The following is a 57,671-nucleotide window of genomic DNA, read 5'->3' as shown; positions in this document are numbered from 1 at the left end:
TTATCGAACGTTTGGGCGTTCAGCCAATCGTCGATGCGGATGCGGAAATCCGCAAACGCGTTGATTTTTTGAAGGAACATGTCAAGGGCTCGCGGACGACAGGCCTTCTGATCGCGATCAGCGGCGGGATCGACAGTGCGGTAGCCACTGCTTTATGTAAACGGGCGACGGACGAGTTGTCGCAGGAAACCGGCCAGCCTTACATGACGCTGGGGGTGTTCCAGCCTTACGGACAGCAGGAGGATATCGATCACAGCTACGAAGTGGCCAAGGCGTTTGGGCTGGAGCATACCGTCGAGACGAATATCGAAGAAGCGGTCGACGAAATTGCGTTGGAAGTCGAGCACGGCTTGAAAAACATCGGGAAGTCCCGTCATTTGAGCCCGCAGGGCAAAGGCAACGTTAAGGCCCGGACGCGGATGGTCGTGCAGTATGCGCTGGCCTTCGAGCTCAATCTGCTGGTCGTCGGTACCGACCACGCTTCCGAGGCGATCACCGGCTTCTATACCAAGTGGGGCGACGGGGCGGTCGACATTACGCCGCTCAGCTCGCTGAACAAGCGTCAGGTCCGCCAGCTGGCCGCCCGACTGGGCGTGCCGCAAAGCATCCTCGACAAAGCCCCGACCGCCGGCCTGTGGGAAGGTCAGACGGATGAGAAGGAGCTGGGAATCAGCTACGACGACAACAGCGACTACCTCGAAGGCAAGATGATCGATCCGGCGATCAAAGAACGGCTGGAGTCGTTTTATTTGAGGACGGAGCACAAGCGTAGCCCGATTCCGGGCATTTGACAGGTATACGTGCTCGATGCGTTAAGAAACGCGAGCGCCGGGCGAAACGCCATGGTTGCTCGCGTTTTTTTATAGGATTCGTCCGGAGCTTACGCTTCCTTAGATGTAATTTTGGACTATAAAGCGGCAGATCAACATTGCTGTCGGACGCTTTGCACGATTATCCCGTTTGAACAGGTAGCAGAGAAACAGACAAGCTCGGGAGAAGAAAATATTTGGTGGCAACGCCTGAAGCCACTTCAACAGGGACAGAGCGTTCATCCAAAAATCGTACCGGCCAAAGCCGTTCGGCTACTTCATCGCGATCAGCGCCTTTTGCAGGCACGCTCGCTGTGATAACGGTTGCTAATGGTTGAAGATCCGTCACCGTATGGACATGCATGTCCGCTCCCTGAACGAAAGGGATAATCGTACAAAGCAGCATGCAGGATATACCAAGACACGAACCACCCTATAGTCAGCCGCCTCAGCCAACTCATTGGACTTAAGTCCAGGTAGTATACCGGACTCGCGCCCGTGGCGGTTGGGGGAGAAGACGCTATAATGCAGGGGAGGCGGAGAATAAGAGCATGCTTATGAAGATGGCTGAGGGGCCGCTGTTTGCCCCGGCCTTGAATCTCTTTTCAACTTTGTCCGTATATATACATGATCGATTTAATTGTCTTTACATAGGATTCATGTAATGTAGTATTGAATCGAGTTGGAAGAAATGAGGAGGGGTCCTTTTGAAAAATGTATTTACGATTTTTGCATCGCCGGAACAAACGTTCAAGCGCGTGCGGGAAAGCAAAACGGCCTGGTTGTTTGCGCTGGCGGTGCTGCTGATTCTGTCGGCCGTCGTGATTTATTTGCAAATGCCGGTGCTGGAGAAGGAAATGTTAAGAACGATTCAAAACCAGCAGATTGACCCGGCTCTGCAAGATTCGGTGATGTCGACGGCGAAGATATCCTCTTTTGCGATGGGGATTCTGTCTCCGGTAATCATGATTTTCGTGACGGGGCTGCTGTTCCTGTTGCTTAACCTGGTGGTGCGCGGGGAAGGCAAGTACATGCAGCTCGTGTCGGTGGCCGCTTATTCGGCTTTGCCGGGAATGATCGGCGGCTTGATCACCGCGATCATGATCCGGACCATGGACGTCCAATCCGCGGCGGATGTCTCGCTTAGCCTGGGGGCGTTCGTCTCGGATAAATCCAGCGAGATGTTCCGTCTGCTGTCTCTGATCAATCCGTTCAGCATTTGGGGCATCGTGCTGTACGTGATCGGTTCCGCCGTCATGATGAATCGGCCGCGCAAAACAGTGGCGATCTGGATTATCGTAGCATGGCTGGTTCTTTCGTTAGGCTCGATGCTGCTCGTTTAGTCGATTGAAATCTTATATACATAGGACAGGTGATGGACTTGCTTAGGAAGAAGTGGTTTTGGGGAGCCTTGCTGGGTTTGGCGGTGATCGCGCTGGTCGTTGCGAACATGATCAACATGAACAAAGCGGCCGCGGTCACAACAACCGAAGTCGTGGAAGGGACCATAGCGGAACAAATCTATACGAACGGCAAGCTGGAGCCGGCGGAAACGACCCGGGTGTTTGCGCCGGAGACGGGGGTTGCGGGGGCCGTGAAAGTGAAGCTTGGCGATAATGTGAGCAAAGGGCAAATTTTGCTGACGCTGAACATGGATTCGGTGAAAGAGCAATTGGAGAAAGAGCGCCTTAATTTGGAATTGGCCGAGTCCGAGCGTCTGGCCGCGAAGAAGCAGCATTTCGAAAAGTATAAGGAGGCCATGATCGCCGATCCCGATCAGAAGATCGAGGCGCCCGATTTGTCCTCCTATGACCTACGCATCCGTACCAGCCAGTTGACGATCGCTTCTATGGAGAAGCAACTGCAGCACCAAACCGTTAGCGCTCCGGTGGACGGAGTGGTGACCAGTCTTTCCGTCCTTGCCGGGCAAGCGCTCGCCGAAGGGAGCGAAATCCTTACGCTCGCCGATATGAGCGGCTTGAAGGTGAAGGCCAATCTGAACGAGCTGGACGCCGGCAAGGTACAACTGGGGATGAAGGCCGTCGTTACGGGAGAATCCTTTGATGGAACGTACGACGGGAAAATAACCTACTTGGCCCCGACAGCGGAATTGGCGAATGCGACGGCCAAGGATCCTACGGTGGAAATGAAGGTAAGCCTGGATAAAATTTCGCCGCAGCTGCGGGCGGGCTACAACGCGACGGTTGAAATGGAGATCCCCGACAAGCAGCGGCTGCTGGTGCCGATCGGCGCGATACAATACGAAGGCAGCCAGGCGATCGTCTTCAAGGTTGCGGACGGGAAAGCGGTGCGGGTACCGGTAACGACAGGCAAGGAAGGCGAGGAGCAGATTGAAATCGTAAGCGGCGTCGCCAGGGGCGACATCATCGTAGCCGAAGGCGGGGACAAGCTCCAGGACGGCGCCAAGGTGAAGGTTCAATGATTACCTTGCAGGAAATCACCAAAGTTTACAAGAACGGGCCGCTTGAAGTACAGGCGCTGCATCCGTTGAATCTGAAGGTCGAAAAAGGAGAATTCGTCGCGATCATGGGATCGTCGGGTTCCGGCAAATCGACGCTGATGAACATCATTGGCTGCCTTGACGTACCGACGTCGGGAAGCTACGAATTGGATGGGGAGCAGGTCCAGACGCTGAATGAGGAAGAACTGGCCAGAGTGCGCAACCGGAAAATCGGTTTTGTATTCCAAAGCTTCAATTTGCTGGGCCGGCAAACCGTGCTTCAGAACGTAACCCTGCCGATGATGTATGCCGGTATGTCCCGAGAGAAACGGACTGAACGGGCGCTGGATCTTCTGGACAAAGTCGGATTGGCCGATCGGGTCAAGCACCGCCCGAACGAGCTGTCCGGGGGCCAGAAACAGCGGGTGGCGATCGCCCGGGCGCTGACGATGAACGCCCCGATCCTGCTGGCCGACGAACCGACCGGGAATCTGGATACGAAGTCTTCCTATGAAATCATGGCCCTATTCAAACAAATCCACGCGGAAGGGACTACGATCGTCCTCGTTACCCATGAGCCCGATATCGCCGAGCATGCCGACCGCATCATTACGTTCGGGGACGGCAGTGTGCTAAGCGATACAAGCAAAGGAAGTGAACGGACATGAGCATTTGGGAGAGCATTCTTGTCGCCTTGGACAATCTGAGGATGAACAAGCTCCGTTCCTTCCTGACGATGATCGGCATCGTATTTGGCGTGGCTGCCGTCGTGACGGTCGTTTCGATCGGGCAAGCCGGTCAAAGCTCGATAATGGCCGAAGTGTCGAACTATGAGGATGGCTACTTTGTAATTTATCCAAGCTATACCGATAGCGAACCCGATGACAATGTCTATTTCCGCCAGCGCGAGTTATCGGAGATTCGTAAGCTGCCGGGGGTACGGTACGTTTCGGCCTCATCCTCGTATTCCATGACAGGCAAATATAAACAGGATGAATTGCGCTTTAGCGTTACCGCAACAACAGCGGAGCTGCCTAAGCTGCAAAAAATCGATGTCGTGTCAGGCCGCTTCTTTAACTCGCAGGAGGAAAGAGCGCGCCAAAAAGTGCTTGTGGTCGATACGAAATATGCGGAAAAGGTCTATGGTTCCCCCGAGGGAGCGGTCGGCCGAAAAGCGCAATTCTCCGGCGGAACGTTCCGAATCGTTGGCGTATATAAGCCGCAGCAGAGCATTATGAGCGGAATGGGTGGGGAGAGTTATTCCGCGTTTGCCCCGATAACAACAATGCCCGCCGATGAAAACGGAAACGACGATCGCTTAAGCTCGATCGAGGTGTTGCCCACATCCGAGGAGAACATGAGCCAAACGTTGGAAACGATCAAGTCCTGGCTTGCGGATAGTAAAAACGTGGATAAAAATGCTTATACATCGCAGTCGGCCAAGGATGCCGAGCAGATGGTAAAAAGCACGTTCTCGATCCTGCAGACGATCATCGGCTCGATTGCCGGCATTTCCCTGCTGGTAGGGGGGATCGGCGTCATGAACATTATGCTCGTTTCGGTCACGGAACGAACGAGAGAGATCGGGATTCGCAAAGCGATCGGAGCGACGCCGGGAACGATCATGCTGCAATTTATGATCGAAGCGGTGATTCTCTCGTTCGTCGGCGGGACCTTGGGCGCTTTGCTGGGGCTGCTGGCCGCGTACGTGTTTGCTTTGATCTCGGGCATGCCGTTTGTCATCTCGCTCGGAGCGATGGCGCTCGCTTTCGGCTTCTCGGCCGCCGTCGGGATTTTCTTCGGCTTGTATCCGGCCAACAAAGCCTCGAAGCTGCATCCGATCGAATCGCTGCGTTACGAATAAGCTGTGGGATACATGCCGCACCAAGAACCTGGCCGTAGGCCGGGTTCTTTTTGGCGATTAGGAACAAAAACCGGGGCGAACAAGATTCGTTTTTCTAAAGGCGAAGGGTACGGAGAGTTGGACTTTTTTGATATCAAGCGGGCGAAGTAGATTTCAGGCAGGCTGGACCGGGATGTAGATGTCGATCTGCTTGCCTTCCTTCGGCCAGCAGCGTTCGTCGTACCATTCGAAATCGGGAGCGGCCACCTGTTCATAACCGGAGGACGGGAACCAGTTGGTGAAGATTTCGTCCCAGGTTTGCTGGATGGCCGAGGTGAAATCGGCTTCGCCTGCCGGCGGGGTGGTGAAGATCGCGTAGGTGGCCGGCGGAATGCGATACTCGGTCATGTCTTCCGGCGTCTCGGCCGCTTCGTCGGCCTCAAAGCCGATGATATAGCGGAATGTGCCGTCCTCATCGAACGTGGTGCAGACGCCCAGCTCGACATTCGGATTTTTTTTGCCTGGAACGCGACCTCCCCATTGCCCGCGCATATACTCCTGCCAGAACGCCGGGATTTCCTTGTTGTTCTGGCCCTCCACCGTCGTCGTCTGAATCGCGAACCCCAGGATTCGCAGCGATGGCAACTGCTCGATACGGTATTGCATGTCATAATCTCCCCAATCGCAGGTTATTGGCGCAACGAAATCTCGAAGCGGATTCGCTTTGGGCACGAGGTAAGGGGGGCAGCCCCGTCTGCGGCATTCCGTCGGCAGGATGCCGTACATTTTCCGGAAGGCCCGGGTAAAGGCTTCGTGAGAGCTGAAGCCGCAGCGCAGCGCAATGTCCAGCACCTTCATGTCGGACACCGTCAGGAGCTCCGCCGCTTTGGACAATCTCCGCTTCCGGACGTAGGACGTCATCGTATCCCCGACGAAATACAGGAAGGTACGATGAAAATGGTATTCGGAATAAAACATCGCTTTGGCCACCCCGGCCAATGTAATTTCCTCGCCGAGCCGCTCTTCGATATAATCGATGCTTTGCTGAATGATGCGGATTTGGTTCATGAACTTCCTCCAGACCGGTCTATGTGCTTAGTATAGCGGATCCGTCGAACGCGCTTCTTGATCATTCTTGCTCTCAAGCCGATGGGGGAGGGGAATGCGTTTAGTCCAGTCGTTCCGCGACGAAAGCAAGGCTGGCCTGAAGCGCCTGCTCCAGCTGCGGAGTCGGCCCCCGGAATGGATGAACCGTGCCGAAGGTGTGGTTGCCGCCCGGAATTTGCACCCAATCGATATCGGGCCTTGCTTCCGTTAACTTGGCGGAACCTTGGCGCAAATGGGCTCCGTCTTCCGTGCCCTGAATGAGCACGACGGGGAATAGGGGGCCGGCGGCGGTCAAACGCGGGATGATGTCATAACGTCCGCGCTGCCGCTCCAGATCGTCGAGAATGGCCTTGTCCAGCGGCATCCGCTGACCGGTGCGGCCGTTGACCACGTAGCTACGCCCGGCTGTGCGCATTTCTTCTTTCTGTTTGGCGGTGAGCAGGTCGAGGCTGGTCACGCCGTTCCAGGAAATGACTCCGCTGATCGCATCCGGGTGATCCAGCCCGTACACGAGAGCTATCCCTGCGCCCAGGCTGTGACCGATCAGGAACAGCGGCAGTTCTTGCAGCGACTCTTCCTGACGGAGATGAAGAACCAGGGCATGGAGATCGGCCAGCTCCCGGTCGCGGGTATTTACGGCAAACCGCTCCAGTTCGGTGAGTTCTAGCGGCTCCTCGCCGATGCCGTTATGCGAAAAGTTGAAGGTGACGACCTCATGGTGTTGGCTTAGCCGCTCGGCCGCGTAAGGGAACATCCCCCAATCCTTGAAGCCTTTATATCCATGGGCAATGAGGATCAGGGCCGCGGGCGTTGACTTGGCGGGAAAGCGGGTGCAGCGCAGCGGAAGCCCGTCCTCGAGCAGGATCAGAAAATCCGTCGGCATTCGTTCATCTTTCCTTTCTATGCTTGGATTAGAATGGAAACTTTTATGTTCAGTATACCATAGGGGGCGGCGGGACTCGCGCCGCCGCTTGTTCCCTGTTACAATAATGTGAATGGCGGTTGTCCATGGCGCAGCTTATGGACCGGCCCGATGTAGAAGGAAGAAGGGGCTTACTTTGATTAACGGAATCGGACATGATGTAGTCGAAATCGAGCGTATCCAGCACATGCTAAGCGGTACGATAGGCGAGCGTCTGCGCCGGCGGATTTTAACCGCGGCGGAACTGGAGTTGCCGGGTCAAGCGGCTCGTCCGGCGGAGTTTTTGGCGGGACGTTTTGCGGCCAAGGAAGCGGTCAGTAAGGCGTTTGGCTGCGGCATCGGCCGGGTGCTCGGCTTTACCGACATGGAGATCTTGCCGGATGCGAACGGGAAGCCGTCCGTTTTGCTGACACCGGCGGCCTGGGAGCGGCTGGGACTAGGCCGGCAGGGAATCGAACGCCATGTCATACATCTTAGCATTACGCATGAGCGGCATTTGGCTTCGGCTTTTGCCGTGGTGGAACGCGTGGAATAGAAGGAGAGTACGATGCGGGAAAGCAGGGAAAACAAAGTCTTTTTCAGTACGGAATTGCTCGTATGGTACGAACGTTCGAAGCGGGACCTGCCGTGGCGCAGGCATCGCGATCCTTATTATATTTGGGTATCGGAAATCATGCTGCAGCAGACGCGCGTGGATACGGTCATCCCGTATTTCCAGCGGTTTATCGAGCGGTTTCCGACTTTGAAGGATTTGGCGGAGGCCCCGGAAGAAGACGTGCTGAAGTGTTGGGAGGGGCTCGGTTATTATTCGCGGGCCCGCAATCTGCAAGCGGCGGCCAAGCAGGTCGTGGAGCGGCACGGCGGGGCCGTGCCGGACGACAAGGCGGAGGTGTCCGCCTTGAAGGGAGTCGGCCCGTATACGACCGGGGCGATCCTGAGCATCGCCTTCAACCGCCCGGAACCGGCGGTGGACGGCAACGTCATGCGGGTGCTGTCGCGTTATTTCCTGATTGAGGAAGATATCATGAAAGCCGGAACGCGCACCCTCATGGAGGAATTGGCCGCGGAGCTAATCCCGGAAGGGCGGGCCTCCGATTTTAATCAGGCGCTGATGGAGCTGGGGGCGCTTGTTTGCACGCCCAAGTCGCCGCAATGCCTGATTTGCCCGGTGATGGCCCGCTGCGCCGGGCGGCTCGAAGGCGCGGAGGCGCGCCTGCCGGTCAAGACCAAGGCGAAGCCGCCGCGGCCGGAGTACCGGCTCGCCGCCCTCGTCGAAGGCGGCGGGGAACTAACCGGCCGCGTGCTCGTGCGCCGGCGGCCGGATACGGGGCTGCTCGCACGGATGTGGGAGCTGCCCCACATCCCCGCCGACGCCGTGCCGGGCGAAGGCGCCGGGCTGCCGGACGGCCCGGCGATGGACCGGCTGGCGGCGGCGCTGGCCGCCGCCGGGGTGCCCGCCCGGCCGGACGGGGCGATGCTGAACGCGGAGCATACGTTCAGCCACATCCATTGGAATCTCCGCGTGTTCCGGTTTAGCGCGGAGAATGCCTTGGCGACGCCGGGCGGAGGCGCCGTCCTCGCCGCCGTCGCCGAAACCGCCGCGGCCTATGACGCGGGGAGCGGCGCAGCCTGGCGGGCTGCCGCGGCTCCGGAGGCGCCGCTCCCGGCCGGCAACGAGGAAGACGCGGCCGAGTACCGCTGGATCGCCCGGGAAGATATGGACAGCCTGGCGTTTCCGAATGTCTTTTTACGGATATTGAACCAGCATTTCGGACAAGCATAAGCCAAAATGCCAAAACCGCACTTGGGTATCGTACCTGGGTGCGGTTTTTTCGTCATTAAGCATAGCTAACGAACCTGGGAGACGTTATGGGTCCCCAAATGGAAGTACCGAAATTGTAACCGACAGAGAGGACGTTATTACCGCCAAATCTGTCCCTAAAGCACTCCATTAAAGCCTAATAACGTTATCAAGGTTCGTTAAAAGGGGAAATACTCGGGAAATGAGCGATTAGCGTCATTGGGGTCCGTTACGGGGGCGGTGGCAGCAAGCGACAGGCACCATCATCCGTATACCCGGCTTGTTTCATTAATGGTATATTTATACGTAATAAATCGACAGCTGGAACCCGCTCAAACAGTATCAGAGGTAATTCAAAAAATCGTCTTTTGAAGATATAAGAAAGAATAAACGTCCGAGTCTCGGCTTCCTTATATCGCAAGAAAAACTACCGCTAATCGATAGATGTTTTCTTATCGCGAAGCGGGTCAGGAAGTGGTCTCGTCGTCAAATCTTGAATTCAGCCGGCCAAGCCTATGCTTGCGAAGCCGTTTTCTCCGATAACGTTTAGCTCCGCTACTTTCGTCCCTAGCTTCATCCGACCTAAAGCGTGTTGAAAAAACGCACATCGGAAGCATACGTTTCGGTGCTGAAAAGCCGACTTTTTGAACTCGCACTATTAGCAAAGGAGTGATCGAATCGTGAAATTGGCCGGAGCGGGGGACGCCATCCCCAGAGAAAAAGTTGTGCTGGACAAAAGGTACCCTTTTTTCATCGCGGAAACGATCGGAGTCAATGCCCACTACCAAAAGCTGCATTGGCACGACGTGCTGGAGATCAACTACATCAAATCCGGCTGCGGATACTATATTATCAACGGCAAAACGTTCGAATTCCGGCAAGGGGACATCCTTTTGATCAATTCCAACGATTTGCACTGCGCGTATGAAGTGCGGGACCTGGTCATTCTGGTCATCGAATTCGATATGTCCTGGTTCGCGGGCAGTCTCCGTTACGACCCCGAAATCCTCGCTCCCTTCAAAGACATGGGCGTCCACTTCGCCAATCTCCTGAACAGGGATTCGCCGTATATCGGCGAACTGCGTACTCTGCTTGAGTCCATGCAGGAGGAACATGAACGGGAGCAGCGTTCTTATGTCTCCATGGTCCACGCCTCGCTGCTGCGCTTCCTGTCCTGCGTGAACCGCTACTTTCGTTCGGACGAGGCAAGCAAGTGCAGGGCGGAGATCGGTTCCATGCAGTTGGAAAAGGTGCGCCGGGTCATCCATGCCATGGAGGAAAGGTTAGCCCATCCCTGGACCTTGGAAGAACTGGCCGCGTCCGCTTATCTCAGCCCGTCCCGGTTCAGCGATATTTTTCGCCGGACCGTCGGCACGCCCCCGCTGGAATACCTCATTCAACTTCGGCTGGAACAGGCGCTAACGTTACTGGAAACGACGCCGCTGAAAATCAGCGATATCGCCATGGAATGCGGTTTTCGCAGCCTGTCCAACTTCAACCATTTATTCCGGAAGTATTTCGGCACATCTCCCAAACACGCCCGAATTCGCAATAAATCAAATCCTTAATCCCATCCCCATTTGTTTTGCATAATTCCATGAAAGTAACACGGATATTACATAGAAAGTTTCATATAGATCAATTTATCGTAAATTTTTAAATTTTCAGTAAAATATCGTTGCTTTTCAGACGTTTAACGGGAGAAATTCCTTGAATAAGCCTATAAAATAATTGGCAAATGGCAGGTAACCTTACGCGGTCGTAACGATTCGGTCGCGTAGGAGCCGCAAGGGGGGGAGCGCTGCTGCAAACAAGCATTCGCAGGGAACGAAAAGGGATGGAGAATCTCGGCCGCAAAACCGAATCTAAACCCAAGCTATCCGCAAAGCTTTACAGACAGTGGGATGTTCAGCTGATGGTCGTGCCGGCGCTGTTATTTATCGTCGTATTCAGCTACATCCCGATGTACGGAGTGCTGATGGCTTTTCAGGACTACAGTCTTTTCCAAGGTTTTCTGAAAAGTCCCTGGGTAGGCTTCAAGCATTTCGAAATGTTTTTTCGGGCGCCCGAATTTTGGAGCGTCATCCGCAACACGCTGGTCATCAGCCTACTGAAGCTGGCGGTAGGGTTCCCAGCTCCTATCCTTTTGGCGCTGATGCTGAACGAGGTAAGAAATCGGGCGTTCAAGCGAACCGTCCAAACGATCAGCTATTTGCCGCACTTCATTTCTTGGGTCATCGTCTCCGGGTTCGTCACTTCGCTCCTGTCCACCGACAACGGAAGTTTGAACCTGGTACTGCAAAAGCTGAACCTGATCGGCGACCCCATCAACTTTTTGTCGATTCCGGAGTACTTCTGGACCATCCTGGTGACGACGGGGGTTTGGAAGGAGATCGGCTTTTCCTCTATCGTCTATCTGGCCGCCATCGCCGGCGTCGATCCGCAGCTTTACGAAGCGGCGGCCATGGACGGCGCGAGCCGGCTGCGGCAGATGTTTTTCATCACCCTGCCTTCGATCATGCCGGTCATCATCGTGTTTATGATTTTAAACATCGGCAATCTGCTGAACGCGGGATTCGAAGACATTTTGCTGCTTGGTTCCAATCCGGTGCTGCGGGACGTGGCGGACGTGATCGATACCTACGTGTACCGCGTGGGGATTCAGAACGCCAGATACTCTTACGCCACCGCCGTCGGACTGTTTAAGGGCGTGCTCAGCGTAGCGCTGCTCGCCGCCGCCAATTATGCGGCCCGCCGGTCGGGAAACAGCCTGTGGTAGCTCCGCTTATCACGAAGCAGGTCACGTAGCGGATTCGGCATCGAATCTTGAATTCGGCCTACGCTCCGGTACTTTCGTCCCAAGCTTCATTCAACCTTCTCGCTGCTGAAATGCCGACTTTTTGAACTTACATTTGAAAAGAGGAAAGACATATGAAGCTGACTTTGGGTGACAAAACGCTGTCCGCGGTCATTTACGCTTTGCTGATCGTGCTGGGTTTCGCCGCGTTTTACCCGTTCTGGAACGCGGCCGTCATTTCCTTCAACAGCGGGAGCGATACGATGCGCGGCGGCATCACCTTTTGGCCGCGCGCGTTCACCTTGGAGAACTATGCCGTCGTCTTCAGGGACGAACGGCTGGTGGGCGGGTTTGCGGTATCCGTGCTGAGAACGGCCGTCGGTACGCTGCTGTCCATTTTGGCCACGGCCGTTTTCGCTTACGGTATGACCAAAAGCGGGCTGCTGGGGCGGAAAATGTACATGGTCGTCTGCATCGTTACGATGTTTTTCAGCGGCGGCCTGATTCCCACCTACTTGCTGATCCGCGAATTGCAGATGATCGACACGTTTTGGGTGATGGTCATTCCCGGACTGATCAGCGTGTGGAACATGATCATTTTCCGCACCTTTTTCAAAGGGATGCCGGCGGGGCTGGAGGAGTCCGCCCGCATGGACGGCTGTTCGAATTGGGGGGTACTGTTCCGGATCATCCTGCCTCTTTCCGGGCCGGTGCTGGCGACCTTGTCCCTGTTTACCGCCGTATATCACTGGAACGACTGGTTTACTCCCAGCATTTATATCTCCAATGTCGATCTGCTGCCGATCCAGACGAAATTGCAGCAAATTCTGAGTTCGAACATCATGATGGAGCAGATGTCCCAGATGGACTCCGCGGCTGCGAGCCATTTGAACCGGATGAAGACGGTGACGACCAAATCGCTGTCCATGGCGACGATGATGGTGGCCACGGTGCCGATTTTGTGCGTGTACCCGTTCGTGCAGAAGTATTTTGTGAAAGGTGTCATGATCGGGTCGCTGAAGGAGTAGGGTTAGGCGGCTGCAAAAGGATCGCGCTGGATAGTTTCGAGAATACAAGTGTGAGTTCAAAAAGTCGGGTTTCTAGGACCGAGAAGGTTGAAAGAAGCTAGGGACTGAGGAGCGGAGCGTACGTATTGGGTACGTGAGCACCGGAAGGCCCGGCTGAATTCAAGATTCGACGTCGATTCCTCTCCCTGTGCTGCTTCGTCATGGGAAGACGACTTTTTGAACAACCTTTAAAAAGGGGAGTCTTGCATGGTGCGTTGGAAAAAGAGCAAGTTGTTCGTTTTGTCCGCCCTATTGGCGATAGTCCTCGGTTTGACTGCGTGTTCCGGCGGCGGGGAAGCCGCCAAGGGGAACGAAGGGCAGCCGCAGGCGGAAACGGAACCCGGGGAGGGGGTGATAAAACCGCTGGCCTTCACCTTCTACGGCCACTACGACTGGTATACGATGCCGAATTGGGGGGAGGATCCGGCGACAAGGTGGATCAAGGAGAACAAGCAGGTCACCGTGGAGCCGATCAGCTCCGGCGGCAACGCCAAGCAGAAGCTCAGCACGATGATCGTCTCCGGCGAACTGCCGGACGTGATTTGGCTGGAGCGCGGGGCGGACGTGGAGAAGCTGCGCGCGGCGGGCATGCTCGTACCGTTCGACGACTACCTGGACAAATATCCGAACCTGAAAAAATGGGCGGGTGAATCGACGCTCGACATGCTGCGGTCGCCGGACGGGAAGCTGTACCAGTTCCCGAACTGGTACACGACGCAGCCCAACGGCAATGCCGGGTATCTCGTGAACAAAAAAATTTACAACGAGCTTGGCGCGCCGCCGCTGGAAACCACCGACGATCTGTATGCCTACCTGAAAACGGTCAAGGAGAAGTATCCCGACATCGTGCCGTTTGAGGCCGGCCAGGGAGCTGCGGGCGTGGAAGTCCTGACGACGGCGTTCGGCGAAAACCATCCGGCTACGTTCAATACGATGATGGCGGTGCCTTCCGGGAACGAGCTCGCGTCTATTTTTACCGATCCCGTCTACCGGGAAGGCATCCGGTTCGCCAACAAGCTGTACCGCGAAGGGCTGATGACGCAGGACGCGTTTACGCAAAAGCTGGAGCAAGTCGAGCAGAAGGTGCGGAACGGGCAAATCGCCGTATATGCGGCTTCCAGCCCGACGGAATACGGGGCGATCGGCAACGCGCTGCTGTCGGCCGAAGATCCGGAAGCCGGTTACATCATGGTCTGGCCGATTCACAAGGAAGGCCTCGACAAGAACAAAATTTATCCCGGCGATTATAAGCAGCAAGGGTGGAACGTCAACGTCATCACCCGGTCCGCCAAGGATCCCGAGGCGATCTTCGCTTTCCTCGACTGGATGACCGGGCCGGAAGGGCAACGGATCATCATGTGGGGCCCGGAAGGGCTTTATTGGGAGGGAACGGACGAGGAGGAGGCGCCGCTGTTCACGGAAAAATACACCACGGATACGAAGGGGCGCGACGAACTGATGAACTCCACGGTAAACTTCCAATGGGTCGGCAATACGGTGTATGTCGACAACTCCAAAATGAAATTCGAATCCACGCTTCCTCCGGAAAAGCAAAACTGGGAGTCGAGATGGCAATCGGAAATCACGTGGAAGACGCAGTATAATACGACGGAATTCACGAATCTCGACCCGGCGGGAGACAGCGATGAGGGGATTGTAGCGCAAAGCGTGCTGGATATTTACACCAAGGCGATGGCGGCCGCGGTGATGAATGGGAAATCGGAAGCGGAAGTCGATGCCATCATGGATCAGGCCGAAGCCGATGCGCAGAAGGCGGGCTATGCCAAATTGCTGAAATACAAGACGGAGCGATGGCAGGAAAACCTCAGTAAGCTGAAATAGGAGAGAACGCTTTGGACTATTTTTTGGGAGTAGACGGCGGAGGCAGCAAAACCTTGGCTGTCGTTACGGATGAACATGGCCGGATTTTGGGACGTGGCTTGAGCGGATGCGGAAACCATCAGGTGCAGGCGGAGCTGGCCCGGCAAAGCATCCTTGAGGCCGCAAGCGAAGCGCTGGAACAAGCCGGGCTGACCCGCCGGCAGATGAGGTATGCCATGTTCGGACTGGCGGGGGCGGACCGGGAAGCCGATTTTCGCGTGCTTCGTCCGATGATCGCCGGTCTGGGGTTCCCGGCTCACGGCATCGTTTGCGATACGGAAATCGGACTGCGGGCGGGCACGCGGCAGCCGGACGGCGTCGTCCTGGTCTGCGGCAGCGGCACGAACTGCTACGGCATTAATAAACGCGGCGAATCGCTACAATGTGGCGGATTCGGCTATATGTTCGGCGACTTTGGCGGCGGTGGCGAGCTTGCGGTGGAAGTGTTCCGCACCGTGATTCGGGCTTGGGAGGGCAGGGAAGACCCCACCCTCCTCACCGAACCGATGCTGGAAACGTTAGGCTACCCTTCCGTGGAGCGCCTGTTCCACGACTACCTGGATCGCGGCGCGGGGGCTCCGATCCACCTGGCCAAACTGTTGTTCCAGGTGGCGGAACGGGATAAGGCGGCCCGGCGGATTTTGCGGCGGCAAGGCGAAGAGCTTGGCCTGACGGCCGCGACGGTGATCCGCAAGCTGGACATGGCGGAGGACCGCTTTGACCTCGTGCTGGTCGGCAGTGTGTTGACGCGCGCCGATCACCGATTCGTTACGCCTTATATCGAAGAGATCGTGAAGCCGGTAGCGCCCGGATGCCGCCTGCGCCTGCTCGCAATGGAGCCGGCGGCCGGCGCAATCCTGCTGGCAATGGAGAAATCCGGCCGCCCGGTCGGCGAGCATGTATACGAACGGCTGGATGCGGAGCTATCGGTAAAGGAGGCCTGAGCATGAAACAGGAACTGAAAATCGCAGTGATCGGCGGAGGCTCGTCGTATACGCCGGAGTTGATCGAAGGGTTTATTCAAAATCACGCAACCCTGCCCGTAACCGAAATCGTGCTGGTGGATATCGCGGAGGGCTTGCGCAAGCTGACCATCGTCGGGCAGCTTGCCGAGCGCATGATCGCGGCATCGGGCTTGCCGATCAAGCTTAAGACGACGATGGACCGCCGTTCCGCTCTTGCAGGGGCGGCGTTCGTTACCACGCAAATGCGGGTAGGCCTTTTGGAAGCTAGGGCATGGGACGAAACCATTCCTTTGAAATACGGCATGATCGGCCAGGAAACGACGGGCCCGGGCGGCATGATGAAAGCATTGCGTACGATCCCCGTCCTGCTGGACATCTGCCGGGATATGGAGGAGCTGTGTCCCGATGCCTGGCTGCTTAATTTCACCAACCCGGCAGGGATGGTAACGGAAGCGATTCACAAGTATTCCCGCATCCGTTCCATCGGGCTGTGCAACTCGCCGATCGCCGCTTACAAATGGCTATCCTCCTTGTATAACGTGCCGGTGGAACGCATCTATTGCGAATTTGTCGGCTTGAATCATCTGCATTGGATCAGCCGGGTCACGATCGACGGCGAACCCAAGCTGGAGGAGCTGCTGGACAACCGGGAAGGGTACTCCGCGCGCAACATTCCGCAGTTCGCCTGGAACGGCCGCCTCTTGCAGGCGCTGAGGACCATTCCTTCGTATTACCTGAAATACTTCTACCTGCAGCGCGAAATGCTGGAAGAACAGTTGAAGGCGGCTTCCCGCGGGGAGACCCGGGCCGAGACGGTGCAGCGGCTGGAGAGCGAGCTGTTCGAAATTTACCAGGACCCCGAGTTGAAGGAAAAGCCCAAGCAACTTGAGCAACGCGGAGGGGCTTACTATTCGGAGGCCGCCGTCAACCTGATGAATTCGCTGTATAATAATTCGGGCGATATCCAGACGCTGAACGTGGCCAATCGGGGGACGCTTGATTTTTTGCCGGACGATGCTTGCATCGAAGTAAACTGCCGGGTCACGAACGAAGGACCGGTGATCCAGCCGGTGACCGTCGTGCCCGAGGCGGTCAAAGGCCTGATCCGATCCGTGAAAACCTATGAGCGGCTGGCGATCGACGCGGCCGTCACCGGCGACCGGGGATTGGCGCTGCTGGCCTTGGCGCATCATCCGCTGACGAGTTCCGTCGGCGCGGCCGAGGACATGTTGATTGAAATGCTGGAGCAAAACAGGCGTTATCTTCCGCGGTTTTTCGCGGAAATCCATAAGCCTATGCTTCCGAAGTAAGTTTTGCTGCGATGTCATTCTTTATAGCCTAGCTTCACAAAACTTTGAGGAGGGATGATTTATGAAAAAGAACGCATTTTTTCAAAAAATACGCCGCGGCTTGGGTGCGGGCCTGATTTGCTGCAGCTTGCTGTCGGCGATTCCGGCTTCGGCGGCGAACGGGTTCCTCGAGCCGCTGAACGCTTTGAATTCAGGGATGTTTTATGCCTCGGACGGTTGGGAGAACGGCCCGGATTTCGGCGTAGGCTGGCGGGCGAACAACATCGAATTCAACAGCGGCATCATGGCCCTGCGACTGGACAAGTCGGGTTGCCCAAGCCAATGCTCCGGCGAGCCGTACGCCTCCGGGGAGTACGCGACGATCGGGGAAGACTACGGTTACGGGCGCATCGAAGCCCGAATGAAGGTGGCTAAAGGAACAGGACTCGTTACTTCACTATTCACTTATTATGATCTTAATCCGGATCCGGACATCGAAGAGAATGACGAAATCGATATCGAGATTCTCGGGAAGGATCCTACCAAAATGGAAACCAATTATTATACCCGCGGCGACGGCGACCATAGCACGGTCATCGATCTGGGGTTTGACGCTTCGCTGGCTTTCCACGACTACGCCTTCGAATGGTCGCCGACCTCGATCAAATGGTATGTGGACGGCAACTTGGTCCATACCGAAAACGGCTCGCGCGGCCCGCTGCCCACCCACCCCGGCAGCATCATGGTGAATTTCTGGGCCGGAGCGAACGACGCCGCCAAGTATTGGACGGGGACCTTCGTTTATCCGGGATCGCCGGTTCGGGCTTACTATGATTGGATCAAGTACACGCCGGCGAATTAACGGAAGCATGTCGACCGTTTCCTGATGTAGAGCAAAACAAGAGGCCGTACCCTTAAGGGCGGCCTCTTGTTTTGCATAATTCTTTGCTTTATTCCAACATGCGGTTCTCCACGGATTTCATATGGTTTTGCGTATCCGGCTCGCGGTGTTCCTCTTCCGAGACTTTGCCGGGATCGGCCGGAGCTCCCCCGCTGACGTTGTGGGCAAAGTTCGTAAACTGCTGCTTATGCCGGTCGTCGGCGTGTTTGGCTTTGAGGAGTTCCTCCGGGTCATTGGTTAAATTGCGCTTTTGTGCAGCCATGATGTAATCCTCCTTGGCGAGTGATGTTTGTATTATGGCCCGCCAAGGCCCATCCCAACCCGGAGTTTTCCGTGAATCCGCTCGCCCGGCGCCTTTGCCCGGACATTCGGGGGGCGAACCGTTATGGCTTGGCCGCCTCGAATCGGCGGTTTACTTCGTCCCAGTTGATCACGTTCCAGAAGGCCGCGATATAATCCGGGCGCTTGTTCTGATATTTCAAATAATAGGCGTGCTCCCATACGTCAAGGCCAAGAATCGGCGTCAGCCCCTCGGAAAGCGGGTTATCCTGATTCGGCGTGCTGGTTACGGCAAGCTTGCCGTCCTTGCCGACGACCAGCCATGCCCAACCGCTGCCGAAACGCGTCGTAGCGGCTTTGGCAAAATCCTCTTTGAATTTGTCGAAGCCTCCCAGATCACTGTCGATCGCTGCCGCTACCGCGCCGGACGGGGCGCCGCCGCCACCCGGGCCGATCACCTTCCAGAATAGGCTGTGGTTGGCATGGCCGCCGCCGTTGTTGCGTACGGCGGTCCGAATATTTTCGGGAACGCTGCCGAGATGGGAGATCAGCTCCTCCACGGGTTTGTTTTGCAGCTCCGGCGAGCTTTCCAGTGCGGCATTCAAATTGGTTACATAGGTGTTATGATGCCGGTCATGGTGGATATTCATCGTTTGTTCATCGATATAAGGCTCCAGTGCGTTTGCAGGGTAAGGCAAAGCAGGCAATTCATGTGCCATGGTCAACAACCTCCCGATTGAATTTGTCAGAATTCCTCCACTTTCTATTTAAACATGTACGGCAATCCGTAATCATGCCGAAGGCGGGGGCGTAAGGTCAGGCGAACGTTTTCGAAATGTAAAGAAATGCGACGCTTTTACACACGCACAACAATCCTATTATTGGCAATGCATTTAAATTTATGCACGGCAGTTAAAGGTTTGAGGACGTTTTGCGAAAATTCACAAATGTAAACGCTTAATATAAAGCGCTTTCAGAAGAAAATTGATGTATTCGCGAGATTTATGTGGTTTAATGGACAAGGAAGCAGTTTTTTTCTCGTTTTTGTCTGGATTCAAATATTCGGTTGATGTAAACATCAAAACCGAGCCTTTTACATGAATCTATCTTGCGCAAAGAAAAGGGAGATCTTAGCATGCTTATTCGTTCCTTTCAGTTGAGTGATGTAAATCAAGTGATGGAGCTTTTGCAGGTGGCCTTATCGGAAGAATGTTACGAAGACACCAAGGGCGCATTTGCCAGACAACTGTCCTGGGACTCCGAACTGATCGTAGTTGCGGAAGTCGAGGATGAGATCAAGGGAGTTCTTATCGGAACGATTGATCAGCACACGGGATGCATTTACCGAATGGCCGTACACCCGGATTACCGCCGGCGCGGCGTAGGCCGCAGCCTGGTTTCCGCGATGGAACAGCGCTTTCAGCAGCGCAATGTACGCCGGATCATGGTCGCGGGAGACGAACATAACAAAGCGATCATGCCGCTTTACGAAGCGATGGGCTACGGGGCCGGCAAGTTCTTGGAAGCGTTCCAGAAACTTGGGATTTTCGTGGCGCGTTCCTTGTCGGGATCCAATTGATTGCGATTCCCAAGGTAAGATTGGGAAATGTTGAAGCATATCTTCCATCCATTGCAAATGGGTGAAGGATATGCTTTTCTATTTATATGGATTATTAAAATTTTAGGATGCGAAGGGTCATCCAGGAATATTGGATGAGGTGGAGGATGGAACCGGTCATTTATTCCGAGAGCCAGAGCCAGGAAACGGCCGAGGGACGCGAAGAGGAAACGCCGCAACGGCAGTCCGATGGATCGCCGAACCGCTGGGCCGCGGAGCTGTGGGATATGCTGAAAACGATCGTGGTGGCTTTTGCGATCATGCTGCTGCTGAACGTATTTGTCTTTAACCTGTCGATGGTCAAGGGCCAATCCATGGAACCGACCCTGGAGGAGCAGGAGCGCCTGTTCGTGGACAAGCTGGTTTACCGGTTCGGCCATCCTAGCCGGGGGGAGGTCGTCGTCCTTAAGGACCCGAGCGTCGATGCCGACAGGAAGCCTTTTCTCGTGAAAAGAGTCGTAGCGGTGCCCGGCGATAGGGTCGAGGTACGGGACCGCAGCCTATATATTAACGGTCGCCCGCAGGATGAGCCTTATACCGATGCGGCCATCGAGGATGGCGACATGCCGGAGATGACGCTTGGTGCCGGCGAGTTTTTTGTCATGGGCGATAACCGCCATGCCGGACGCAGCAAGGACAGCCGGTATTTCGGCAGCGTCAAGGAGGATCTGATCGTCGGCCGAGCCGAATTCGTGTTTTGGCCGATTCGCAAAATACGTGGTTTGTAACCTGTAGGTTGGAGGATGAATGGTGAAGGAAGTTACGATTTATACGGACGGAGCTTGCTCCGGAAATCCGGGTCCCGGGGGATGGGGCGCCGTACTGCTGTTTAACGGACACCGCAAGGACTTATCGGGCGGGGAAAAAATGACGACCAACAATCGCATGGAAATCCAGGCGGTGATTTCGGCGTTAAGCCAGCTGAAGGAGCCTTGCCGGGCAAAGGTGTACAGCGATTCGGCCTACGTGGTCAACTGCTTTCAGCAGAACTGGATTCGCGGCTGGCTCAAAAACGGCTGGAAAAACAGCAAAAACCAGCCCGTGGAAAACAGGGATCTATGGGAAGAGCTATGGCGGCTCATGGGCCTCCATCAGGTTGAATACGTAAAGGTGAAGGGCCACAGCGATAACGAGCTTAACAACCATTGCGACCTGCTGGCGCGGGAAGCGATCAAGCGTCTATCTTTATAAACGGGCGGGCAACATCGATAATCGACATCAGCCATTCAAATACATTGAACAGCAAGGAGGGAACTCGAATGTCGAAGGCGGAACCCGGAACCGCAAGCTTTCCGGCCGGTACCGCCCGGTGGGCGGTACTGAAGTGCGAATTGAAGGAAGCGGCCGCGGGGTTGGGTATCGACGACATCGGCTTTGCCGCCGCCGACCCGTTCCTGTCCCTCAAGGCGGTCCTGCAGGATCGCCGGGATAAGGGCTACGAGTCCGGTTTCGAAGAACGGGATCTCGATAAACGGGTCTATCCCGAGTTATCTCTGGAGCGGCCCGCTTCGCTGATTTCGATCGCGGTGGCGTATCCGTCGAAAATGGAAAATCCCCCGAAATCGGAGCCCGGCGAACGGCGGGGGATTCTGGCCAGGTCCGCTTGGGGGCGGGATTATCACCTGGTGCTGCGTGAAGCGATGGAGAAGCTGGAGAATTTCATTCGCGAGCGGGTGCCCGAAGCGCGGATCGAAAGCATGGTGGATACCGGGGCTTTGGTGGACCGGGCCGTGGCGGAGCGCGCGGGGATCGGCTTTAAGGGGAAAAACTGCGCGATCATTTCCCCGAAATGGGGCTCATGGATTTACCTCGGCGAGATGATCACCAACCTGCCGTTCCCCCCCGATACCCCGCTGACGGAGGATTGCGGGGAATGCACGAAATGCATCGATGCCTGCCCGACGGGCGCGCTGGTGGGTCCCGGGGTACTGAACGCGCAGAGGTGCATCTCTTTTCAAACGCAAACGAAGGGGTTCGTGGAAGAGGAATTTATGGTCAAAATCGGCAACCGTCTTTACGGCTGCGATACCTGCCAGGTGGTCTGCCCCAAAAACAAGGGCAAGTCCTGGAACCACCGTCCGGAGCTGCAGCCTGACCCGGAACAGGTCAAGCCGCTGCTGCTGCCGCTGTTGGATTTAAGCAATCGCGAGTTCAAGGAGCGCTTTGGCGAAAGCGCGGCTGCCTGGCGAGGCAAGAAACCGATCCAGCGCAATGCGGTAATTGCGCTCGGGAACTTCAAAGACGCCGCCTCCGTGCCGAAATTAATAGATATACTGCTTCATGATCCAAGGCCCGAGCTGCGGGGCACCGCGGCATGGGCATTAAGCCGGATCGGGGGAGACGAGGCACGGGAAGCGGTCGGCCGGGCACTTAGCGGCGAGCAGGACGAAGAGGTGCTGGTCCGATTGCGGACAGCCGAACGGAAGCTGCAAACATCCTCCGAGGAATGATCCCTTCAGGGCATTGATTTTGGGTTGTAACAGGTAAGACAGATGACGGGATCGCCGCCGTCAAGGGGGATAAATTATGCGATTCATCAGTATTGAGGATATCGAGCCGGGGCAGTATTTGGGGAAAACCGTGTATTCCGCCAACGGGACGGTGCTTTTGTCGTCCGGCATCCAGCTCACCGTCTTCATGATCAACACGCTGAAACGGATTGGCGTTACGATGCTGTACATTAAAGACCCGGAGTTTGAGGACATAGACATTGAAGACGTGCTGAGCGAATCGACGAAACAGGCCGTCTTCCGGGACATGAGCGAAACGATGCAAGCGATTCGTTCCGGCAAGGAATGGAGTACGCGCAAAATCAGCGCCAGCGTGGATACTCTGTTGACCGATGTGCTGCATAACAAAGAGGTGCTTCTGCAGCTGACCGATATTCGCACGGCGGACAATGCCGGCTATTTGCACGCGGTGAACGTCTGCCTGATCTCCTCGATGATCGGCTTGAATTTGGGGTTGAATTACTCCCAGCTTAAGGATTTGGCCATCGGAGCGCTGCTCCACGATATCGGCAAATCGACGGCCCCGACGGAGGAGACGGACAAAAACGATCCGAAAAGCCACCACACCTGGCGAGGATACGAGCTGCTGCGGCATAAGCGCGAGTTTAACCTGATGATCGCCCACACGGCGCTGCAGCATCATGAGCGCATCGATGGGACAGGGATTCCGCGGGGGATCGCCGGCGATGAGATCCATCTGTTTCCGAAGATCGTTGCCGTAGCCAATATGTACGATAATCTGATCGGCGGCGGGAGCAAAGACGGGCGGGTCCTGCTGCCGCATGAGGCCTGCGAGCATTTGATGGCCTGCTCCGAGCAGGAGCTGGACCACGAGGTGCTCGTAGAGTTTACGCGCATCGTGTCCGTTTATCCGAACGGAACGTCGGTGCGGCTGTCGACGAAGGAGACCGGCGTGGTGGTCAGCCAGCACCGGGGGCTACCCGGCCGGCCGGTGATCCGGATCGTACGCGGCACGGGCGACGAGATGGACGTGACGGAAGTGGATTTGGCGACGGAAACGACGCTGTTCGTCGAAGCCGTGCTGGCCTGAATCCTTGAATCGGGACCGGGTCAATGCTATGATATTTGGAGTGCGCCAGCCAAAGAGGGGGCTGCACGACATTAATGCAGGGGTGGCTGAAACATGGATATCGTAATTCCAATTATTACTTTGATCGTCGGGCTGGTCGGCGGTTTTCTGATCGGCGTGTATTATTTGCGCAGACAGATGACGAAAATGCAAAGCGATCCGCAAATGCTGCAAAAGATGGCCAAGCAAATGGGCTATAATCTGAACGGCAAACAGATGCAGCGCGCGCAGCAAATGATGAAGAACCAAGGCGGACAGGTTCCCGCAGCGGGACGTCCCAAGAAGAAGAAATAAAGGTATTCGCTCTTAAGAGAGAGCTTTAAAAGTGTGGTCGCACAGAATCCATGGCGTCGGCTCATAACGTCTTTGTGTTATTACCATGCTTTTTAGGAAGGAGGCGCTGAAGGTGGCTGGACTTAAAGATTACGTAAACAAGCAGGTAGGCGATAATCGGGAGCAAATCGAACATCATGTTCGCGAAATATTGAAATTGATCGGGGAAGACGTGGAACGGGAAGGACTGCTCGAAACCCCGGCCCGGGTTACCCGGATGTATGAGGAGATTTTTGCCGGATATGAAGTGGATCCCCGGGACGTACTTGGGGTTACCTTTGAAGAGAACCACGAGGAGCTTGTCATTGTCAAAGACATTGTTTACTACAGTCAATGCGAGCATCATATGGCGCCTTTCTTCGGTAAAGCCCATATCGGTTACATCCCGAGCGGCCGGATCGCCGGGCTCAGCAAGCTGGCCCGCCTGGTCGAGGCGGTTACCCGCCGCCTGCAGGTGCAGGAGCGGATCACTTCGCAAATCGCCGACATCATGGACGAGGTACTGCAGCCTAAAGGCGTCATGGTCGTCGTGGAAGGCGAGCATCTATGCATGTGCGCCCGCGGCGTCAAGAAGCCGGGCAGCAAAACCGTGACCTCGGCCGTGCGCGGCAGCTTCCGCAAGGACGCGGCTTCCCGGGCGGAATTCCTGTCTTTGCTGAAGGAATAGAACCGATTAGGCCAAACAAGCGAAAAGCACCTCTTGAAAAATCCGACGTGAACCTCATGTCCGGCGGATAGATCAAGAAGGTGCTTTTTCGTTTTCAGGGAAGCAGCCGTTAATACGGCTGCCATTTCAGCTTTCTGGCGGCTTCGTACCGCTTCGCCACGGCTGGCCAGTACACGACGTTCCACCAATCCTTGATGTAGTCGGCGCGCACGTTTTGGTGCTTCAGATAATAAGCATGCTCCCAGACGTCCAGCGGGAGCAGCGGAACGACGTCCCATTGCGACAGGTTCTGGTGCTTCTCCGCCGTCAGGATCTCCAGCCGATGGCTGCGCGGACTCCAGACCAGAATCGCCCAGCCGCCGCCTTCCACTTTGTTGGCCGCTTCGGAAAACTGCTTGTGGAACGCGTCATAGCTGCCGAAGTCGCGTTTGATTTGCTCCAACAGCTCTCCCTCCGGGTTGCCGCCGCCATGCGGGTTCATGGTTTCCCAGAAGATGGTGTGGAGATAATGCCCCGCGCCGTTGAAGGCAAGTTCGCGCTCCCAATGCTTCACCAGATCGAAATTGCCCGATTTGCGGGCTTCCTGCAGCTTTTTCTCCGCTTTGTTCAAGTCGTCGACGTACGTTTTATGGTGTTTATCGTGGTGGATGCGCATTGTTTTCTCATCAATGTAAGGCTCGAGGGCGTTGTAGGGATAGGGAAGGGGAGGGAGAGTGTGTCCGCCGATCGGTACGGGACGGTCCGGTATGGCGGCTCCGGCTCCGGCGGCTTGGGCGTTATCGGCCGGCTCCCGGCGGGCGGCGTTCTCTTCGAAGAGGGCGTCTTCGCCGCTTGCTTCGTCTGGCTGCGAGGCTTGACTGCTCAGCGCATCGGCGACGGTCGTTGCTTCAGGGGCAGTCATCCGCGGGTCTGCGTCCGGCCGGCGGGGCTCGCCGGGTTCCTCCGAACCGGCGGATTCGGCATCCCGGGAAGGGACAGGCACCGGGTGATACGGGTCATAATACGGCGGCGTTCCGGCTGCGCTGCCGGCGATTTCCCCCGGCCGGTTCAATCGCTCCAGCACGGCCAGGAAATACTCCGATTCGCGGATGATGTGCATCAGCACAACCGGGGCAAGGGGAACGGCTTTGACGGCTGCGCTGCGTTCCAGCATCAGGTGCAACTGGCGCACGAATTCGCGCGACTGCTGAAACGAAGCCTGCAGCAGCCGTTCCGTCTGCCGGATCAGCTGCGGGCTGCCGGCAGCCGCCTTGGAGGACAAGCCGTATTGCAGCAGCTTATCGGCCGCGGCCTCCGTCCCCGCAAACACCGGTTTCCATTCCTCCAGCAGCTGAACGTAATTCGGCTCCAATTCGGGAACGATCGCTTGAATGACTTCCGTATGCTCCGCCTCCTGCTGTTTCCAGAAGCGGATTTCCTCCAAAATGCGTACAGGCAAATAAGGCCCGTAAACGAATAACATCCGGTCTACCTCCTCAAGGATAAGAGTACATTACTATCAGCTTATTCGCGAAGAGGTTTGGCCTATGCTATTCGGATACGGACCCGGTTTTGGCGCCTTCGTTGCCGGAGGCGATTTTGATCCTGCCGAGGAACAGGGATACTTTCCGGAGATATTCCTTGGGATGCTCGCGGAAAATCAATTCGTGATGCGCCCCCTCCACGATCCAGACGCCGGAGTCGGGATGGGTTTGATTCGCCGCCAGCTTCTCGGCGATCGGATAGGGCGCTTTTTCATCCTCGGTGCCGTGAATGAACAAGATCGGGTAAGGATAATCCTCCGACTTGACCTGGGTGTAAGGAATTTGCCGCAGGCTGGTCCCGTTCAGAACGGGCAACAGCATGCCGATGATCTCCAGCGACGGATGCCGCGGCAGGTCGATATGCTGGCGGATGTTATGGTACATCGTGTCGGGCTCCAGCAAGAACGTGCTATCCAGGATCATGCCGTCGATGTCTGGGCTGGTCAAGCCGGCCTGGAGCGCCGTGCCCGCGCCCATGGAAAAGCCCCAGACGATGATCTCCTGTCCGCCCCGCTGCTTCGCTAGCTGGATCGCGCCTAGCAGCTGCTGGGCTTCTTTTTTGCCGCCGGTGGCGACTTCCTTGCTGTTTTGGGCGGCAAAGCCGTAATCGAACATCAGGACATTGAAATTCAACTGATGGGCGAAACTGGCCAAATCATACATCGGAATCCAGGATTCTTCGCGATTGGCCCCATACCCATGGCTGAAAACGATGGTTTTGACGGAATCCTCCGCGGGAATATACCACCCTTGCATCATTCGGCTCCCGTCCGCCGCAGGAAAAGCAATGTTCTCGTACTCCAAGTTCTTGGACAGCTTCGGATTGGAATAAAGCGGCGCAACCGTCGGGTTGGACAATACCCAGGCGATATAGCCATGCAGAGAAACAAAGCAGAACAACAGGAAAAACAGCACGGACAACAGGAATGCGACGATAATATGTTTAATGCTGATGCGCCGGGCCGCGGCCGCGGGAACATCGCCGGTTGCATAGGCCGAAGAAGGCAAGGGAAGGTCATTCCGCCCGGTATGGCTCATGTGCTTCCCTCCCTGGTTGGGTAAATGTGTGAATGCGCTTAATCAATTATATGACTGCGCTGGCGGCAGTTTACGGAAAAGATCACACTTTAATGATCAAAAATGACCGAAAAGTTGTCGAAATAACGCGTTTTCCCTGAATTTATCGTAAGTCGATACTAACGTAAAGTCAATGGAAAACGGGGGAAAGTCCGGGCAACGAGCTTAGGGGCGGCCGACCTTTGGCGGTCTATCGACGCTGACGCCGGGCGTGCGGCAAAGGTTCTTTCATTGACGGAAATCGGCTTCTTACATATAATTTATGTAACCGAGTTTCATATAGTGAAACATGAGGAGAGGATCGGATGGAAGACCGGAAACTGACGGTTCGCGCAGTCGAGCGTGCTTTAGATATATTGGTGTGTTTCACGAAAGCCAGCGACATGGGGTTAACGGAGATCGCCGCCGAAATCGGCCTGCATAAAAGCACGGTGCATCGTCTGCTGACTACGTTGGAGGATAGGGGATTCGTCGTCCGCGATCCCGCTACGGAAAAATACCGGCTCGGCCTGAAAATTTGGGAGCTGTCGGCGCATTTGTCCCACAGCGACGATCCGGCCGTGTTGCTGCTGCCGTTGATGGAGCGGCTGCGGGACCGGCTTGGCGAGACGGTCAGCCTGTATTTGCGCGACGGCAACGAGCGCCTGCGGATTCAGGCGGTGCAGAGCAACCAGGCGATCCGGCGGGTCGCGCCGATCGGGGCGCGGCTGCCGCTGTACGTGGGCGCGTCCAGCAAGGTGCTCGTCGCCTACTCGGGCGACGAGGTGCTCCGGGCGGTGCTGGACAGCCCGGACTGGCCGCCGTCGGTCGACAAGGCGGCCTATGTGGCGCAGTTGGAGGAGATCCGCGAGCACGGATATGCCACCAGCTACGAGGAGCGGGAGCCGGGGGCATCCGCCGTCTCCGCGCCGATCTTCGACCGGACGGGCAACATCGCCGCCGCCCTGTCCGTGTCGGGGCCGGTCAGCCGTCTGACGCTGCAGCGGCTGGAGGAGTACGGGCCGATCCTGACGGAGGCGGCCCGGGAGATGGGCACGATGATGCAGGCGTAGCCAAGCGGCTGCCGCGCATCACCGGCCGCTGCAAAAACGCCTGCGTTGGGGAAAGCCTCGCGCGGGCGTTTTTTGGCGTATAGTAGCCGTAGCGGCGATAGGCAATATGGCCGATATTGCGCGTAAGCCGAGGAAATAAGACCATTTTTTGCCCTTATTTTGCCTGTGGAGGGCCAAAACGCGAGAATAAGGCCCTTTTATGGCCTTATTGGTACGGCAGCGGGCGAACGAAGGCCGGTCTTGGGCATAAGCCTAGGAAATAAGTCCATTGTGGACTCATATCCGTCCAATTGCGTTTGAGCGCTTACCCCCCGGTCCATCCTCCTTCCCGCGTTGCCGCAAACGTACGGTCACCTGACGCTGGCACGCCGCCCCGCCGCCCCACTCCACCGATCGCCATTGCAACCAACAACACGCTAACCGCCACCTCACCAATCACCAATGCAACCAACGACCCGTTAACCGCCACCTCACCGATCGCCAACCTTCACCCGCCGCCCTTCTAATCCGCTAATCCGCCAGCTGCCGGGCTTTACCTGAACCCAAAAACCTGCCCCAGCGGGGCAGGCATCGGTTTTTAAGCGTCGCGGTAACGGGGGGCAATTAAGGTGCTGAGCTAAAGGCTCCTCTCCCGTTGCGTCCTCCTTACTTCAAGCTATGAATCCATGCCGCCATATCGTCAATGATCTCCTTGGACACGTTGGACGGCTGGGTGTATTCGGTGCCGATCGAGAGGCCGTCCGTTACTGCCAGCAGGTGGTTGACTTGCGGATACGACTTGAACGTTACGTCCTTGCGGTCCTTCAGCGCCGTTTTCCAGCCTGTGAACTGCTTCATCGGCACCTGCCAGTCGTTTTCGCCCTGAAGAATCAGCATCGGTCCGGTTTGCTGCTTGGCGAGCTCGGCCGGCACGTAGTTCTTTTGCTCAAACCACCAGTAGGCGGGTTGTGACGGGAATTGTTCGGGCATATGGTCGACCGTATATTGCGGATCATTCACCATTGCGGTGATCGCCGTATATACTGCGGCCTGCTGCTCGTATGGCGCCGTATCCAGGCCGAGCTGCTTCACCCGGCTCAGCAGTACGGCCTGCTGCTCGGCGAGCAAGTCGGCGAATTTGCCGCTTGGCCCGGACAGCAGGATCGACCCGGCGATCCTGCCGCCGGCATCGGCCGCCGTGATCAGCGGCATGGCATATCCACCTTGGCTGTGGCCGGCCACAAAGATGCGGGAGGCCTCGATGTCCGGCATTCCTTTGAGCAGGTCCACCGCTTTCAGCGCGTCATCCACCGTTTCCTTTTTCAAAGTAAACTTCGGATCGGCAGCGACTTTGAACGTATGCTCGTAAGTTACCTTGTCGTACCGCAACACGGCGATGCCTTGCGCAGCCAATCCGACCGCAAGATCGCGGAGCGGCTTGGAGCCTCCGATCGACTCGTCGCGGTCGTTCGTGCCGGAGCCGTGCACCAGCACCACCGCCGGGAACGGGCCATCGCCGGCAGGCAGCGTCAACGTGCCCGGCAGGGCCATCGAGCCTTCGCCGACGGTCACTTCCCGCTCCGTGTAAGCCTTAGCGTCGTCGTACGCCGGCTTCCGATATGCGGAACCGGATGCGGCGGCGATGTACAAATCGTCGATTTCTCCGGCCGGATTCAGCCTTAGCGTCAGGTTGACCGGGATACCGGACGTCTGGAAGGCATACGTCACGTTCCGGTGAACCGCATTGGCGGTTTCGCTTCGGGCCGGCTCTCCCACGGCTTTACCGAACACCGCTTCATAGTTGGCCCACAACTGGTTCAACATAGCCGCCGGGAAGGCGTAGGCCGAGGAAGGGCTGACATATTCCGCCGCTTGGGCGCCGTTGCCGGCCAGCAGCTCCTTCAGGAACAGGTCGGCGGAATCCTCTGCGCTCGCGCCGGCTTCACCGAACGCTTCGGCAAGAAACCCGGCGTCCACGAGCGCGCGGCCATCGACGACGCGGACAGGCTGGCTTAGAACAACGCGATTCCCGTCCAGCACAGCCTTCGCCGAGCCGATCGTCAGCACCAGGACATGGCCGCCTTTGCTGACGGTAACCGTGCCGGCGTCGGGCTCCCAGTGAACGCCTGCGCCCAGAGCGGCGGCGGCTTCGCGTACCGGTGCGAGGGACGTAGCGCTTTGCTCCGCCGCAAACGCGGAGGCCTCCGGCAGGGCCAGGCTGAGCGCCAGGGAAACGGCGGCAGCGCTTTTCATCAGTTGGGGATGTTTGGTCATGAAAACTCCTCCTTGAGTATCGATTGGATTAATGGCATGAACGGAATTTTTAAATTAAAAGCTTAACGCTAATCAACCTGCGGCGAGCACGCCGGACAAGACGATGACGGCCACGATCCCGAACAGGATCAACCAGGTAAGCGGATTGGCCAAATTCAGCGTCCAGCCGATGCCGGCCCTTTTTTCCAAGAAGATGGTCGGGTCCTGCGGGTTGAAGTAAACAGCGCCCAGTTTCCAGTGGCGGTCATCCTGAACCGACGCCGTCCCGGAGGGTTGGGCGGAGTCACGGCGACCGATCCGGCTGCCGCCTTGCCCCGTCATGAACGAGAGTACGATGGCAAACAGTACGATAAACACGGGAACGATCAAGCTGACCAGCATCACGATATCCGTATCCAGCGGACGGACCATGTTCGCTTGCATGAACGAGAACATCAGCACCAGCGCCAGCGACGACAGCAAGGTGAAGACGGACCATCTTCGGCGGAACGCGGCGTTTTGGCGGATCGACCGCTCCGGGTCGCCGGCTTGGAGCTGCTGCTTGCTGTTGCGGATGGACCAGTTCACGAACCAGAATAACAAGCACATGATCGCCTGCATCATGTTCGGGAACAGCACGACGCGGTACGATTTGGCGGCGCTGCTGAGCACCTGGCCTTCGAAATCGAACTTCATCGCGACCGGATCGGGGATGGAGCGGTAATTCGCGAGCACCAGCACCACGCTGACGGCGATGATGGCGGCGTGAATCAGAAACCATTTTCCCGAAAGCGCCAGCTTCTGCCGGCGAAACCCGGTGTCCACCGCGAGAACGGCCTTTTGGGCCGGAGCGGAAGGGAGGGAAGGGCGAAGTTTTTTCATCCGGAAATAGAAGCTCAGATTGATCGCCATGGAAAGGACGACGGTAATGCCGATGTAGGCGCCGAAAATCGCCCCCTGCGCGTTGCCGTCCTTGTTCATCAGACTGAACACGCAAATCAGCAGCAGCGCGGCATAAATGACGCCGCTGACCGCGGCGAATTGCCGGCGCAACCGGCGCAGCGTTTCGCTATGGTATTGCTCTTCGCTAACGGATACCCCGAAGCTGACGATTTCCCGGGTTAAGTAGGGCATGAAAGCCAGGGAGGCCAGGAGGGGCAGAAACATGAGCAGCAGCAATAAGGTGGATAGAAGTTGCATCTTATTCACTCCTTTGGCGCAATTTCGTGATGGATTCGTTCTACGAGACGGAGCAGTTCGTCCTTGCTCATCCCGCGGCAGATCGCTTCCGCTATGATCGGGCGAAGCTCGCGCTGCTGCTTCTCCCGGAACTCGGGCGTAACCTGCGGCATCGCGACGGGGTCGACGACCACGCCTTTTTGACGGTGAACCTGGATATATCCTTCCTGCTTCAGAAGCGTGTAGGCCTTGTTCACCGTATGCAGGTTGATGCCGATATCGGACGCAAGGCTGCGTACCGAAGGCAGGGGCTCACCCAATTGAAGCCGGCCGCTGGCGATTCCCTCGATGATTTGGTTGACCAGCTGCGTGTAGATGGGAACCTCCGACTGCAAATCCAGTTGAATGATCACCGTAAGGCATCTCCTTTTTTGTTCTAACTGTTATACAAATAATATAACAGATAGATTTAACGGTGTGAAGTCTTTGATTCTGCAAAAACCGCCGGTTCGGTGTCGTCCAAAACGGAGGCACATTCAAGCAACGCTTTTCCATTGACGGATACGGGCATTCGTGATTACATAATCCTGAATAAGGATAGCGGGAGGCGGTAATATGGTTACCGGGAGACAAGGGACAAAATGCATGAGAAGGATAGCGCCTGCCCGTCCATAAACTGCGCGTTTCCTTCTCCAACAATGGGGGAAGTCGCGATATGCCAAACTATACCGTCGGCAAAATGACGGATTATTCGAAAGAAATCATGATGCGGCTGCGCAGGTTGGAGCAGCTCTGCAAGGAGGTTGACGGATCCGGTCTCAGAGTAGGCCTGGACAGCGTGAAGCCGGTTAACGGGGACCGTGCGTACCTGGCGTATTCCGGCCGGCGCCTCGCCGGTTTTCTGAGCTGGTACACTATGGATGGGGCCGAGGCGAACATCCATGCTATGGTGCATCCGGAGGATCGCCGACAGGGCGTATTTCGTCGTTTGCTCGCGAGCGCTGCGGCGGAAATGGGCGAGCAAGGGATCGGGTCCTGCCGGTTTAAGGTTCCGGCGAACTCCAAGCCCGGTCTGAGCTGCATCGCCCATTTGGGCGCCGCTTTCAACAATGCGGAATATTCCATGGAGCTGGTCGCATTTCAAGACGCCCAAGCCGGACGATCCGGCGGTTTATCTCTCCGCAAGGAGGAACTGACCGATTTCGGCTTTATGGTTCGCTGCGTGTCGCAGGCGTTTGGCGATACGGAGGCGTGGACGATCGATTATTTCCGCCACACCATGGAGCCTGAACGCCAAACGTACATCGCCTTGGACGGACAGGAACGGGTCGGCATGATCCGGGTCAACCGCATCCGGCGTGATACCGCCGTGATCCATGATTTTTGCGTACTACCGTTGTACCAGGGAAAAGGATACGGCCGGGAGATTCTCGCGCAAATGGTCCGGCTTCTGCTGGCCGAAGAGCAGCCGCTCATTCGGCTCGGCGTAGTCAGCCATAACCGGCACGCGCTGGAGCTGTACCGGAAGCTCGGATTCGAGATCGTGTCGGAATCGAACTATTACGTTTGCCGGCTCCATGACTGGATTCATTAATACGAAAAAACGAGTTCCCCTTTATTACCGGGGGAACTCGTTTTGTTTTTAAGCCTGCCGCTTACATGCCGGCAATCATTTGCCGCAGCACGGTTTGCAGGATGCCGCCGTTGTAGTAGTAATCCACGTCGACCATGCTGTCGAGGCGGGCGACCGCCGGGAATTGGAACGTGGTGCCGTCTTCGCGGGTGACGGTCACGATCATTTCCTCGCCCGGCTTCACGTCGTTGCTGAGGCCGGCGATGTCGAACGTTTCGGTGCCGTCGATCCCAAGCGTCTTCCAGCTCGTTCCCTCCCGGAACTGCAGCGGCAGTACGCCCATGCCGACGAGGTTGCTGCGGTGGATCCGTTCGAAGCTCTCGGCGATGACCGCTTTGACGCCCAGCAGGTACGTGCCTTTGGCCGCCCAGTCGCGGGAGCTGCCGGTGCCGTATTCTTTGCCGGCGATGACGACGAGATTTTGCCCGTTCGCTTGATATTTCATCGATGCATCGTAAATCGACATCACTTCATCCGACGGCAGGTATTTCGTGACTCCGCCTTCCGTGCCGGGAGCCACCTGGTTGCGGATGCGGATGTTGGCGAACGTGCCGCGCATCATGACCTCATGGTTGCCGCGGCGGGAACCGTACGAGTTGAAATCCTTGCGCTCGACGCCATGTTCGTTCAAATAGCTGCCGGCCGGGCTGTTCGGCGAGATGTTGCCCGCCGGGGAAATGTGGTCGGTCGTGACCGAATCGCCGAGCAGGGCCAGCACGCGGGCGCTGCGAATGTCGGCGATATCGGCCAGGCCTTCGCCGATTTTTTCGAAGAACGGCGGGTTCTGGATGTACGTCGATTTTTCGTCCCACTCGTACAATTCGCCTTGCGGCACCGGAATCGAGTTCCAGCGCTCGTTTTGCGTAAAGACGTGCTCGTATTTGCTGCGGAACATTTCCGGGCTGAGGGATTGGCCGATCGCTTCCTTGATTTCCGCGGAAGAAGGCCAAATGTCCTTCAGGTATACCGGCTGGTTGTCGCGGTCGTAACCGATCGGGTCGTTCTGCAGATCGATGTTGACCGTGCCGGCCAACGCATAGGCGACGACGAGCGGCGGGGAAGCCAAGTAGTTGGCTTTCACTTGCGCATGCACGCGGCCCTCGAAGTTCCGGTTGCCGGAAAGCACGGCGGCGACGGTTAAGTCATTATCGGCGATCGCGGCGCTGACTTCGTCAGGCAACGGTCCGGAGTTGCCGATGCAAGTGGCGCAGCCGTAACCGGCAACGTGGAAGCCCAGCGCTTCGAGCGGCTCGATCAAGCCGGCTTTTTGCAGATACTCCGTTACCACGAGGGAGCCCGGCGTCAAGCTGCTCTTCACGTAACCCGGCTTGGTCAAGCCGCGTTCCACGGCTTTCTTCGCCAGCAGGCCGGCGCCGACCATAACGCTTGGGTTCGACGTGTTCGTACAGCTCGTAATCGCGGCGATCACCACCGCGCCGGCTTTCAGTTCGCTGGTCGAGCCGTTCGGATGCATCACCGGCACGGATTGCTCGATTTTCTCCTCGCTGAGGCCGTATCCGCCCTTATCGACCGGCGTGCGGATGATGCTGTTAAAGCTTTCCTTCATCGCGGTCAATTCGATGCGGTCCTGCGGGCGTTTCGGTCCGGCCAAGCTTGGGACTACCGAACCGAGGTCGAGTTCGATCAGATCGGAGAAGATCGGATCCTCCGTCGCTTCCGTGCGGAACATGCCTTGCGCTTTGTAGTAGGCCTCGACGAGGTTGATTTGCTCCTCGGAACGGCCGGTGCTGCGCAGGTAAGCCAGCGTTTCCGCATCGACCGGGAAGTAGCCGATCGTCGCGCCGTATTCCGGCGCCATATTGGCTACCGTAGCGCGGTCGGCCAGGCTGATATTGGCCAGTCCCGGGCCGTAGAATTCGACGAATTTGCCGACGACGCCTTTTTTGCGCAGCATTTGGGTGACGGTCAAAGCCAAGTCGGTCGCCGTTGAGCCTTCGGCCAGGCTGCCGGTCAGTTTAAAGCCGATGACCTCCGGCGCGACAAAATACAGCGGTTGCCCCAGCATGCCGGCTTCCGCTTCGATGCCACCGACGCCCCAACCGACGACGCCAAGGCCGTTGATCATCGTCGTATGGGAATCCGTGCCGACGAGGGAATCCGGGAATACGACCGTTTCGCCGTTCACGGTTTTGGTCGCGGCCACGGACGCCAAATACTCCAGGTTGACCTGGTGAACGATCCCGGTAGCCGGAGGTACGGCGCGGAAGTTGTTGAACGCGGTTTGCGCCCAGCGCAGGAAGCGGTAACGCTCCTCGTTGCGTTCGAACTCCACATTCATGTTGTATTCGAGCGCATCCGGTGAGCCGAAGGCGTCTACCATGACGGAGTGGTCGATAACGAGATCGACGGGGACGAGCGGGTTAATCTGCTTCGGATCGCCGCCGGCTTTCTTCACGGTATCGCGCATGGCGGCCAGGTCGACGACGACCGGCACGCCGGTGAAATCCTGCAGCACGATGCGAGCGGGGATAAACGGAATTTCCTTGTTGTCATCGCGGCCCTCGCTCCAGCCGGCGATTTGCTTCACATGCTCCTGGGTGATAGCTCTGCCGTCGAATTGGCGCACGGCCGCTTCAAGCAATACTTTAATGGAAAACGGCAGTTTGGAAATGTTGCCGAGCCCCTGCTGTTCAAGGGACTGCAAGTCGAAGTAGCGGTAGCTCTTGCCGCCGACTTCGAGCGTACGGGCAGCGGAGAAAAAATCGTTCGCTGACATGAACAAACCTCCTTGTTTCATTAGATGAAACCAGATTTCAAAATTCACTTTTGACTTAAGTATACCTTTCCTGACGCGGTGAGTAAAGAACTTTTTCTCCTCCCGAAGGTCGGTTTGGGCTGACAGGATGCGGGTGAATGAGCTTTCAGGCACGGCGTTTTTCGCGCTTTTGCCCATAGACGAAAAGGCGTATCTTGGCATCCTGCTGCACCGGACGGGAAGGGGCCTGATTCGGTTGGTGAACATACTCCCTTCCGGACGTTCATATAATTGGAATTGATTGAAAAGGAGGCGTGAACCGTGGCGGATGAATGGAAAAAAACATTGTCGGTCTATGTGAACGAACAGAACCAGGACGAAGTGGATTACCGCACGCCCAGCGGAGGCACGGTCGTTACCGATGTGGATTATTTGCTGCGCCGGGGCGAGCGCAAACGGAAGCTGGAAGGATGGTACCGGGGCAGGGGGGCGGCGCCGCTGCGCTGCGAAACGCGGGCCAAGCTGGTGCGTGAAATCGAAAACCGGGCGGGGGAGATCGAGGTCGATCTGCAGCTGTCGCGGAAAATATATTATGAAAAAGGCGGGGCGCGCCATCAGGAGGAGCGGATCGAACGGCAGCGGTTGACGCTGCAACGGGACGGCTCGGGCTGGATCGTCTCCCGGGTGGAGCAGCCGGTACCGGAACGGCATCCGGCGATGGTGCTGCCCCGGCCCGAGGAAGCCGGCGGGACGGGCGGCAGACAAACCTCGCCCCGGCCGTATTTGAACCGCGAAGTGCTGGGGGGAAGCTCCGCCCGGAGCGTCGCTTACCGCCGCGAGGAAGCGGTGCTGTACGCCGATCGTTGGTGGGACAGCTTTAACCCGGAGTTCGCCGCGTTCGAGGTCGATTGCACCAACTATATCTCCCAATGCCTCTTTGCAGGCGGAGCCCCAATAAACTATACTGGAAAAAGAGAATCGGGCTGGTGGTACAAAGGTTACGTCGGCAAACAGGAAGCCTGGAGCTACAGCTGGTCGGTGGCCAATGCGCTGGAGCGCCATTTGTCGCGCAGCGACAGCGGTCTCCGGGCGGAGCTGCTTGAGCGTCCGGAGCAGCTGCAGCTCGGAGACGTAATCATTTACGACTGGGACGGGAACGGAGCGTACCAGCACAGCACCATCGTGACCGCGTTTGATGCCGGCGGCATGCCGCTGGTGAACGCCCATACGACGCCAAGCAAACACCGCTATTGGGACTACCGGGATTCCTACGCCTGGAGCGAAAATACGGTGTATCGTTTTTTTCATATCGCGGACCGGTTCTGAAATGGAGTGATCCAAAGACGGCTTTTTGAATTACCGTTTCAATGAAGGTTCAAAAAGTTAGGTTTGGAGCACCGAGAAGGTTGGATGAAGCTAGAAGCTGAGTAGCGGAGCGTAGCCGGAGGCTACGTGAGCAACGGAAGGCTCGGCTGAATTCAAGATTCGATGCCGTTTAAGCCTCATGATTCTGCATCGTGATCCAAAGACGGCTTTTTGAACTACCGTTTGAATGAAGGTTCAAAAAGTTAGATTGGGAGCACCGAGAAGGTTGGATGAAGCTAGAGGCTGAGTAGCGGAGCGTAGCCGGAGGCTACGTGAGCAACGGAAGGCTCGGCTGAATTCAAGATTCGATGCCGTTTAAGCCTCATGATTCTGCATCGTGATCCAAAGACGGCTTTTTGAACTACCGTTTAAATGAAGGTTCAAAAAGTTAGGTTGGGAGCACCGAGAAGGTTGGATGAAGCTAGAGGCTGAGTAGCGGAGCGTAGCCGGAGGCTACGTGAGCAACGGAAGGCTCGGCTGAATTCAAGATTCGATGCCGTTTAAGCCTCATGATTCTGCATCGTGATCCAAAGATGACTTTTTGAACTACCATAATGAGAAAGAGGTTGCACATGGGACAGGACAAATTAACCGTAGGCCTTATCTACGGCGGCAAATCGGGAGAACACGAAGTATCGCTGCAAACGGCTTTCGCCGTATCTAAGGCGTTCGATTACGATAAATACGAACTGCTTCCTTTCTATATCGACAAGCAGGGAAAATGGAGCGTGGGCAGCAAGCTGGCCGACCCGTTTGCCGCTTTGGAGGAGCTGAAGCTGGAGAGCGGCGCCGGCGACACGTCGGCGGCGATGAGCCTGCTGTTCGGGAAGCTGTCGTCCGGCCGCTCCGAGATCGACGTCGCTTTTCCGCTGCTGCACGGCACTAACGGCGAGGACGGCACGATCCAAGGATTGTTCGAAATGGCCGATTTGCCCTACGTCGGGGCGGGGGTATTGGCTTCCGCCGCAGGGATGGATAAGGTCATCATGAAAAAGCTGTTCGCCGAGGCCGGGCTGGAGCAATGCGCTTACTGCTACTTCACCGCTTCGGAATGGGAGAACGCCAGCCATACGCTGGTTCAAGGGATCGAAGAGAAGCTCGGGTATCCGTGCTTCGTCAAACCGGCCAACCTCGGCTCCAGCGTCGGCATTTCCAAAGCGAGAACGCGCGAGGAACTGCTGGCGTCGGTGGCGCTGGCCTTCCGTTACGATGTGAAGGTGATCGTCGAGGAGTTCGTCGACGCTCGCGAAGTGGAAGTCGGGGTGCTCGGCAACGACGAGCCGCTGGCTTCGGTACCGGGAGAGATCGTATCCTCCGGGGAATACTACGATTATCAGGCGAAATATTTGGACGGCAAATCGCAAATGCTGATTCCCGCGCCGGTCGATGCGGAGTTGGCGGAGCGGATTCGCGACCTGGCCGTCAAGGCTTTTAAAGCCATCGCGGGCAGCGGGCTGTGCCGGGCCGACTTTTTTGTGCGGAAATCCGATCAAACGGTGTGGATCAACGAAGTCAATACGATGCCGGGCTTTACGCCGTTCAGCATGTATCCGCTGCTATGGCGGGAGACCGGGGTAGCTTACGAGGTTCTGCTGGACCGCTTGATTCAGCTGGGGCTGGAGCGCTACGAAATCCGGCAGAAGCTTGAATTCGAAAGCGGCGTGAACTGAGCGGTTCGCAGCCGAAGCTAGTTTGACAAGAAAGGGCGGGATGCCGGGTGGGCTTTCAAACGGAATTCAATTCGGTTTGCAAATTCAAGAAGGAACAGGAACTGTATGAGCTGCTGGAATACGGGCGCGGCAAAATGTTGAAGCAAGGGCTCCGCGTCTTTCCGACCGGGCAAAAGGTCATCGCCTATACGCCCGACAATAAAGCGGTGGCGATCGTGAAGATTACCGCCTGCGTGGCCGAGATCAACTTCAATGGAGAGGAAGTTACGTCGGTTGAGCTGGAGCTGGTCCGTCCGTTGACGGAAGAGGAGTCTGCGGTGCAGACGGCTCTGGCGGACGAGATGTTTTTCGGAGACGCGGCGAAGAAATGATCGTCCGCTTCGGTTATGTGGCAATGTCTGCCGTGATCGAAAACGCATCGCCTTCCAAGACGATGACGCTGAAGACGTTTAGCGGATTGGCCGACCGGGAGGCGGCAGTCCGGCGGCTTGAGACGATCGCGGAGCAAAACCTGCATAACACGCTGCGCTTGCTTCGGCATAACGTAGGCAACGACATACGGGTGTACCGCTTCTCTTCCAAGCTGATTCCGCTGGCCACGCATGAATTGCTGTCGGACTGGAATCCTTATGAAGCGCTTCGGGAACCGTTCGCCGCTGTGGGGAACTACGTCAAGAAGCAGGGTCTTCGGGTGTCTTTTCATCCGGACCATTTTACCGTGCTTAGCACGCCGAGGCCCGAGGTGCTGAAGTCCTCGTTCCGCGATCTGGAACACCACGTCGCCATGTTCGACGCGATGGGGCTGGACGGCCGTGCCAAGAACAACATTCATGTCGGCGGCGCCTATGGGGACAAGCCCTCGGCGGCGATGAGGTTTCGCGATAACGTGGAGGCGCTGCCGGAGCGGATCAAGCAGCGGCTGACGTTCGAGAACGACGACAAGACGTTTAACGCCCCCGAGACGCTGGAGCTGTGCGAAGCGTTGGGCATTCCGATGGTGCTGGATATCCACCACCAATGGGTAAACAACCAAGGCGAAAGCTTGTCGGAGCTATGGCCGCGGATTCTGGACACCTGGAAGACGCCATACGCGCAAGCCGATTCGCCAATCGACGGTCCGCTCCCGCCGAAAATTCACGCTTCCAGCCCCAAAAGCGAGAGCGACCCCAGAGGGCACGCCGACCATGTCATTGCGGGACCGTTGCTCGCTTTCTTACGCAGCATCGCCTCGTTCACCGAACGCGTTGACGTGATGCTGGAGGCGAAGCTGAAGGACGAAGCCTTGTTTGCGTTGATGAAGGATTTGAGCAAATACAGCGGGGACGGTGTCCAAATTTTGGACGGGGCCAGCGTGCGCATTTTGCCTTGAAAGCGGACAAGCCGCCCCCGCCTCTCTTGAAAATTACAGGGAAATAAGGTAAGTTGTACAAAATGAAGGTGTCATTATTGAGGAGGATAATCATGGGTGATTTGTTAGCAGGGAAAAATATCATCGTCATGGGCGTGGCCAACGAGCGCAGCATCGCATGGGCGATTGCCCAGAGTCTGGCGGAGCAAGGTGCCCGTCTGGCATTTACATACGAAAGCGAACGCGTGGAAGGCCGGGTACGCAAGCTGGCCGAGACGATTCCGAACTCGCTGATTCTGCCGTGCAACGTCACGGTGGACGAGGAAGTCGACAAGCTGGCCGATACGCTGCGGAGCGAATTCGGCGTGCTGCACGGCCTCGTGCACAGCATCGCTTTCGCCAAAGCCGAGGATTTGGCCGGCGAATTCGTGGATACGTCCCGCGAAGGCTTCGCGCTCGCGAACGACATCAGCGTGTATTCGCTCGTTGCCGTATCGCAGCGGTTGGCTCCTTTGATGACCGAAGGCGGCAGCATCATGACGATGACTTACATGGGTTCGGAGCGCGTAATGCGCAACTATAACGTGATGGGCGTAGCCAAAGCCGGCCTGGAGGCTTCGGTGCGTTATTTGGCGAATGACCTCGGTCCGAAGAACATCCGCGTCAACGCGATTTCCGCCGGTCCGATCCGCACGCTGGCAGCGAAAGGCATCAGCGATTTCAACTCGATCCTGAAGCAGGTCGAGGAGAAGGCGCCGCTGCGCAAAACGACGGAAACCGCGGAAGTGGGCGATACGGCGATGTTCCTGATCAGCCATCTCTCCCGCGGCATTACCGGAGAGGTTATTTTCGTCGACGGCGGGTACAATATCGTTGGCGCTTAATTTTTGGTAGAGTGGCATTCCATAGAAAGTTCGTATCCGCGCGGGGTTGTCCCCCCGCTTTCGGACACGGACTTTTTGCATAAGTGGGGGATGCTGCAGAGGAGCGGAATTGGCCGGATTGTCAATAGTAAAAGGGCGAAAGGACGCAACTTTGCTTCTTTCGGGACGTATAGTTTGTAAGAATGATATTATCAGTTTACGATGAAAGTAGAGTGAAATCATTGGAATCAAAGCCGAAAGTTCCATATGTGGTAGGCAGTAAAAGTCCGACGGCCGTAGCGATCAACAGCGCCTCGAAAGCGGGGGAATGGATCAAAAGCCGGCTCGGAAGCTATAATGAGCTGAACACGAAGCAATCCCCGCATGACTTGGTAACGGATGTCGACAAGGGAGCGGAGGCGATGATCCGCAAGCTGATTTTGACGCACTTCCCCGACCACGCCATTCTCGGGGAGGAAGGCGTGGCGCCGGGAGCGGCGGCTTCGGCCGCGGCGCTGGCCAAGGCCAGGGAATCGGAGTATTTGTGGATCATTGACCCGGTGGACGGAACGACCAATTTCGTGCACGGATTCCCGTTTTTTTGCGTCTCGATTGCCCTCGCGTATCAAGGAGAGGTAATCATCGGCGTGATCTACGACCCGATGCGCGACGAGCTGTTCGTGGCGGAAAAGGGCAAGGGCGCTTATCTCCACGGACAGAGATCTAAGGTGTCCGGGGACGCGAAGCTTTCCGGCAGCGTGATCGCCGTGGGCTTCAACCCGGACCGGGAATTTGCGTTGCCGGTCAACATGCGCGGGCTTAACGCATTGTCCGGAGAGGTTCGCAGCCTTCGCGCCGCCGGATCGGCCGCCTTGCATTTGGCTTATGTCGCCGCAGGCCGATTGAGCGGGTATTACGAAGTCGGGCTGAATGCCTGGGACGTTGCCGCCGGCGCGCTGATCGTCGCGGAATCGGGAGGAATAGTGACCGATACCGCAGGCAACCCTTACAACATCGGCGTACGTCATCTGATCGCCAGCAACGGGCGCATCCATAACGAGCTGCTGGGCGTCATCCAGGCTGCGGACGCAACGGGCCTGTAGCCCGTTAACGCGGACCGCCAACAGCCTGGATGGTCCGGCTTGGCAGAGACTGGCATGGCAACGGTGTAGCGAACCCGATACGCTTAGTACATCTATGGAGATGAACTAAATTTCACCCGGCTGCCTTTATCCGCACAATCATTTAGTTCAACTTAACTAACCGGAAGGAGTGTCCATGAATGAGCGACAGCAAGGATTTGGAACGCGAGCTCAGCGAGATGCTGACGGAAGGGGAATACGGCAGCGAGAAGGAACGCCGCGAGGAGGAGCGCAGACGGTTGTCTCCGAAATACGAAATCCGCATACAGACAACGTTGGACCCGATCGTGGAGGAGACGTTGAGCTACCGGAAAATGGCCAAGGAAATCGATGGCCGGTACGACGAGTATTTGAAGAAAACCGGGCGTGCGGACAAGAACCCGGAATAATGCCGGGGCCAAGGAAACAGCCAATGGGGCCGTTGTAGGCACAATGCAACCGCAATGTTCCGGAGCATAATCGCACGAGGCCTGAGGCAGCAAGCAACCTCAGGCTTTTTGCGGAATGTGGCGCCGAAAAATCCCGGATTTAACGGGAGCTTCTCCATCTAATTCTTCGCCGGGAGCGGATTACATACAATGAACGGGAGGATCTTCATCTATATTCGTTCGGGTTCACGCGCTTATCGCGCTATCCTACCACTACCCCATTACCCTAATCAAAGGAGTTGAATTGGCTTGAAGTTGATTCGCATCAAAAAAGCTGCCGTCCTGACGGGAGCGCTTGCCTTTATCCTATTATTGTTTAGCGGCAGCGGCGCCGCCCTGGTCAAAGCCGAGCCGGCTCAGGCCGGCGACTACCTGATCGTGGCGCTCGGCGATTCCATCACCGCCGGATACGAGCCGGGAATGAGCCCGGCCGCCGTTCCTTATGGCTACGTCGATCGCCTGAAAGAGCAAGGGCTGTTTCATGGCCGGACTCAAGCCGCCAATTACGGCATCCTCGGCTTGACCAGCGAGGGCTTGAAAAATTATGTTACGGCCGTTCAAGCCGGGGCCCCGGTAACGGCCGACGCGATCCAAGCGAACGTACCGGATCCGCGGATCGCCGCCTTTGCCTCCGGCATAGCGCAGACGAAGGCCGACTTGCTGGAAGCCGATCTCATCACGATCACGATCGGCGGGAACGACTTGCTGCGGCTGCTCCCCGACGTCGAGAACATTAGTCTCGACCAGCTTCGCGCCGAAGCCGATGACGTGCTCAAGGCCTACGGCGACCATGTCCGCGAGGTCGTTCGCCTCTTGACGGAGCTGAACCCGTCGGCGCAAATCGTGCTCGCCGATCAATACCAACCGGTGCCGAAGCTGGCCGGCGCTTCCGTTTACGACGAGCTGCAGCAAGTAGCCGGCAAGTTCACCGCCACGGTCGATGCGATCGCCGCCGATTCCGCGGCGGCTGCGAAGCCGGTCAAGGCGGCGCATGTCGCTGCAGCGTTTACGGGCCGCGAGATCTCGCTTACGCATATTTTCTCGGCTACCGATATCCATCCGAACCAGGCCGGGTATGATGAAATCGCCAAAGTCTTCGCCAAAGCCGTTTGGGGCAGCTATCTGGAGACTGCGGGCAAGTCCGGAAAGGCGCCGATCTCCGTCGTCGTCAAAGGCAAGGAACTGAACACGCCGTTTCCGCCGACGCTGAAGAACAACCAAACGTTCGTGGCCATCAAGGACATTACCGATGCGATCGGAGCCGGGAGCAAGTGGGATTCCCGCACCTCGACCGCGACAATTACCTACGGCAGCCGCACGGTCGTCATTCCGGTCGGATCCAAGCAAATCAAGGTGGACGGCACGCCGGCCGTTACGTCGACCCCTGCCTTCCTGCAGAAGGTCGGCAAGGAGAACAAGACGTACGTCCCGCTGGCCCTGCTGGTGCAAGGACTGGGACTCGACGTGCAGTACAGCGCCAAAATGAAGACGGTATTCATCAACGAGATTTAAGGGAGAAGGAATAAGAAAACTTACCGGAACCGTTTAAGGCCTCCAAAACCACTCTGGAAGTGGGATTGAAGGCCTTTGTTTTTTCACGAAATTCCGCTGCGGCAATATAGAATTCCGGGACGGCAGGGAGCGCCGTCCCGTTTTTGTTTTTTTGAGGAAATTGCATGGAGGAAGAACAGGGTGGCAAGGCGCGATGCTAACGGACCGGAGGGGCGTTAATTATCCCGAAATAGGAGCTTCCCAAATGTAACGGACCGGAAAGACGTTATTCCCTGCAAATCGGCCCCGAAGTCAGCCAATAGAGCCAAATAGCGACCGTGGAGTCCGTTAGATCAGGAAATATCCGGGAAATGGGCGATTAGCGTCCATACGGTCCGTTACGGCGCGGGCGAGCACGGGCCGCTACGCGGACTACGCAGACTACGCAGACTACGCGGACTACGCAGCCACCTTGCGGCTGCTGCGGGTTACCTCGGGGGGGTCTCAGGGTAATTTCGCGGCTACCGCGGGGCTGCCGCGAAACCGAAGTGCAATATGGGCGAGGAGAGTCCGGTCCGGTTTTTCATATATCCGGCGGCTTCATGATCCTCTATGATAAGGACAAGTGCTGAGAAAAACAGGTAAAGCTGGGAGGCGGATAGGCAAAATGACGCGGATTAATATCGGGATTTATCACAAGATGCTTATTTTGATCGGGCTGCTGATGGTGGTCAGCTTTTGTTTTTACATGGCGGCGCTGAAGGTTGTAACCAACTTGTACGATCGGCAGCTCTATGAGAAGACGTCCCAGGTGCTCGGCAGCTCGGCGCTGGGGATCGAGAACCAGTTGAAGGAGCTGGAAATGCTGACGTTCCGGGTGTTCTCCGACGAACAGCTGCAGCAGAACCTGGCTCGCCTGCGGCAGCCGGATACATCGGACTACGAGCGGGCGATCCACCGCAAAAAAATCATGGATCGGCTGACCGCCTTTGCCGGCTCGGAAAAATACGCGGGCGCCGTCATGGTCATCGACCGGGAGGGGCAGCTCATGATCGGCGGCAACCGGACCGGGCTGGCCGGCACGCTGCAGCAGGAGCTCGTCGGCATCGCCGAAAAGGCCGAAGGCGCCAACGTCTGGCATGTCGGCAGCGACCGCGCGCTGTATGCGGCCCGCCAAATCAATTCTTTTAGCGGCACGACCTTTCCCGGGGACAATTTGGGGACGCTCATCGTCCGTTTCCGCAAGGAGCGGATCTTGGAGCAGTACGTGCAAAACGGCGAAGCCCACGGTCAACTGATCATTACCGACGGGGACAAGGTGATTTATCCGCAAGACCCGCTGTTGACGGAGTCGGAGATTACTGGCGAACTGGAGCGTCCGGAGCCTTACGGCATCAGCCAGGCCGGCGAGGGGCGGTATTTTGCCGCGCGCGTCCGCTCCCCGTACATGGGCTGGACTTACATCAACATCACGCCGTACGACGCCATGTTCCGGCGCATTACCTTCGTCAAAGAGCTGGTCATGATCATGTTCATTCTCGTCTTGCTGGCGGGGCTGGCGCTTGGCGTGAAATTGTCGCGCAGCATCACCCGCCCGATCGAGCAACTGATCAAAAAGATGCGCAAAATCCAAAAAGGCGACCTCGACAACCTGGAGGAGCAGTCGCTTGGCGAAGTGCCCAAAACGTCGCAAACCGAAGTGGAGCATCTGCAGCGCACGTTCAAAATGATGATCCAGCGCATCCGCGAGCTCATCAACCAGAATTACGCCAAGCAGCTGGTCATCCGCGAGACGGAGCTTAAGGCGCTGCAGGCGCAGATCAACCCGCATTTTCTCTACAACACGCTGGAGTCAATCAATTGGTTGGCCAAAATGAACCGGCAAACGCAAATCTCGCAAATGGTCGAAGCGCTCGGCTTCCTGCTGCGCAGCTCGCTGACCGACGGCAACCGGCCGATTACGCTGCGGGAGGAGTTGGACATCGTTCGCCATTACATCACGATCCAGCGCTATCGCTTCGAGGAACGGCTGGATTTCCGCATGGACGTACAGGAGGCGTACCTCGATGCGCTTATCCCCAAAATGACCCTGCAGCCGCTGCTCGAAAATGCGATTTATTACGCGCTGGAGCCCAAGATCGAACCCTGCCGCCTTCGCCTTACAGTGCAGGAGGGCGATAAACGCGATGGCGGACTGGACATCCGGATCGAGGACGACGGGCCGGGGATGACCCGCGAGTTTTTGGAAGAGCTGCGGCGAGGCCGGGTGCAAACCCGCGGGAAGGGCATCGGTTTGTCCAATATCGAAGAGCGGATCAAGCTGACCTTCGGGGAGGAATGGGGCGTCAGGGTCGAGAGTGAACCCGGACGCGGGACCGAAGTACGCGTGTCGATTCCGTACAAAAAAGGAGAGGATCAAGATGAAGCCGTATAAAGTGCTGCTGGTGGACGACGAGCGGATGATCTTGGAAGGGATCGGGCGGGTCGTCGATTGGGCCGGCGCCGGAACGGAGCTGGTCGGCACGGCGCGCAACGGGGTCGAGGCCTACGAGAAGATCGTGCAGCTGAATCCCGACTTCGTGATCAGCGACATCGCCATGCCGGGACTGGACGGACTGCAGCTGGTACAGAAAACCTTGCAAGCGCTTCCAGGCGTGCGGTTCATCCTGCTGACCGGGTACAAGGAGTTTGATTACGCGCGTACGGCGATGCAGCATGGCGTACGGCATTATTTGCTGAAGCCCTGCAACGAGCGGCAAATCTGCGAAGCGTTGGCCGAGCTGATCGAAGAAAGGAAGGAGCAGGAGGAACGCGAGCGGTTCATCGGCCGCATGAAGGAGGAGGCGGCAAAAATGCTCCCCCACGTGAAAGAGCAGTTTCTGCGCGAGCTGGTCACCAATAAATCCTACGGCCGCCGGGAGCTGGAAGCCTACCGGGAGCTGCTTGGCATGGAGTCCGTTTCCGGGGAGAGCCCGGTGCGCCTGATGCTGTTTGAATTGGAGCAATCCCAGGAATATGTGCATGTATTCGCCTTGAAAAATATCGCCGAGGACCTGCTGCCGAACGTTCTGCTGGGAGCGACGCTGGGTGGCCGGCTGCTCATGCTCGCCGCCGATCCGGATGATCCCGCCGTGCTGCTGTCGCGGCTGGAAACGGTGAAAGCCGTGTTCTTCAAATTTTACCGGGTGGATTTGACGATGGCGTTAAGCGAAGCCGGGCCGCTGCACGCGGTCCGCCGGTTGTACCGGGAGACGCTGCGGTATATGAATCACCGCTTTTACGCAGGCGAAGGCAGCCTGATCACGAAGGAGGACCTGCCGCCGGACAATCGCGAGCACGCCGACTTTGAGCTGGATGCCGAAGGCTTGCTGCTGCGGATCAAAAGCGGGCTGGCCGAAGAGGTCCGGCAGGAGCTGGAAGGGGAATTCCGGCGTCTGGTGGAGTTGTGCCTGGACATCGCCGTGACCCGTTCCTTCGTGCTTGAGCTTTATGCCGCGATGATCCGCCTGTGCCCGCCGGAGGAGCAGCCGCGGTTTACCGCCCGGCTGGGGGAGCTGGCCGAGGGGCAAACGCTGGCGGTGCTGAGGTCCGCCGTCATGGATGGGGCGGCAATGCTCACCGCCTATTATTACAAGCAAAACATCAGCCGCCGCTCCTCCACGGTCCGTAAGATGATCGAGATCCTCGAACGCAATTACTGCGACCCCGAGCTGACGCTCGGCGGGGTGGCGGGGGAGATGCTGTACATGAACCCGGATTATTTGGGAAAGGTGTTCAAGCAGGTCACCGGCGAAACCTTCTCCCATTACTTGAGCCGGCTGCGGATCGAGCGGGCGGCCGAACGGCTGCGGCAGGGCGGCGACGCAACGATCGCGGAGCTTGCCGAGCGCTGCGGGTTTGGCGGCAATACGAAATATTTCAGCCAGTCCTTCAAGAAATGGATGGGGATGACGCCGACGGAATATCGCAGATCCCCGGAATAGGCGGCGCGGCCGGAAATCCTCTGTTTTTTGCACCTTCAAGTCGGTTAGTTGAGTTGGCTTGCGCTTTCGCAAGGCGGAAAATGAAGGTACCTACTTTGTAAACGCTAACAAGGCAATGAACCCAAATGCGAAAGGGGAGTACGATTTGAAGAAAAGGGCTGTGTTATGGATGCTGGCGGCGCTGCTGATGCTGCTGCCCGCGTGCTCGGGATCGTCCGGCAACGGCGGCAACTCGTCCGCGAACGGAGGCAACGCGGTGAACAGCGGAGGCAACGCCGCGGAGACCGAGGCGGGCGATAAGCCGCAAACGAATCTGCGGATCGCCTGGTGGGGCGGCGATAAACGCCACGAGTACACCCAGCAGGTCATCGAGATGTATCAGCAGCAGAATCCACACGTCAAAATCGACGTGGAATATGCCGCGTTCGACGATTACTGGAAGAAGCTTGCGCCGCAAGCGGCGGCCAAACAGCTGCCGGACATCGTGCAGATGGATATCTCCTACATCGTCCAGTATGCCAAAAACGGGCAGCTGGAGGATTTGTCCTCCTTGATCGGCAATCCGATCAAACTGGACGACGTGAATGAGAACGTCATTTCCACCGGGCAGGTCGACGGCGTGCAGTACGGCATCCCGACCGGCGTCAACGTGCTGGGGTTCCATTATGATCCGGCGCTGCTCGCCAAGGCGGGCGTGGACGCCATCCCGGAAGATTGGACGTGGGATCAATACGTCGACATCGCCTTGAAGGCGCGGGATACGGGCCTGGTGTTCGACAGCTCCATGCAGCCGGATGTCTTTTTCCACTATTTTCTCCGCACCAAAGGGCTGTCGCTCTACAACAAGGAAGGCACGGCGCTCGGCTATGAGGACGACGCCTTGTTCAGCGAGTTTTTCGGCCGGCTGGCGAATTTGATCAAAGAGGGAGCGGTTCCGTCGCAGGAAAAGCTGACCCAAACGAAGGGGATCCTGGAAGAGGCGGATGTCGTAAAGGGGACCGGGATCGGCGTCTGGCAGTGGTCCAACCAATACGTGGCGCTGCAGGCGGCGGTGAACCGGCCGATGCAGCTCGCGCCGATGGCCGGGCCGGATATGCAAAAAGGGCTTTACATGCAGCCGAGCATGTTCTGGTCCGTGACCTCCACCTCCAAAAACAAGGAAGAAGCCGCCAGGTTCATCGACTTCTGGATCAATAACCTGGATGCCAACAAACGGATCAAGGGCGAGCGCGGCGTGCCGATTTCGGCGGCGATCAAGGAAGCGATCATGCCCGAGCTGACGGAACCGGAGCAGCAGGTGTTCGACTTCGTTGCGGCAATGGAAGCGAACAGCTCGCCGATGAGTCCGGCTCCGCCGGTAGGCTCCCCCGAGGTGATCGCCTCGCTCTCCGATCTGGTGGAGCAGATCAATTTCGGCCAGATCACCGCCGAGGACGCCGCGAAGAAATTCCGGGAAGAAGCGAACGCGATTCTCGCGAACAACAAGTAACCTTGCGTTCGGCAAGGCCGGGGTTACAGGGGGCAACGTTGTGCCTCCCTGGTCCGGCTACACCGGGTTCGACCCGAGTAAGGAGGTGGGGAACGCTTGCGGAGAACAGCCTGGCGGGCCCAATTGACGGGATATGCCTTTATCAGTCCGTTCGTGATCGGGTTTCTGGCGTTTACCTTGATACCGATCGCGATTTCGTTGTATTTGTCCTTTACCAGCTACAATCTGTTTACCGCGCCGAAATGGACGGGAACGGCCAACTTCGAAAAGATGTTCACTCAAGACCCGAAATACTGGAATTCCGTTCGGGTGACCTTTATCTACGTGTTAGCCGGCGTGCCGCTGCGGCTGATGTTCGCATTGTTCGTGGCTATGCTGCTGAACACGAAGTCGCGGATGGTCGGCCTGTATCGTACGGTGTATTATTTGCCGTCGATCATCGGAGGCAGCGTCGCCGTTTCGATCATGTGGCGGAATATCTTTAACGAGCAGGGGATCGTGAACGGGCTGCTCGTCTTCCTCGGCATTCCGCCGGTCGCGTGGTACGGCGACCCCGATGCGGCGCTGGGCACGCTGATTGCGCTGTCGGTCTGGCAGTTCGGTTCGTCGATGCTGATTTTCCTCGCCGGGCTGAAAAACATCTCGCCCGACATGTACGAAGCGGCCAGCGTCGACGGGGCGTCGGGCCCGCGCAAATTCCTGAGGATCACGCTGCCGCTGCTCAGTCCGATCATCTTGTTCAATCTGATCATGCAGACCATCAGCGCGTTCATGACGTTCGTGCCGGCCTATATCATCTCCAAAGGCGAAGGAACGCCGATGGACGGCACGCTGCTGTATTCGCTGTACCTGTTCCGCCAGGCGTTTATGTTCAACAACATGGGCTATGCCGCTGCGATGGCCTGGGTGATGCTGATCATGATCGGCATCCTGACGGGGATTCTGTTCCGAACGTCGAAGTTCTGGGTGTTTTACGAGACGAAAGGAGGGCGGTGACGATGGCGGAGCAAGCGGAATTAAACCCGAGTCCCGGCCCGTTGGGCCCGTCCCGTGCGACCCAAGCGCCGCCCCGTCGTCCGGCGGGCGGTTCGCGGCTAAGCTCGCGGCGGACTTGGAGATGGACCGGATATCATCTGTTTGTTGCAGCCTTGGCGGTCTTGATGCTTTATCCGATCATCTGGCTGCTGTTCAGTTCGTTCAAGGAGAGCCGGACGATCTTCGCTACGGCGTCCGAGCTGCTGCCGCAGGTTTGGGTTTGGAGGAACTACGCCGATGGCTGGGCCGGCGTCGGCGGGCAGCCGTTCCTGCAATTCATCGTCAACTCGCTGGCGATCGTCGGGCTGGCGACGCTGGGCGTCGTGATCTCCTCCGCGCTGGTGGCCTTCGGCTTCGGCCGGTTGAATTTCAAGGGGCGTAACTTCTGGTTCGCCATGATGATGCTGACCTTGATGCTGCCGCATGACGTGGTGCTTGTCCCGCAGTATGTCATCTTCTCCAAGCTGGGCTGGCTGAACAGCATCAAGCCGATCGTCGTGCCGCATTATTTCGGGGCGCCGTTTTTCATCTTCATGATGATCCAGTTCATCCGCTCGATTCCGGCGGAGCTGGACGAGGCGGCGACGATCGACGGCTGCGGGAAGTTCCGGCTGTTCTGCCGGATCATCCTCCCGCTGATCAAGCCGGCGCTGGCGACGGCGGCGATCTTCTCCTTCTACTGGCGGTGGGAGGATTTGATCGGTCCGGTGCTGTACCTGAATTCGCCGGATAAGTACACGGTTTCGATGGGGCTGAAGATGTTCCTGGACAGCGAGTCCGGCTCGAATTGGGGCGCGATGTTCGCGATGTCGATCGTCAGCTTGATCCCGGTGGTCACGGTATTTTTCCTGTTCCAGAAGCAGATCGTCGAGGGAATCAGCAGCAGCGGTTTGAAGGGATAAGAGTCGGGAGATGAGGGATAAGGCGATGGAAGGAGAGGTGGATATGCCTGCATTGGCGTTTGAGGAGGAGGCCGTCCTGGCGGCGATCGACCGCGTGGTGGAGCGGACCTTTAACGTGGATTTTCGCTGGGATTGGCCGGGAGGCGTCGCTTTTTACGGGGTGTGCGAGGCGTATGAGGCTACCGGAAACGAAGTGTATCTGGCTCGGTTGCGAGCCTGGGTGGATGAGCAGATGGAGGATGGGCTGCCGAAGCTGTCGGTGAATGGCGTTTCGCTCGGCCACAGCCTGTTGACGCTGCATCGGGCCACCGGGGAAGAGAAGTATTTGCAAACGGCGATTCGGATGGCGGATTTCTTGCAGCAGGAGGCGGAGCGGTTCGCGGACGGAATATTGCAGCATACGGTCAACTCCGTGAACGACGTGTTCCCGCAGCAGGCTTGGGTGGATACGATGTTCATGGCCGGGTATTTCCTGCTGCGCATCGGCTATTTGCTGGGCGGCGAGGGTAAGGCTTACTTCGAGGACGGGCTGCGGCAGTACCACGGGCATGAGGAGTTTTTGCAGGATCCGGATACGAACTTGTATTACCATGGCTGGGATCACCTAAGCCAAAGCCATATGTCGGGCATGTACTGGGCCCGGGGCAACGGCTGGGCCGCGCTCACCATGGCCAAAGCGCTGAAATACATCGAAGTGCAGCATCCGTCGTACATGATCATCGAAGGCTCCTTGCGCGATCAGTTGAGCGCGCTGGTGCGCCTGCAATCGCCGGAGGGACTGTGGCATACGGTGCTGGACGACGAGACCTCCTACCTGGAGACGTCCGGCTCGGCAGGCATCGCGGCTGCGCTGCTGACGCAGGGACGGCTGTACAACAAGTACACGCAGCGCTCGATTACCGGCATCCTGTCGCGCATCAAAGAGGACGGAACCGTCGCCGGCGTCTCGGCCGGCACGGCGGTAATGAACGATATCGACGGCTATCGGGGCGTGCCGGCCAAGCGGATCCAGGGCTGGGGTCAAGGGCTGGCGTTGGCTTTTCTCGCCGGGCTGCTGCGCACGAAGGAGGATGCGTTCGCGTAAACGGCGGATACGGGGATCGACGTATCCGGGGCGCATAAAAGTGAAGGCAGGCGGGGATTCGTCCGGAAAGGGACGGGTCCCCGCTTTGGCGTTAAATCCGGAGGAGTCTGGGCCGAAACTCCGTATAATCGCACATAAGCTTCTTAGTCCTGGACATTTGTCGGCGGCGGACGTTCCGCTAAGCTGGATGGGGAGCGGCCTTACGGACAGACGGGCCAAGAAAGGATAGGCCATGGATCATGACGCGTTCGTCGTGAGAAGGCGGGCCGCAAGACAAGCGCTAAATACAGAAGGAGAGGGCGGAGCATGCCGAAAATCGCGGACAAATATTTGCAGGTCGACCCCTGGAAGGTTGTAGAGGAAGGCTTTGACCCCGGGCGGAACCGGGTGAGCGAGTCGATTTTTTCGCTGGGGAACGAATATATGGGGGTCAGGGGCTACCCGGAGGAAGGGTACGGCGGGGATACGCTGCTGGGCAGCTATTTCAACGGACTGTTTGAGGAGAGCCCGGTCACGGCGCATTACAAAGGCATCATCAAATCGCTGCGGTTCATGGTGAACGCGGTGGATTGGCTGCATACGCGGATCACGCTGGACGGGGAAACCTTGGATTTAGCGGAGAGCCGGTTCAGCGCGTTCCGCCGGGAACTGGATTTCCGCACGGGGATCTATGCGCGGGAGTTCGTGTGGCATACGGCCGGCGGAAAAGACGTAAAGCTGACGTTCGAGCGCCTGGTCAGCATGAAGGCGTCGCATCTCGGAGCTCAGCGGGTCGCGTTTACGCCGCTGAACTTCTCCGGCACGGTCCGCGTGCGGACGGGGCTCGATTTCTCCGTGATCCACGAGGATCAGCAGCGCGGCTATTGGAAAGAGCTGAAGCAAGGGGAAGAGCCCGGCGGGATCGCGGGCATCCTCGGGGAAACGGCGAACACGGGCAACCGGCTGTTCTCCGGATTCCGCGTGGATGCGCCAAACGCCGTGGACAATCAACTGGTGCAGGAGGAACGCTACATCGGCCGCGACCTGACCCTGATGCTGGAGCAGGGCAAGCGCACGACCCTGGACAAACTCGTCGTTAACGTAGCGGAGAAAGACCGCGCGACCCGTGACGACGACCTTTGGCAGCGGGGGATCGAGCTGACGGAGCGGCATACCCGGGCCGGCTATGACGCGGCGGCGGCCGACCAGCGAGCGTACTGGGCCCGGGTGTGGGCGGATTCGGACATCGCCATCGAAGGCGACCCGGAGAACCAGCAGGGCATTCGCTTCTGCATTTTTCAGCTGTACCAGACATACCACGGGGATAACCCCGGATTCAACATCGGCGCGAAGGGCCTGACCGGCGAGGCTTACCGGGGACTGGCTTTCTGGGATACGGAATCGTATTGCCTGCCGTTCTATATTTTCAATAATCCGAAGGCGGCGAAAAGCTTGCTCGAGTTCCGTCACAAGTCGCTGCCCGAAGCGCTGAAACGGGCCAAGGAGCTGGACTGCGAAGGGGCGTTTTACCCGATCGCGACGATCGACGGGACGGAAAGCTGCGACCTGTGGCAGCATTCCAACCTGCAGCTGCACGTCGGCACGGCGGTGGCATACGGGCTGCGGCACTATGCGAAGATCACAGGCGACACGGCGTTCCTTTATGAAAAAGGCGCGGAAATGCTGATCCAGATCAGCCGGTTTTACTCGACCCGGGGGCAATGGGGGCAACAGTCGGGCCAATACGGCTATTTTGGCGTGATGGGTCCGGATGAATTCCAGTTGATGGTCAATAACAACGCATACATCAACCTGATGGCCAAAAAGCTGTTCGAATACACGCTGGAGGTGCTGGAAGCAATGCGGGGAGAAGCGGCCGCGGCTTACGGCGAGCTGGCGGCGCGGCTTGGCCTGACGGCGGAAGAAGAAGACGACTGGCGGAACAAAGCGCGGCACATGAAAATCCCGAAGGACGAGCGGACGGGCGTTTACGAGGAGCACGACGGCTTCTTCGACCTGCCGCATCTCGACATCCACGCCATTCCGGTTACGGAATTCCCGCTGTATTCGCATTGGTCGTACGACCGGCTGTACCGGTACGACATGATCAAGCAGCCGGACGTGCTGATGTTCATGTTCCTGTACAGCAGCGAATTTTCCCCGGAGGAAAAACGGGCCAACTACGATTACTACGAGCCGCGCTGCATCCACGAATCGTCGCTGTCGCCGTCGATCCATTCGATTTTGGCCGCGGAAATCGGGCGGGAGGAAGAGGCGTACAAGTTTTTCGAGTTCGCCACCCGGCTTGATCTCGACAACTATAACCGCAACACGCGGGAGGGCCTGCACACGACGTCGATCGCCGCGGCCTGGATGAACATCGTTTACGGTTTCGGCGGGATGCGCTCGGACGGGGAACGGCTCGTGCTGAACCCGAGCATCCCGCAACGTTGGGAGAGCTACCGCTTCCCGATCACGTATCAAGGCGCAAAGCTGCTGGTAGAAGTGGACCGGGAGCAGGCTTCCATCCGGGCGGTAACCGGCGGCGAAGTGGAGATAACGGTGTACGGGGAAATCCGCCGCGTTGGCGAAGCGGGCATCCGGGTGCCGCTGCGGAAGGCGGTCATCCAATGAGCTGGATCGTCAGGGAGAGCGGGTTCGATCCGGACCGAATTGCGCATCACGGCAACAAATTCATGATCGGCAACGGGGTTTTGGGATATCGGGGGACGCTGGAGGAGTTCGGCAAAAGCGAGCTGACGGCGACGATCGTTGCCGGGCTGTACGACAAGGTCGGGGATCAGTGGCGTGAGCCGGTGAACGCGCCGAACGGCTTGGCGACAACCGTCTATTGGGACGGCGCGCCGCTCAGCGTATTGGAAGCCGCGTCCGGTGCGGTCGGCCCGGAACTGCTCGAACACGAGCAGTCGCTGGACCTGCGCCATGCGACTCATCGCCGCCGGTCGGCGTTCCGCACGGCGGATGGAACGCGGGTAACGGTCATGTCCGAGCGGTTTTGCAGCGCGGCGCGGCCGGATCTGATCGTAAACCGGATCGCGATGGAGAGCAGCCGGGACGGCGAACTAACGATCGTCACCGGCATCGACGGGAATGTGTGGGACATCAACGGCCCGCATCTCGAGCGGATGGAAAGCGGCGCGGACGAGACCGGCGAAGTCTTGTCGATCGCCGCATGGACGCATGAGCTCGGCGTGCCGGTATCGGTAGCGGAGGCGGTGGAATGCGGGTTCGGAGAGCAGGAGCTTCTCCGCGGGGAAACCTCGATCCGCCGGGATATCCGCGTGAGCTGCCGGGCCGGGGAAACGTTGGAATTCGTGAAATACGTTTCCGTGTTTACCGGTCAAGACGAGGCGGCGGGAGGCGATGCCCGGTCGGCGGCGGAACGGTCCAGCCGGGAAGCGCGCGGGCTTGGTTACGACCGGCTGCTGAGCGAGCATGCCCAGCGGTGGGAACGCAAGTGGGATGCCACGGACATCGCGGTCGAAGGCGACGAAGAAGCCCAGCTGGCGCTGCGCTACAGCATGTACCAGCTGCATATCATTGCGCCGGACCGCTCGGAGAAAGTGTCGATCCCGGCCCGCGGCTTGTCCGGCCAGGTTTATAAAGGCGCGGTGTTCTGGGACACGGAGATGTTCATGCTGCCGTTTTTCCTCTATACGCAGCCGGAGGTGGCGCGAAACCTCATGATGTATCGGGTTCACACGTTGGACGGCGCGAAGCGTAAAGCGGCGGAATATGGCTATGAAGGCGCCTTTTATGCCTGGGAAAGCCAGGAGACGGGGGACGACGCCTGCACGCTGTTCAACGTGAACGACGTGTTCACCGGTCGTCCGATGCGTACTTATTTCCGCGACAAGCAGGTGCACATCAGCGCGGACGTGGCGTACGGGATTTGGCAGTATTACGCGTTTACCGGCGACGAAAGCCTTTTGTTGGACGGCGGTGCCGAGGTCGCGTGGGAGTGCGCGAAATTTTTCTATTCCTACGGTTATTTCAATCCGCGCAAACAGCGCTACGAGATCCTCGACGTTACCGGGCCCGACGAATACCATGAGCGGGTGAACAACAACGCGTTCACCAACCGAATGGTCAAGGAGTGCCTTCGCATCGCCCTGGACGCGATGGGGATCCTGCGGAGCCGCGCCCCCGGACGGTACGAGGCGCTGCTGGCGGACAGCGCCATTACGCCGGAGCAGGTCCGCGACATGCACGACCGTTTGTATGTCCCGCGGCCGGATGCGGCAAGCGGCCGGATCGAGCAGTTCGATCGGTATGATGCGCTGGAGGACGTTTCGCTGGCGAACCTGAAGGCGAGGGTGCTCAATCCGCACGAATATCTCGGAGGAGGCAGCGGCTTGGCGACGACGACGCAAATCTTGAAGCAAGCCGATGTGGTGCTGATGCTGCACCTGTTCAAGGACGGCTACGAAACGGCCGTCAAACAAGCGAACTGGGCCTACTACGAGCCGCGCACCGAACACGGATCCAGCCTGAGCGCCTGCATCTACGCGCTGGTCGCGGCGGATACTGGATCGCCGGACTGGGGATACCGCTATTTTATGCGGACGGCGACGGTCGATCTGACCGGGGACTCCAAGCAATACGTCGGAGACCTGTACATCGGCGGCACGCATCCCGCGGCCAACGGCGGGGCCTGGATGGCGGCGGTGTTGGGATTCGCCGGCTTGCGGTATGATGGAGACAAAACGGCGCTGAAGCCGGCTTTGCCTTCGGCGTGGCAGGCGATCGAGTTTCCGGTCCGCCTTCGCTCGGGCGCCTATCGGATTCGCGTCAGCCGGGACGGGGTCGGCATTACGGCCCAGGCCGGGAATACGGAACCTATGCGGTTTGTCGTGGGGGAGCGGGGGCTGTTGGTAGCGCCGGGGCAGGACGTCTGCGTCCCGTATGAAGCTGCCGGCAAGCTTGGACAGTCAACTCGGCCAAGTTGAGCTAAACGCTAGCGGACCTAAACGCTCTTATTTGCCCGAAAAAGGCTGGAAATATGCGTTAAAATGCAAAATAAGGTCTATACGGCATTAGCGTTGCATTAACATCCGGGGCTCTGCTTCCCCAACCCAGGATGCCGAAAGGATCAGGCGAGAAATATATACGAAAAATC

50 protein-coding genes (1 of these 50 running past the window's edge) are annotated in these 57,671 nt (G+C 57.6%); 39 read left to right on the top strand and 11 right to left on the bottom strand.

What is annotated here, in order from left to right; genetic code table 11:
- A protein-coding gene (nadE, locus tag ACQ4N8_RS17555) for an ammonia-dependent NAD(+) synthetase (RefSeq protein ID WP_430705651.1) crosses the window boundary here: on the top strand, nucleotides 1-791 show its 3' portion. 19 nt of this gene lie to the left of the window's left edge; the window shows 791 of its 810 coding nt (coding positions 20-810); the start codon falls outside the window, past its left edge; its stop codon occupies nucleotides 789-791.
- 160 nt (nucleotides 792-951) lie between these two features.
- Here the strand turns inward: nadE and ACQ4N8_RS17550 are convergent, their stop codons facing one another.
- Entirely contained in the window at nucleotides 952-1,173 is a 222-nt protein-coding gene (locus ACQ4N8_RS17550) for a hypothetical protein (RefSeq protein ID WP_430705650.1), read from the bottom strand.
- Nucleotides 1,174-1,516: 343 nt separating this feature from the next.
- On the opposite strand from ACQ4N8_RS17550, the gene ACQ4N8_RS17545 reads away from it, so the two are divergent.
- The 4 genes from ACQ4N8_RS17545 to ACQ4N8_RS17530 are packed head-to-tail and all read left to right on the top strand — an operon-like array spanning nucleotide 1,517 to nucleotide 5,134.
- Entirely contained in the window at nucleotides 1,517-2,152 is a 636-nt protein-coding gene (locus ACQ4N8_RS17545; protein WP_430705649.1) for a Yip1 family protein, read from the top strand.
- A 32-nt stretch (nucleotides 2,153-2,184) separates the two neighbouring features.
- Nucleotides 2,185-3,252, top strand: coding sequence for an efflux RND transporter periplasmic adaptor subunit (locus ACQ4N8_RS17540; protein ID WP_430705648.1), 1,068 nt, complete (start codon nucleotides 2,185-2,187; stop codon nucleotides 3,250-3,252).
- A complete protein-coding gene (locus ACQ4N8_RS17535; protein ID WP_430705647.1) occupies nucleotides 3,249-3,938 on the top strand; it encodes an ABC transporter ATP-binding protein in 690 nt (229 codons plus the stop codon). Before ACQ4N8_RS17540 ends, ACQ4N8_RS17535 begins: the two co-directional genes overlap by 4 nt.
- Entirely contained in the window at nucleotides 3,935-5,134 is a 1,200-nt protein-coding gene (locus ACQ4N8_RS17530; RefSeq protein ID WP_430705646.1) for an ABC transporter permease, read from the top strand. The genes ACQ4N8_RS17535 and ACQ4N8_RS17530 overlap by 4 nt, the downstream gene beginning before the upstream one ends.
- A gap of 153 nt (nucleotides 5,135-5,287) precedes the next feature.
- On the opposite strand, the gene ACQ4N8_RS17525 is transcribed toward ACQ4N8_RS17530, so the two are convergent.
- Together ACQ4N8_RS17525 and ACQ4N8_RS17520 are read right to left on the bottom strand one after the other, a co-directional pair.
- Nucleotides 5,288-6,181, bottom strand: coding sequence for an AraC family transcriptional regulator (locus tag ACQ4N8_RS17525; protein WP_430705645.1), 894 nt, complete (start codon nucleotides 6,179-6,181; stop codon nucleotides 5,288-5,290).
- A 100-nt stretch (nucleotides 6,182-6,281) separates the two neighbouring features.
- Nucleotides 6,282-7,103, bottom strand: coding sequence for an alpha/beta hydrolase family protein (locus ACQ4N8_RS17520; protein WP_430705644.1), 822 nt, complete (start codon nucleotides 7,101-7,103; stop codon nucleotides 6,282-6,284).
- A 175-nt stretch (nucleotides 7,104-7,278) separates the two neighbouring features.
- Here ACQ4N8_RS17520 and acpS point away from each other — a divergent pair, with 175 nt between their 5' ends.
- From acpS to ACQ4N8_RS17475, 9 genes are all read left to right on the top strand, one after another.
- On the top strand, nucleotides 7,279-7,677 hold the full coding sequence (gene acpS / locus ACQ4N8_RS17515) for a holo-ACP synthase (RefSeq protein WP_430705643.1): 399 nt from the start codon (nucleotides 7,279-7,281) through the stop codon (nucleotides 7,675-7,677).
- A 12-nt stretch (nucleotides 7,678-7,689) separates the two neighbouring features.
- Nucleotides 7,690-8,925 carry an A/G-specific adenine glycosylase gene (gene mutY / locus ACQ4N8_RS17510; RefSeq protein ID WP_430705642.1) on the top strand — a complete coding sequence of 412 codons (1,236 nt, stop codon included), beginning with the start codon at nucleotides 7,690-7,692 and terminating at the stop codon, nucleotides 8,923-8,925.
- Between the two features lie 698 nt (nucleotides 8,926-9,623).
- The gene (locus ACQ4N8_RS17505; protein WP_430705641.1) at nucleotides 9,624-10,511 is read left to right on the top strand and encodes a helix-turn-helix domain-containing protein; all 888 of its coding nucleotides are present in this window, start codon (nucleotides 9,624-9,626) and stop codon (nucleotides 10,509-10,511) included.
- A 269-nt stretch (nucleotides 10,512-10,780) separates the two neighbouring features.
- Entirely contained in the window at nucleotides 10,781-11,722 is a 942-nt protein-coding gene (locus tag ACQ4N8_RS17500) for an ABC transporter permease (protein ID WP_430705640.1), read from the top strand.
- A 152-nt stretch (nucleotides 11,723-11,874) separates the two neighbouring features.
- The gene (locus ACQ4N8_RS17495; protein ID WP_430705639.1) at nucleotides 11,875-12,768 is read left to right on the top strand and encodes a carbohydrate ABC transporter permease; all 894 of its coding nucleotides are present in this window, start codon (nucleotides 11,875-11,877) and stop codon (nucleotides 12,766-12,768) included.
- Between the two features lie 246 nt (nucleotides 12,769-13,014).
- On the top strand, nucleotides 13,015-14,649 hold the full coding sequence (locus ACQ4N8_RS17490; protein ID WP_430705638.1) for an extracellular solute-binding protein: 1,635 nt from the start codon (nucleotides 13,015-13,017) through the stop codon (nucleotides 14,647-14,649).
- An 11-nt stretch (nucleotides 14,650-14,660) separates the two neighbouring features.
- Entirely contained in the window at nucleotides 14,661-15,632 is a 972-nt protein-coding gene (locus ACQ4N8_RS17485) for an N-acetylglucosamine kinase (RefSeq protein WP_430705637.1), read from the top strand.
- A gap of 2 nt (nucleotides 15,633-15,634) precedes the next feature.
- On the top strand, nucleotides 15,635-16,963 hold the full coding sequence (locus tag ACQ4N8_RS17480) for a 6-phospho-beta-glucosidase (protein ID WP_430705636.1): 1,329 nt from the start codon (nucleotides 15,635-15,637) through the stop codon (nucleotides 16,961-16,963).
- Between the two features lie 61 nt (nucleotides 16,964-17,024).
- Nucleotides 17,025-17,804, top strand: coding sequence for a family 16 glycosylhydrolase (locus ACQ4N8_RS17475; RefSeq protein WP_430705635.1), 780 nt, complete (start codon nucleotides 17,025-17,027; stop codon nucleotides 17,802-17,804).
- An 88-nt stretch (nucleotides 17,805-17,892) separates the two neighbouring features.
- On the opposite strand, the gene ACQ4N8_RS17470 is transcribed toward ACQ4N8_RS17475, so the two are convergent.
- Complete coding sequence (locus ACQ4N8_RS17470) at nucleotides 17,893-18,105, bottom strand: hypothetical protein (protein WP_430705634.1); 213 nt, start codon at nucleotides 18,103-18,105, stop codon at nucleotides 17,893-17,895.
- Nucleotides 18,106-18,226: 121 nt separating this feature from the next.
- Nucleotides 18,227-18,841 (bottom strand): superoxide dismutase, encoded by a 615-nt coding sequence (locus tag ACQ4N8_RS17465; RefSeq protein ID WP_430705633.1) that lies wholly within the window; start codon nucleotides 18,839-18,841, stop codon nucleotides 18,227-18,229.
- 416 nt (nucleotides 18,842-19,257) lie between these two features.
- Here ACQ4N8_RS17465 and ACQ4N8_RS17460 point away from each other — a divergent pair, with 416 nt between their 5' ends.
- The 7 genes from ACQ4N8_RS17460 to folE all read left to right on the top strand — a co-directional run bounded on the left by ACQ4N8_RS17460 (nucleotide 19,258) and on the right by folE (nucleotide 24,340).
- On the top strand, nucleotides 19,258-19,701 hold the full coding sequence (locus ACQ4N8_RS17460; protein ID WP_430705632.1) for a GNAT family N-acetyltransferase: 444 nt from the start codon (nucleotides 19,258-19,260) through the stop codon (nucleotides 19,699-19,701).
- A gap of 146 nt (nucleotides 19,702-19,847) precedes the next feature.
- A complete protein-coding gene (lepB, locus tag ACQ4N8_RS17455) occupies nucleotides 19,848-20,468 on the top strand; it encodes a signal peptidase I (protein WP_430705631.1) in 621 nt (206 codons plus the stop codon).
- A 22-nt stretch (nucleotides 20,469-20,490) separates the two neighbouring features.
- Nucleotides 20,491-20,931, top strand: coding sequence for a ribonuclease HI (rnhA, locus tag ACQ4N8_RS17450; protein ID WP_430705630.1), 441 nt, complete (start codon nucleotides 20,491-20,493; stop codon nucleotides 20,929-20,931).
- Nucleotides 20,932-20,999: 68 nt separating this feature from the next.
- Entirely contained in the window at nucleotides 21,000-22,190 is a 1,191-nt protein-coding gene (queG, locus tag ACQ4N8_RS17445; protein ID WP_430705629.1) for a tRNA epoxyqueuosine(34) reductase QueG, read from the top strand.
- Between the two features lie 76 nt (nucleotides 22,191-22,266).
- Complete coding sequence (locus ACQ4N8_RS17440) at nucleotides 22,267-23,301, top strand: HD-GYP domain-containing protein (protein WP_430705628.1); 1,035 nt, start codon at nucleotides 22,267-22,269, stop codon at nucleotides 23,299-23,301.
- Nucleotides 23,302-23,394: 93 nt separating this feature from the next.
- On the top strand, nucleotides 23,395-23,634 hold the full coding sequence (locus tag ACQ4N8_RS17435; protein ID WP_430705627.1) for a YneF family protein: 240 nt from the start codon (nucleotides 23,395-23,397) through the stop codon (nucleotides 23,632-23,634).
- A gap of 112 nt (nucleotides 23,635-23,746) precedes the next feature.
- Nucleotides 23,747-24,340, top strand: a complete 594-nt coding sequence (folE, locus tag ACQ4N8_RS17430; protein ID WP_430705626.1) for a GTP cyclohydrolase I FolE — start codon at nucleotides 23,747-23,749, stop codon at nucleotides 24,338-24,340.
- A gap of 109 nt (nucleotides 24,341-24,449) precedes the next feature.
- On the opposite strand, the gene ACQ4N8_RS17425 is transcribed toward folE, so the two are convergent.
- Nucleotides 24,450-25,802 (bottom strand): Fe-Mn family superoxide dismutase, encoded by a 1,353-nt coding sequence (locus ACQ4N8_RS17425; protein WP_430705625.1) that lies wholly within the window; start codon nucleotides 25,800-25,802, stop codon nucleotides 24,450-24,452.
- A 67-nt stretch (nucleotides 25,803-25,869) separates the two neighbouring features.
- Nucleotides 25,870-26,901 (bottom strand): alpha/beta hydrolase, encoded by a 1,032-nt coding sequence (locus ACQ4N8_RS17420; protein WP_430705624.1) that lies wholly within the window; start codon nucleotides 26,899-26,901, stop codon nucleotides 25,870-25,872.
- 344 nt (nucleotides 26,902-27,245) lie between these two features.
- On the opposite strand from ACQ4N8_RS17420, the gene ACQ4N8_RS17415 reads away from it, so the two are divergent.
- Complete coding sequence (locus ACQ4N8_RS17415) at nucleotides 27,246-27,992, top strand: IclR family transcriptional regulator (protein WP_430705623.1); 747 nt, start codon at nucleotides 27,246-27,248, stop codon at nucleotides 27,990-27,992.
- Nucleotides 27,993-28,637: 645 nt separating this feature from the next.
- On the opposite strand, the gene ACQ4N8_RS17410 is transcribed toward ACQ4N8_RS17415, so the two are convergent.
- From ACQ4N8_RS17410 to ACQ4N8_RS17400, 3 genes are all read right to left on the bottom strand, one after another.
- The gene (locus tag ACQ4N8_RS17410; RefSeq protein WP_430705622.1) at nucleotides 28,638-30,245 is read right to left on the bottom strand and encodes an alpha/beta hydrolase family protein; all 1,608 of its coding nucleotides are present in this window, start codon (nucleotides 30,243-30,245) and stop codon (nucleotides 28,638-28,640) included.
- Between the two features lie 72 nt (nucleotides 30,246-30,317).
- Nucleotides 30,318-31,424 carry a DUF1648 domain-containing protein gene (locus ACQ4N8_RS17405; RefSeq protein WP_430705621.1) on the bottom strand — a complete coding sequence of 369 codons (1,107 nt, stop codon included), beginning with the start codon at nucleotides 31,422-31,424 and terminating at the stop codon, nucleotides 30,318-30,320.
- Nucleotides 31,425-31,429: 5 nt separating this feature from the next.
- Complete coding sequence (locus tag ACQ4N8_RS17400; protein ID WP_430705620.1) at nucleotides 31,430-31,816, bottom strand: GntR family transcriptional regulator; 387 nt, start codon at nucleotides 31,814-31,816, stop codon at nucleotides 31,430-31,432.
- A gap of 302 nt (nucleotides 31,817-32,118) precedes the next feature.
- Here ACQ4N8_RS17400 and ACQ4N8_RS17395 point away from each other — a divergent pair, with 302 nt between their 5' ends.
- Nucleotides 32,119-32,997 carry a GNAT family N-acetyltransferase gene (locus ACQ4N8_RS17395; RefSeq protein ID WP_430705619.1) on the top strand — a complete coding sequence of 293 codons (879 nt, stop codon included), beginning with the start codon at nucleotides 32,119-32,121 and terminating at the stop codon, nucleotides 32,995-32,997.
- 61 nt (nucleotides 32,998-33,058) lie between these two features.
- Here ACQ4N8_RS17395 and acnA read toward each other — a convergent pair whose 3' ends face one another.
- Nucleotides 33,059-35,773, bottom strand: a complete 2,715-nt coding sequence (gene acnA, locus ACQ4N8_RS17390) for an aconitate hydratase AcnA (RefSeq protein WP_430705618.1) — start codon at nucleotides 35,771-35,773, stop codon at nucleotides 33,059-33,061.
- A 300-nt stretch (nucleotides 35,774-36,073) separates the two neighbouring features.
- On the opposite strand from acnA, the gene ACQ4N8_RS17385 reads away from it, so the two are divergent.
- From ACQ4N8_RS17385 to ACQ4N8_RS17310, 16 genes are all read left to right on the top strand, one after another.
- On the top strand, nucleotides 36,074-37,078 hold the full coding sequence (locus ACQ4N8_RS17385) for an amidase domain-containing protein (RefSeq protein ID WP_430705617.1): 1,005 nt from the start codon (nucleotides 36,074-36,076) through the stop codon (nucleotides 37,076-37,078).
- Between the two features lie 611 nt (nucleotides 37,079-37,689).
- Nucleotides 37,690-38,787, top strand: coding sequence for a D-alanine--D-alanine ligase (locus ACQ4N8_RS17380; RefSeq protein ID WP_430705616.1), 1,098 nt, complete (start codon nucleotides 37,690-37,692; stop codon nucleotides 38,785-38,787).
- A gap of 47 nt (nucleotides 38,788-38,834) precedes the next feature.
- Nucleotides 38,835-39,158, top strand: coding sequence for a hypothetical protein (locus ACQ4N8_RS17375; RefSeq protein ID WP_430705615.1), 324 nt, complete (start codon nucleotides 38,835-38,837; stop codon nucleotides 39,156-39,158).
- Nucleotides 39,155-40,156: a UV DNA damage repair endonuclease UvsE gene (gene uvsE / locus ACQ4N8_RS17370; protein WP_430705614.1), complete on the top strand. Its 1,002-nt coding sequence runs from the start codon at nucleotides 39,155-39,157 to the stop codon at nucleotides 40,154-40,156. The genes ACQ4N8_RS17375 and uvsE overlap by 4 nt, the downstream gene beginning before the upstream one ends.
- A gap of 92 nt (nucleotides 40,157-40,248) precedes the next feature.
- Nucleotides 40,249-41,019, top strand: a complete 771-nt coding sequence (gene fabI / locus ACQ4N8_RS17365) for an enoyl-ACP reductase FabI (RefSeq protein ID WP_430705613.1) — start codon at nucleotides 40,249-40,251, stop codon at nucleotides 41,017-41,019.
- A 182-nt stretch (nucleotides 41,020-41,201) separates the two neighbouring features.
- Nucleotides 41,202-42,101: an inositol monophosphatase family protein gene (locus tag ACQ4N8_RS17360; RefSeq protein ID WP_430705612.1), complete on the top strand. Its 900-nt coding sequence runs from the start codon at nucleotides 41,202-41,204 to the stop codon at nucleotides 42,099-42,101.
- A 179-nt stretch (nucleotides 42,102-42,280) separates the two neighbouring features.
- Nucleotides 42,281-42,529 (top strand): hypothetical protein, encoded by a 249-nt coding sequence (locus tag ACQ4N8_RS17355; protein WP_430705611.1) that lies wholly within the window; start codon nucleotides 42,281-42,283, stop codon nucleotides 42,527-42,529.
- Nucleotides 42,530-42,817: 288 nt separating this feature from the next.
- Complete coding sequence (locus tag ACQ4N8_RS17350; RefSeq protein ID WP_430705610.1) at nucleotides 42,818-44,080, top strand: stalk domain-containing protein; 1,263 nt, start codon at nucleotides 42,818-42,820, stop codon at nucleotides 44,078-44,080.
- A gap of 646 nt (nucleotides 44,081-44,726) precedes the next feature.
- On the top strand, nucleotides 44,727-46,493 hold the full coding sequence (locus ACQ4N8_RS17345) for a histidine kinase (RefSeq protein WP_430705609.1): 1,767 nt from the start codon (nucleotides 44,727-44,729) through the stop codon (nucleotides 46,491-46,493).
- Entirely contained in the window at nucleotides 46,480-48,042 is a 1,563-nt protein-coding gene (locus tag ACQ4N8_RS17340) for a response regulator transcription factor (RefSeq protein ID WP_430705608.1), read from the top strand. The genes ACQ4N8_RS17345 and ACQ4N8_RS17340 overlap by 14 nt, the downstream gene beginning before the upstream one ends.
- Before the next feature lie 145 nt (nucleotides 48,043-48,187).
- A complete protein-coding gene (locus tag ACQ4N8_RS17335; RefSeq protein ID WP_430705607.1) occupies nucleotides 48,188-49,531 on the top strand; it encodes an extracellular solute-binding protein in 1,344 nt (447 codons plus the stop codon).
- 96 nt (nucleotides 49,532-49,627) lie between these two features.
- Nucleotides 49,628-50,527, top strand: coding sequence for a carbohydrate ABC transporter permease (locus ACQ4N8_RS17330; RefSeq protein ID WP_430705606.1), 900 nt, complete (start codon nucleotides 49,628-49,630; stop codon nucleotides 50,525-50,527).
- Nucleotides 50,528-50,529: 2 nt separating this feature from the next.
- Nucleotides 50,530-51,468 carry a carbohydrate ABC transporter permease gene (locus ACQ4N8_RS17325; RefSeq protein WP_430705605.1) on the top strand — a complete coding sequence of 313 codons (939 nt, stop codon included), beginning with the start codon at nucleotides 50,530-50,532 and terminating at the stop codon, nucleotides 51,466-51,468.
- 43 nt (nucleotides 51,469-51,511) lie between these two features.
- Nucleotides 51,512-52,552 carry a glycoside hydrolase family 88/105 protein gene (locus ACQ4N8_RS17320; RefSeq protein ID WP_430705604.1) on the top strand — a complete coding sequence of 347 codons (1,041 nt, stop codon included), beginning with the start codon at nucleotides 51,512-51,514 and terminating at the stop codon, nucleotides 52,550-52,552.
- Between the two features lie 306 nt (nucleotides 52,553-52,858).
- Entirely contained in the window at nucleotides 52,859-55,165 is a 2,307-nt protein-coding gene (locus tag ACQ4N8_RS17315; protein ID WP_430705603.1) for a glycoside hydrolase family 65 protein, read from the top strand.
- Nucleotides 55,162-57,501, top strand: coding sequence for a glycoside hydrolase family 65 protein (locus tag ACQ4N8_RS17310; protein ID WP_430705602.1), 2,340 nt, complete (start codon nucleotides 55,162-55,164; stop codon nucleotides 57,499-57,501). The genes ACQ4N8_RS17315 and ACQ4N8_RS17310 overlap by 4 nt, the downstream gene beginning before the upstream one ends.
- Nucleotides 57,502-57,671: the final 170 nt, after the last annotated feature.

Source organism: Paenibacillus macerans, from assembly GCF_050565405.1.
Taxonomy (GTDB): Bacteria; Bacillota; Bacilli; order Paenibacillales; family Paenibacillaceae; genus Fontibacillus; species Fontibacillus macerans_B.
Note: the sequence above shows the minus strand (reverse complement) of the source record. Positions and strands in the feature narration are given on the sequence as shown.

Excerpts from the sequence above, each read along its gene's own strand:
- ACQ4N8_RS17550 (WP_430705650.1), bottom strand. The coding sequence starts at position 1,173 with ATGCATGTCCATACGGTGACGGATCTTCAACCATTAGCAACCGTTATC.
- ACQ4N8_RS17540 (WP_430705648.1), top strand. The coding sequence starts at position 2,185 with ATGGACTTGCTTAGGAAGAAGTGGTTTTGGGGAGCCTTGCTGGGTTTG.
- ACQ4N8_RS17535 (WP_430705647.1), top strand. The coding sequence starts at position 3,249 with ATGATTACCTTGCAGGAAATCACCAAAGTTTACAAGAACGGGCCGCTT.
- ACQ4N8_RS17530 (WP_430705646.1), top strand. The coding sequence starts at position 3,935 with ATGAGCATTTGGGAGAGCATTCTTGTCGCCTTGGACAATCTGAGGATG.
- ACQ4N8_RS17525 (WP_430705645.1), bottom strand. The coding sequence starts at position 6,181 with ATGAACCAAATCCGCATCATTCAGCAAAGCATCGATTATATCGAAGAG.
- ACQ4N8_RS17520 (WP_430705644.1), bottom strand. The coding sequence starts at position 7,103 with ATGCCGACGGATTTTCTGATCCTGCTCGAGGACGGGCTTCCGCTGCGC.
- mutY (WP_430705642.1), top strand. The coding sequence starts at position 7,690 with ATGCGGGAAAGCAGGGAAAACAAAGTCTTTTTCAGTACGGAATTGCTC.
- ACQ4N8_RS17500 (WP_430705640.1), top strand. The coding sequence starts at position 10,781 with ATGGAGAATCTCGGCCGCAAAACCGAATCTAAACCCAAGCTATCCGCA.
- ACQ4N8_RS17495 (WP_430705639.1), top strand. The coding sequence starts at position 11,875 with ATGAAGCTGACTTTGGGTGACAAAACGCTGTCCGCGGTCATTTACGCT.
- ACQ4N8_RS17490 (WP_430705638.1), top strand. The coding sequence starts at position 13,015 with ATGGTGCGTTGGAAAAAGAGCAAGTTGTTCGTTTTGTCCGCCCTATTG.
- ACQ4N8_RS17480 (WP_430705636.1), top strand. The coding sequence starts at position 15,635 with ATGAAACAGGAACTGAAAATCGCAGTGATCGGCGGAGGCTCGTCGTAT.
- ACQ4N8_RS17475 (WP_430705635.1), top strand. The coding sequence starts at position 17,025 with ATGAAAAAGAACGCATTTTTTCAAAAAATACGCCGCGGCTTGGGTGCG.
- ACQ4N8_RS17470 (WP_430705634.1), bottom strand. The coding sequence starts at position 18,105 with ATGGCTGCACAAAAGCGCAATTTAACCAATGACCCGGAGGAACTCCTC.
- ACQ4N8_RS17465 (WP_430705633.1), bottom strand. The coding sequence starts at position 18,841 with ATGGCACATGAATTGCCTGCTTTGCCTTACCCTGCAAACGCACTGGAG.
- ACQ4N8_RS17460 (WP_430705632.1), top strand. The coding sequence starts at position 19,258 with ATGCTTATTCGTTCCTTTCAGTTGAGTGATGTAAATCAAGTGATGGAG.
- lepB (WP_430705631.1), top strand. The coding sequence starts at position 19,848 with ATGGAACCGGTCATTTATTCCGAGAGCCAGAGCCAGGAAACGGCCGAG.
- queG (WP_430705629.1), top strand. The coding sequence starts at position 21,000 with ATGTCGAAGGCGGAACCCGGAACCGCAAGCTTTCCGGCCGGTACCGCC.
- ACQ4N8_RS17440 (WP_430705628.1), top strand. The coding sequence starts at position 22,267 with ATGCGATTCATCAGTATTGAGGATATCGAGCCGGGGCAGTATTTGGGG.
- ACQ4N8_RS17435 (WP_430705627.1), top strand. The coding sequence starts at position 23,395 with ATGGATATCGTAATTCCAATTATTACTTTGATCGTCGGGCTGGTCGGC.
- ACQ4N8_RS17425 (WP_430705625.1), bottom strand. The coding sequence starts at position 25,802 with ATGTTATTCGTTTACGGGCCTTATTTGCCTGTACGCATTTTGGAGGAA.
- ACQ4N8_RS17420 (WP_430705624.1), bottom strand. The coding sequence starts at position 26,901 with ATGAGCCATACCGGGCGGAATGACCTTCCCTTGCCTTCTTCGGCCTAT.
- ACQ4N8_RS17415 (WP_430705623.1), top strand. The coding sequence starts at position 27,246 with ATGGAAGACCGGAAACTGACGGTTCGCGCAGTCGAGCGTGCTTTAGAT.
- ACQ4N8_RS17410 (WP_430705622.1), bottom strand. The coding sequence starts at position 30,245 with ATGACCAAACATCCCCAACTGATGAAAAGCGCTGCCGCCGTTTCCCTG.
- ACQ4N8_RS17405 (WP_430705621.1), bottom strand. The coding sequence starts at position 31,424 with ATGCAACTTCTATCCACCTTATTGCTGCTGCTCATGTTTCTGCCCCTC.
- ACQ4N8_RS17395 (WP_430705619.1), top strand. The coding sequence starts at position 32,119 with ATGCCAAACTATACCGTCGGCAAAATGACGGATTATTCGAAAGAAATC.
- acnA (WP_430705618.1), bottom strand. The coding sequence starts at position 35,773 with ATGTCAGCGAACGATTTTTTCTCCGCTGCCCGTACGCTCGAAGTCGGC.
- ACQ4N8_RS17380 (WP_430705616.1), top strand. The coding sequence starts at position 37,690 with ATGGGACAGGACAAATTAACCGTAGGCCTTATCTACGGCGGCAAATCG.
- uvsE (WP_430705614.1), top strand. The coding sequence starts at position 39,155 with ATGATCGTCCGCTTCGGTTATGTGGCAATGTCTGCCGTGATCGAAAAC.
- fabI (WP_430705613.1), top strand. The coding sequence starts at position 40,249 with ATGGGTGATTTGTTAGCAGGGAAAAATATCATCGTCATGGGCGTGGCC.
- ACQ4N8_RS17360 (WP_430705612.1), top strand. The coding sequence starts at position 41,202 with ATGATATTATCAGTTTACGATGAAAGTAGAGTGAAATCATTGGAATCA.
- ACQ4N8_RS17355 (WP_430705611.1), top strand. The coding sequence starts at position 42,281 with ATGAGCGACAGCAAGGATTTGGAACGCGAGCTCAGCGAGATGCTGACG.
- ACQ4N8_RS17345 (WP_430705609.1), top strand. The coding sequence starts at position 44,727 with ATGACGCGGATTAATATCGGGATTTATCACAAGATGCTTATTTTGATC.
- ACQ4N8_RS17340 (WP_430705608.1), top strand. The coding sequence starts at position 46,480 with ATGAAGCCGTATAAAGTGCTGCTGGTGGACGACGAGCGGATGATCTTG.
- ACQ4N8_RS17325 (WP_430705605.1), top strand. The coding sequence starts at position 50,530 with ATGGCGGAGCAAGCGGAATTAAACCCGAGTCCCGGCCCGTTGGGCCCG.
- ACQ4N8_RS17320 (WP_430705604.1), top strand. The coding sequence starts at position 51,512 with ATGCCTGCATTGGCGTTTGAGGAGGAGGCCGTCCTGGCGGCGATCGAC.
- ACQ4N8_RS17315 (WP_430705603.1), top strand. The coding sequence starts at position 52,859 with ATGCCGAAAATCGCGGACAAATATTTGCAGGTCGACCCCTGGAAGGTT.
- ACQ4N8_RS17310 (WP_430705602.1), top strand. The coding sequence starts at position 55,162 with ATGAGCTGGATCGTCAGGGAGAGCGGGTTCGATCCGGACCGAATTGCG.